Below are 54,789 nucleotides of genomic sequence, written 5' to 3'. Positions count from 1 at the left end.
GGCCCGCTCCGCGTCGCCGACGGTCAGGAACCCGTAGCCGATGTCGGCGCCGCGGGCGTCAAGGGGCCGGCCCCCGTCCGAAGCGGCCGCCGCACCGGCCGCCGGCGTTCCGTGACCGGCCGGCCGCTCCGGTCGTGGAGCGGCGAGGCGAAGCGCGCGGTCCGGATCGCCGGCGGCCCGGCAGGCGAGGGCGAGGGCGACTCGGGTGGCGCGGGTGATTCCGTGGTCCTCGCCGTGCACGCCCTCCATGACCCGCAGCACCTCGTCGAACAGCTCGACGGCCCGGTCGGGTTCGCCCGCCTCCCGGTACAGGCCCGCCAGACCGGCCCTCACGAGGAGGGTGTCGGGGTGCTCCTCCCCCAGGACCCGTTCCAGGTCCCGGACGAGCCCCTCGAAGAGGGGGACGGCAGCGCGCGGATCCTCCGCCGCCACGCGCGCGGCTGCCAGGCTGCTCCGCGTCACGAGGGTGAGGTGGTGCTCCTCGCCGAGCACGCGGACGCATGCGTCGAGGTTCTCCTCGTACAGGCGAACGGCGTCGGCGCGTCGTCCCGCCGTGTACCGCGCGCCCGCGAGGGTGTTGCGCGCGGCGAGGGCGGAGAGGTCCTCTTCGCCCTCCGGTGCGTCGAGGAGCGGGCCGAGCACGGGGTCCCACCCGAGCAGGGCGAGCGCCCGGTCCGGATCGCCCACGGCCCGATAGGCGTCGGCCAGGTTGTTGCGACTGGCGAGGGTGAGCGGGTGCGTCGCCCCCAGAACGCGCTCCTCGTCGAGAAGGGCCCGCTCGTACAGGGGGATGGCCCGCTTCACGTGCCCGGACGCCTCCTTGGCGTGCGCCAGGTTGTGACGGCAGGTGAGCGTGTGGATGTCGTCGTGGCCGAGCTCCTCCTCGTGGTGGTCGAGGGCTCGACGGAGGTGCGCGGCGGCTCGGGTGGCGAGTCCCTGGCTGATGAGGAACACGCCGGCGTGGTCGAGGAGCCGTGCCATGGTGCCGGTGTCGGCGGGCAGCGGCGTGTGGTCGGCCAGGGCTTCCATGTGCGGGAGCAGGGTGCGCCCGGTGGGCCAGCTGCCGGGGTCCTGCCAGTCGGTCGGCCGGACGACGGCCTCCAGTGCGGCGGTCGCACGCCCCCGGGCTCCGGCGATGAGGCCGGACGCGCGGTGCGGGTCGTGGGCGTCGGAGGTCCGGGCGACGGACTGGACCAGCCGGTGGACGGAGAGCGCGCGTGCCTCGGGGTCCACGGTGATCAGGCTGTACGCGTTCAGGGTGCCGATCGCGTCGGCGACCGCGGCCGGTTCGCCCTCGCCGTCCACGAGCCCGGCGGGGATGCCGTCGGGCGCGTACCAGGCCAGCGTGCGCAGCACGTCGGCGGCCAGCGGCTGCCGTTCGCCGATGCGGTCCAGCGACACGCGCTGGACGCGGGCGATGGTGCGTTCGGCGACGGTGAAGCCCTCGCCGCCCTGCTCGTACAGCGGGCCGGGGTTCCGCCGGAGCAGGTCCAGGTAGCCGCTCGGGGTCTGCAGAGGGTTCTCGGCGAGGCAGGCGGCGGCTTGTTCGACGGCCAGGGGAAGGTGCCCCAGCTCCTCGCATAATTCGGCCGCTCCGGACAGGTCCCGGCAGCCGCCGGCTTTCGCGATGCGGGTGAGCAGGGCCAGGGATTCGGCCGGCTGCAGGGCGTCGAGCCGGATGACCTCGGCGGCGTCGTGCCACACGGCGGCGAGTCTGCTGGTGATGAGGAAGCGGCCGCTGGGGACGCGGGCCAGGAGCGGGGCGATGTCCGCGAGGTGGTTGACGTTGTCCAGGATGAGCAGCCAGTCGCTGTGCGTGGCCAGCCACTGCATCCCGTTCTCGGCCAGGGCCTCCACCGTCAGCGCCTTGGAGGCGGCGGGCTGCAGGGCGGTGGCCAGGGCGGCCAGCCCCTGCTCCACGCTCGCCGCGCTGTCGGCGGGTATCCACCGGACGAGATCGAGGCGGTGTTTCCGGGCCCGAGTGGCCGCCCAGTGCACGGCCAGCGTGCTCTTGCCGACCCCTCCGAGACCGTGCACGGCCTGGATCCACACGCCACCGGACTTCTTCATGGCGGCGTCGAGGCGGTCGAGTTCGGCGGCCCGCCCCACGAAGTGGGCGGTGCGGTAGGGCAGGTTGTCCAGTCCCGGCCGGGCTTTCTCCTTGCCCACGGGCCGCACGGCCTTCGACGAGAGCCTCACGGAGTAGTCGTTGTAGACGCCCGTGTTGGCGATGGCGCCGTTCGTCGCGTGGGCGTTTCCGCTGTCCGACACCTGCTGCACGGGCACGTCGCCGCCCACCGTGCCCCCTGCCAGGGTGCGCTTGCCGGGGTCGCGCCTCCTGCCCCACCGCCACTTGGCCATGTCGCCGCTCCGCCCGCCTACCCGGCCGCGATGCCGCTGACCGCGGTGGACCCCGGGCCGGTGGCCTCCGCGTCCCCGGTGTCCACGGCTCGTGCGGCCCGACCGCCGTCCGACCGCTTCACCCCGGTCACGGCGGTGCCGCCGTCCCGCGCCAGGGCGTTCCCCGTCGCCAGCGCCGTATCGCCCCCCTCGCCGGCGACGAAGGCCAGCAGTGCGCGCAGGTCCTGGGCCGTCCGCTCCCGGTCCCCCGCGTCGAGGGACTCCAGCAGTGCCTCGAACCGCCCCTGCCAGAAACCTTCCTGGTGCGACTGCTCCCGGTCCGGGTCCGTGGCGGCGCCCGGCTCCAGGGCCCGGGCCGTCCGGTCCAGCCGCTCCAGTTCGGCCCGTCCCCGCTCCGCGTCGCCGCGGCCGAACAGCTCGGCGACCCGCTGCCGCACCGCGTACCAGGCGTCGGTCCCCGCGGCCTGGACGACCGCCCCGCCGCCCGCCGCGGCCAACGCGGCCAGAGTCTCGGCCAGCAAATCGCCCACCCGCCCCTCACGTCACCTCGGGTCTTCTCCCCGCAACGTACAGCCCCCCTGTCGCACACAGGGTCTGGTTCGGGCCAGTTGAAGGCTTCCGCTTGGGGGGACGGCGTAAATCAGGCGTTGATCGCGGGGATGATGTCGGTGCCGTAGGCGTCGATGGTGGCCTCGCGGTTGTCGTGCATGGCGTAGACGGCGAACTGGTCGACGCCGAGGCCGCGCAGGTGCTTCAGCTTCTCGATGTGGGCCTCGGCGGGGCCGAGGAGGCAGAAGCGGTCGACGATCTCGTCGGGGACGAAGGTGGTGTCGGGGTTGTCGGCGCGGCCGTGGTGGGAGTAGTCGTAGCCGTGCCGGTCCTTGATGTAGGCCGTCAGCTCCTCGGGGACCATCGAGGAGTGCTCGCCGTACTTGGCGACGAGGTCGGCGACGTGGTTGCCGACCATGCCGCCGAACCAGCGGCACTGGTCCCGGGCGTGGGCCAGGGCCTGCGGGGAGCCGTCGGCCGTCACGTACGCGGGGGCGGCGACGCAGATCGTCAGGGCGTCGGGGTCGCGGCCGGCGTCCTGGGCGGCCTTGCGGACCGCCTTGACCATCCACTCCGTGAGGAAGGGGTCGGCGAGCTGGAGGATGAAGCCGTCGGCCTTCTCGCCCGCCAGGGCGAGGGCCTTGGGGCCGTAGGCCGCCATCCAGACGGGCAGCTTGCCGTTCTTGATCCAGGGGATGCGGATCGGGTTGCCGTCGACGGTCGCCTCGCGGCCCTCGGCCAGGTCGCGGATGACCTCGATGGCCTCGCCGAGGCGGGCCAGGGTGTTCGGCTTGCGGCCGGCCACCCGCATGGCGGAGTCGCCGCGGCCGATGCCGCAGACGGTCCGGTTGCCGTACATGTCGTTGAGGGTGGCGAAGGTGGAGGCCGTCACCTCCCACGTACGCGTCCCGGGGTTGGTGACCATGGGACCGATGCGCAGCTTGGTGGTGTTGGCGAGGATCTGGCTGTAGATGACGAAGGGTTCCTGCCACAGCACGGCGGAGTCGAAGGTCCAGCCGTAGCGGAAGCCGTTGCGTTCCGCCCGGCGCATCAGGCCGACGACCTGCGAGGCGGGCGGGTCGGTCTGGAGCACGAGTCCGAAGTCCACGCGGGACCTCCCAGTTCGAGTCGGTGCGATGGAACCACCGGGCCGTTCAGCCCAGGTACTGACAGAGACCGCGCGGCACGAACACCCCGTGTCCCGCGTGACCGACGTACTTCCGCCGGTCGACGACGACCTCGCCCCGGGACAGGACCGTCTCGACCCGTCCCGTGATCGTCTTGCCCTCGTACGCCGAGTAGTCGACGTTCATGTGGTGGGTCTCGGCCGACAGCACCTGGGTCGCGTGCGGGTCGTAGACGACGACGTCGGCGTCGGCGCCGGGCGCGAGGGTGCCCTTCTGCGGGTAGATGCCGAACATGCGGGCCGGGGTGGCGCAGGCGATCTCGATCCAGCGCCGCCGGGAGATGTGTCCGTCGACGACGGCCTGGTGGAGGAGGTCCATGCGGTTCTCCACGCCCGGCAGGCCGTTGGGGATCTTCGAGAAGTCTCCCCGGCCCAGCTCCTTCTGGCCGACGAAGCAGAACGGGCAGTGGTCCGTCGACACCACCTGGAGGTCGTTCGTCCGCAGCCCCCGCCAGAGCGCCGCCTGGTGCTCCTTCGGCCTCAGGGGGGTGCTGCACACGTACTTGGCGCCCTCGAAGTCCGGCTCCGCCAGGTTGTCCGTCGACAGGAACAGGTACTGCGGGCAGGTCTCGCCGAAGACCGGCAGGCCCATGTCGCGCGCCGCCGCCAGCTCCGCCACCGCCTCCTGCGCGGAGACGTGGACGACGTACAGCGGGGAGCCGGCCACCCGGGCGAGCTGGATGGCGCGGTGGGTGGCCTCCGCCTCCAGGAGCGCCTTGCGGACCTCCCCGTGGTACCGGGGGTCCGTCTCGCCCCGGGCCAGGGCCTGCTCGACGAGGACGTCGATCGCGATGCCGTTCTCCGCGTGCATCATGATCAGCCCGCCGGTGTCCCCGGCCACCTGCATGGCCCGCAGGATCTGGCCGTCGTCCGAATAGAAGACGCCCGGATACGCCATGAACAGTTTGAACGAGGAAACGCCGATCTCGACCAGCTTCGGCATCTCCCGCAGCGTCGACTCGTTCACGTCCGACATGATCATGTGGAACGCGTAGTCGACCGCGCAGTTCCCGTCCGCCTTCTCCATCCAGGCGTCCAGGCCGGCCCGGAGCGGCTCGCCCTTCGCCTGCACCGCGAAATCGACGATCGTCGTCGTCCCGCCCCACGCCGCCGCCCGCGTCCCCGTCTCGAACGTGTCCGACGCGAACGTGCCGCCGAAAGGCAGCTCCATGTGCGTGTGCGCGTCGACCCCGCCCGGGATCACGTACTTCTGCGACGCGTCGATCACCCGGTCCGCCGTCCACTCCTGCGTCCCCGGCGCCGCCAGCGCCACCACCCGGCCGTGTTCGATCAGCACGTCCGCGTGCACCTCGTCCGCGGCCGTGATCACAAGACCACCGGTGATCAGAGTCCGAGTCATTCCCCAGCCGTCCCTTCGTTCCCGCCGACCACGCCATCACCGGCACGGGCCGGGGCCACGCCCCGGTCCGCCGGCCCCCTCACTCCGCCACCTCGCACCGCACACGGGCCGCTCCGTGAGAAAACCCCTGGTCACGCGATCGGATGAAAGCCTTGGACGAGGTGGTGCCCTCCTGGACGAGGAGGGCCGTCTCCTTGAGGGCGGCCGGGGTGACGTCCGACATGATCCTGCGGGAGGCGTGGGCGATCGCGCGGTCGCCGTCGGTCTCGGCGTACCGGGCGTCCGGGGCCTCGCGGCCGTCCTCGACGAGGACGTCGGCGTGGAGTTCGCCGGGGGCGGAGCCGACGCGGCCGCCCCGGTCGAGGGTTCGGGTGCTCACGGAGCTTCTCCCCTGCCGGCTAGAGGGATCTGAGGGCCTGTTCGAGGATCTCGGCGCCTTCCTCGGCCTCGGCGACGGTGAGGGAGAGCGGGGGCGCGACGCGCAGGGCGCTGGTGTCGTGGCCGCCTCCCTTTCCGATGAGGAGGCCGCCCGCGCGGGCCGCCTCCAGGACGGCGGAGGCCGCCTCGGGGGCGGCGCGGCCGGTGGCGGGGTCGGCGAGTTCGATGCCGATCATGAGGCCGCGGCCGCGGACCTCGCGGACGGCTTCGACTCCGGCCGCGGCGGCGCGGAGCCGTTCGACGAGGAGGCCGCCGACGCGGCGGGCGTTGCCCTGGAGGTCGTGGTCGAGGAGGTAGCCGAGGTTGGCGAGGCCCGCGGCCATGGTGACGGGCGAACCGCCGAAGGTGGAGATGGAGTTGGCGTCGAGGCAGTTCATGATCTCGGCTCGGGCGACCACGCCGCCGATCGACATGCCGTTGCCGATGCCCTTGGCGAAGGTGAGCATGTCGGGCGGCCCGGCGCGGTCGTGCGCCTGCCAGCCCCAGAAGTGGTCGCCGGTGCGGCCCCAGCCGGTCTGCACCTCGTCGGAGATCCAGAGGACGCCGTGCCGGTCGAGGACGCGGCGGAAGGCGGCGTACAGGCCGTCGGGCGGGGAGGTGAAGCCGCCGACGCCCTGGACGGGTTCGGCGATGAGGGCGGCGGTGCGGTGGGTGTGGCCGAGCAGGTCCTCCAGGTCGGCGACGGCCGCCTCGGTGAACCGCTCGTCGGTGAGGCCGGCGAAGGGGCCCCGGGTGCGGACGGCGCCGTGCACGTACAGGGTCTGGAGCGGGGAGAGGCCGGTGGGCGACCAGGCGCGGTTGCCGGTGACGCCGACGGTGGAGAAGGAGCGGCCGTGGTAGCTGTTGCGCATCGCCAGGATCTGGTTCGAGCGGCGGTACGCGGTGGCGAGGAGCAGGGCCGTGTCGTTGGCCTCGGTGCCGGAGGTGGTGAAGAAGACGCGGGCGTCGGGGATGCCGGAGAGGGTGGCGATCCGTTCGGCGAGCTCCACCATCGGCCGGTTGAGGTAGAGGGTGGAGGAGTGGACGATCCGGCCGGCCTGTTCGGCGACCGCCTTGGTGACCTCGGGGAGGGCGTGGGCGGTCATGGTGGTGAGGATGCCGCCGAAGAAGTCGAGGTAGCGGCGGCCCTCGGCGTCCCAGACGTGCCGGCCCTCGCCGTGGGTGATCTCGATCGGCTCGTCGTAGTAGAGCGCCAGCCAGTCGGGGAGGACGGTGCGGTGCCGGGCGTGCAGGCTGTTCACGGCCGGACCAGCCCGTCGTACGCGTCGGGGCGGCGGTCGCGGTAGAAGGCCCACTGCTGCCGGACCTCCTCGATGAGGCCGAAGTCCAGGTCGCGGACGACGAGTTCCTCGGTCTTGTCGGAGGCGACGTCGCCGACGAACCGGCCGCGCGGGTCGACGAAGTAGCTGGTGCCGTAGAAGTCGTTGTCGCCGTACTCCTCGACGCCGACGCGGTTGATGGCGGCGACGAAGTACTCGTTGGCGACGGCGGCGGCCGGCTGCTCCAGCTGCCACAGGTAGGAGGAGAGGCCGCGGTGGGTGGCCGAGGGGTTGTAGACCAACTGCGCGCCGTTGAGGCCGAGTTGCCGCCAGCCCTCGGGGAAGTGGCGGTCGTAGCAGATGTAGACGCCGACCTTGCCGACGGCGGTGTCGAAGACGGGCCAGCCGGCGTTCCCCGGGCGGAAGTAGTACTTCTCCCAGAACCCCTTGACCTGGGGGATGTGGTGCTTGCGGTACTTGCCGAGGTAGCTGCCGTCGGCGTCGATGACGGCGGCGGTGTTGTAGTAGAAGCCCTCCGACTCGACCTCGAAGACGGGGACGACGACGACCATGCCGGTCTCGCGGGCGAGCTCCCGCATCCGGGTGACGGTGGGGCCGTCCGGCACGGGCTCGGCCCAGCGGTAGTGCTCGGGTTCCTGGACCTGGCAGAAGTAGGGGGCGTTGAACACCTCCTGGAACCCGATCACCCGGGCGCCCTGACGGGCCGCCTCGCGGGCGTGCTCCTCGTGCTTGGCGATCATGGATTCGGTGTCGCCGGTCCAGGTCGCCTGGACGAGGGCGGCGCGTACGACGGTCATGAGCAGCTCCTTCGGCGCGGCAGCAAAGAGCCTCTACGCCCGTAGACACGATGCGTAGGAGGAGAACGTAAGCCCCGTCACACCCCGGAGCAAGACCGCCGCCCGGAAGCAGAGCAGTCGATCATGTTTCATACCGGAGTGGTCCACACCGGACACGTACCGACACGTGCCGACTGCTCCCCGCTCGTACGTTTCCGCTTCCCGGCCCGTTCCGGTCCGGCGCTCAGTCCCCGAGGACTCCCCCGACCCGCAGCGCGTGCCGCAGGGCCCGGTCGTCGGCGGCCGAGAGGGCGCGGGCCGCCGCCCCGAGCCGGGGCACGAGCAGCGCGGGGTGCACGGCGGCGAGCCGGGCCGCCTCCTCGGGGGTGCGGACCCGGAGGAAGGCGGTGAGCAGCGCGCGGGCCTCGCGGTCGTGCCCCTCGGCGACCAGGGCGGCGACGGCTCCGGCCAGTTCCTCCACGGGGCGGGCCAGCCCCTGGCGCAGCAGCTGTTCGCAGTCGTCGGCGCGGCCGGCGTCGGCGAGCGCCCCGGCGACGGCGGCGAGCCGGGCGGGCGGCAGCGAGGCGGCCTCCCAGAGCAGGGTCCCCCAGTCGGCGCCGAAGCCGGCGCGGTGGAGCTCCCCCGCGAGGGCGGGCAGCCGGGCGGGCGGCCCGACGAGCGCCTCGCAGAGCAGCACGTGCGCCTCGCCGGTACGGCCCTGGGCGCGCAGCCGCCGGAGGGCGTAGACCGCGTTGACGGCGGCGCGCGCGGCCTCCTCGGCCTCGTCCGGGACGGCGGACGCGGCACCCGGAGCGGCGGGCGCGGAACCGGAAGCGGCGGACGCGGAACCGGGAGCGGCGTGCGCCGGGCCGGAGGCGGCACCGGGTGCCGCCGGCGCGGTGGGGTCGGTACGGGGGGCGGTCCGGAGCCGGAAGCGGGCGCCGCGCGGCTCCGCACCGCCGGCGGGCGGCTCGGGGACGGCGGAGGGCGCGGGCCCGCCGGCCCCGGCGTCGTCCTCCACCCAGGCGTAACGGGCGCCGCGGGGGCGCCGCCGCTCCGGCGCGGGCGGCGGGCCCCCGTCCGGCCCGGTCCCCGGCGCCGGGGCGGCGCGCAGCCGGTCGAGACGGTCGGTGAGGTCGGCGATCCGGGCGGTGGCGCGGGCGAGGTCGTCGCGGGTCCAGGCGAGGTCGTGCGCCAGCCGGGCGGCCTCCCCGGAGTCCGGGTCGGGGTGGGTGAGGAGGAGCAGGTCCAGCTCCTGGATCCGGGCCCCGGCGTGCCGGCGCTCGTCCTCCATCAGCGCGCGCCGCGCGGCCAGCGCCTCGGCGCCGCCGGGCCTCAGGTCGTGGACGCCGGCGGCGGCCGCGTACAGCCCCCGCGCGTGCCCCGGGTCCTCCCCCACGTCCTGGAGGAGGGAGGCGACCACGTCCCAGGGCAGCAGCTCGGTGCCCTCCAGGCAGGCGCCCAGGCCGTCGGGGTCCCGCTCGGCGAAGACGGCCCACCAGCCGCCGGCCCGCTCGGCGCGGGCGGCGAGTCCACCCAGCCAGTGGGTGAACTCCGCCATCTCCGGCGGAATGTGAGTGACCGTCATGCGCTCGCACCTGCCCCGCGATAGAAGGGGACCTTCCGGTCCGCCGCAGGGCATTGCACCGCATTCGTGTTACGGGACGGCTACGGACCGTTTTCCTTTCCGTGCCCCGGGGACCACATCGGTCCCGTACCGGCCGGTCACAGGGTGACGACGATGCCGGTGTGGGGGCGCTTGCCGAGCCGGGCGACCATGGCCGGCCAGTCCACCAGCCAGAACTGGTAGGTGTACTTGCGGGAGAGCAGCTTGCGCACGTGCCGCAGCTCCTCCCCGGTGACGAGCCGGGCGGTGCCGGGGACGCGGACGGCGCCCTCGGGGACGTTGCCGCGCACGTCGCAGACGCTCAGCTCGACCCGGGGGTCGTTGCGGAGCCGCTTGACCTTCCAGGAGTCGGTGCGGGTCCACGCGTACACCCGCTCGCCCTCGGTGGCGTACCACACGGGGGTGGCGACGCCGGTCCCGTTCTTCCGGAAGGTGGTGAGGCTGAGGTAGCGGCCGCGCCGCAGCTCCTCGGGGATTCGTCCGTCGGTCGTCATGACCGCCGAGCCTATGCCGGGGTGGGGTTGCGGGCGTGCGTCAGGGTCTCCCGGGCGACGAAGAGGTCGTCGGTGCCGCCGGGCCGCCGGCTCGCGGCGAGCTTCGCGGTCTGCGGCAGCCGCATGCCCATGCGGCCTTCGAGGTGGTTGAGGGCGACCTCGACGTCGGGGCCCGTGGTGCGCTCGACCCTGCCGCCGCACAGCCGGCGCGGGGCGGTGGCGCCCAGCTGGTAGCGGGCGCGGAACTCCAGGGCCGCGGCGATCCTGGGCGCCCCCTCGCGGTAGAGGTCGACGCCCTGGCGCCAGGCGGTCTCGGCGATGTGGGCGGTGGCGGCCGGCGGGGCCTGCGCGGGCTCGCCGGAGGGCCCGCCATCGCAGGCCGCCGCAGGCCGCCGTCGAGAGGAGCAGCGGCACGAGGGCGGCGGCGAGCGCCCGGAGGCGGCGCGGGCGGGTACGCGACTGAGGGTGCACGGCACCACGGTGGGCCCCGGACGGGCCGCCGCATCCGCTGTTACGCCACCGGGCACGCCCCGGGGCGCGTCGCCGGGTCACTCCACGGGGTCACGCCACCGGACGGTCCTCCGTGTACGCCGCCCGGGCGTCGCCGATCGCGGTGCCGTGGGCGCGGGCCCAGGCGCAGGCGGTGTCGAGCGGGCCGAGGAGCGAGCGGCCGAGCGCGGTGAGGGCGTACTCGACGCGCGGCGGGTTCTCCTCGTACGCGGTCCGGGTGAGGAAGCCGCTCCGCTCCATGGAGCGGAGGGTCTCGGTGAGGACCTTGGGGGTGACCCACGGGAGGGCGGCGCGGAGTTCGCCGAAGCGGCGGGCGGCGCCGTCCTCCAGGCAGCGCAGCACCACGCCGGTCCACTTGTCGCCGACGCGGAAGGGCTGGACGGCGCCGCCGGCGCAGTCGGGGTCGTCGAACAGGACGGGGATCGGGGGCGGTTGGCTCATGGGGCCGACGGTAGCGGCGCCGGTACCGTTGAAGTAACCGGGGTCCCCCGTCCTACCGTCCCGGCCATGGGAAACGACACCAGCAAGAAGATCATCGTGTTCGGGGCCGGCGGGCGGGTCGGCCGCGCGGCCGTCGCGGAGGCGGCGGCCCGGGGCCACCGGGTGACGGCCGTGGTGCGCGATCCGGCGCGCCACCCGGACCTGGGGCGGCCGGGCGTGACGGTGGCGCGCGGCGACGTGACCGACCCGGAGTCGGTGGCCGCGCTCGCCGCCGGGCACGACGCGGCCGTGCACGCCTCCGTCCGCCTCGACGTGCCGTCGGAGGAGTACTTCGCGGCGACGGCGAAGGCGCTGCTGTCCGGGCTCGCCGAGGCGCGGGTGGGGCGGCTGCTGACCCTGGGGATCGCCACCACCCTGGAGGACGCGGCCGGGGTGCGGCTGATGGACGCGCCGGACTTCCCCGGGGCGTGGCGGGCCTTCGCCCAGGGCCACGTCGTGGAGTTCGAGCTGCTGACCGCCGGGGCCGGGCCCGACCTCGACTGGCTGATGGTGGTGCCGCCGCTGGACCTGAACGCGGAGGCGGAGCCCGCCGGCGGGTACCGGACGGCGGTCGGCACGGTCATGGACGGCCCCGGCCGGATCGCGCACGCCGATCTGGCGCTCGCCCTGCTCGACGAGATCGAGGCGCCCCGGCACAGCCGGGTCCAGCTCGCGGTCTCGGCCCCGGCCTGAGCCCGGGGGACCGGCCGGGGGCGGTCGGGGCGGCTCCGTGGCTGGGGCGGCCGGGGCGGCTCCGTGGCCAAGGCGGCTCCGTGGCCGGGGCGGCTGGGGGACCTCGACGACCGGGTCGGCTCCGTGGCTGGGTCGGCTGGGTCGGCTGGGTCGGCTGGGTCGGCTGGGTCGGCTGGGTCGGCTGGGTCGGCTGGGGAAGCCTCGGTGGCCGGGGCGGCTTCGGCGGCCGGAGCGGCTTCGGCGGCCGGGCTCGGTCTCAGGTCGAGAGCCGGCCCAGGCCCTTGGCCAGCTCCTCCTGGTTCATCACCGGCGAGTAGTGGATCTTGGCGCCGAGCCTCATGAAGAAGGGCTCCGCGATGGCGGGCAGGTCGGAGGTCTCGGCGAGGTCGAAGAAGAAGTAGCCGGTGCGGCAGCCGTTCTCGACGGTGAAGTAGGCGGCCTCGGGCCGGATGCGCCCGAGTGCCTCCTGCATGAGCCCCTGGACGGCGCCCTGACGGATGAGGTCGTTGGAGACCTCGGTGTTCATCTCGACCTTCATCAGCATGCGCATGGCACAGCCCCGATCCCGGCCGGGCGGAGGCTCCCTGCGGCGGTACGCCCTCGGTCCACCCGGACGTACTCATCTCCAGCGTCCTCCCCCGGCGGGGCGGAGGCCACTCGGCGGGGAAGGCGGGGACGCGGCCGGTCAGGCGGGCAGCGGCGCGCAGCGGGTGAGCAGCTCGTCCATCGACAGGTCGAGGACGCCGGCGAGGGCCGCGACGGTGAAGAAGGCCGGGGTGGGGGCGCGGCCGGTCTCGATCTTGCGGAGGGTCTCGGCCGACAGGCCGGCCGCCGCGGCGATCTCGACCATCGAGCGCTCGCCGCGGGCGTCGCGCAGCAGCCGCCCGAGCCGCTCGCCGCGCTCGCGCTCTTCCGGGGTCAGGGGGGTGCGCACCATGCCCTCACTGTAGCGGCCCGCACCCCATTTTCATACCGGTATAGTAATGGGCATGGTGGAGATCAAGACCGACGAGAACATGGACGAGATGCGCGAGGCGGGCCGCGTGGTGGCCCGCGCCCTGGCGGCGGCGCGGGCGGCGGCGGCGCCCGGGGTGCCCGTCGCCGCGCTGGACCGGGCGGCCCGGGAGGTGCTGGACGGGGCCGGCGCGGGCTCGCCCTTCCTGGGCTACCGCCCGGCCTGGGCGCCGACCCCCTTCCCCGCCGTCGTCTGCGTGTCCGTCAACGACGCGATCGTGCACGGCATCCCGGACGGCGCCCGGCTCGCCGACGGCGACCTGGTCTCGGTGGACTGCGGCGCCCTGCTGCGCGGCTGGGCCGGGGACGCGGCGGTGAGCTTCACCGTCGGCCGCGCCCGTCCCGAGGACACCCGGCTGATCGGCGCCGCGGAGGAGGCCCTGGCGGCCGGCATCGGGGCGGCCGTCGTGGGCAACAGGATCGGCGACATCGCGCACGCGATCGGCACGGTGTGCCGGAAGGCGGGGTACGGCGTCCCGGACGGCTTCGGCGGCCACGGCATCGGCCGCGCCATGCACGAGGACCCGGGCGTGCCGAACGAGGGGCGTCCCGGGCGGGGGATGAGACTGCGCCACGGCATGGTCCTGGCCATCGAGCCGATGCTCATCGCGGGCGGCGGCGACGAGCACTACACGGCGCGGGACGGCTGGACGATCCGCACGCTCGACGGCTCCCGGGCCGCCCACGCCGAGCACACCGTGGCCGTCACCGACGCGGGACCGCGCGTCCTCACGGCGCTGTAGCCCGCCCGGCCGGCCGGGCACGGTCGCTCCGCGGGGGGGGGCGCGGCCGCCGGGGGTCGCCGGGGCCGCCGCCGGAAGGCACTTCCGTAAGGCACTGTCGGAAGGCGCTGTCGGAGGCGGCTCCTAGACTCGCGGCATGACGGAGGACACGCGCCCGGGACCCGGGACGGCGGCCGCCCTGGCGGACGCCCTGAGCGGGCGGTTCGGCACGGTGACGGCCGGACACGACGGCGACGTGCCGGCCCTGGTGTGGACGGACGGGCCCGCGGTCGACGAGCTGGCGGAGGCGGCCGGGGCGCTGGCGCCGGAGACGGCCGGCAGACTGGCCTTCCGGCGCGGGCTGTCGGAGCGCTGGATCGCCCTGGGCGCGATCCGGCTGGCCCCGGGGCCGCTGTCCTGCGGGATGCCCGTGCCGCTGTCGCCGGCCGCCGTGGAGTCGTTCTGGTGGCGGACGGCGCTGCCCGTGCCGGTCACCCCGCGCGAGGAACGGCTCGTGTACGCCCTGCTGTACGAGGTCCACGACGACCACCGCCGCAACCACGTCACCGCGCGGGAGATCTGCGCCGGCCTGGACCGGCGGGGACTCGCCGCGCTGCTGCTGCGCTCCGGCGCGGAGCTGACCCCGGCGGGGCTCCTCACCGCCCGGTACGCCGCCTCCCACGGGCACCCCGGCTGGCGCCACGCGCTCCGGACGATGCCCGTGCCGGCCCTGCTGCGGGCGGTCCGCGACGACCCGCAGGCACCGCCCGACTGCCTCGCCGCGGCCCGCGCGCTGGAGTCGGCCCGGGACACCGGCGCCTGAGGGGGCCTCACCGGCCCGGGCGGACCACCATCGCCGAGCCGCCGCCCCGGCGGACGGTCTCGGCGGCGGCCAGCCACCGCCCGTCGGGCAGGCGCTGGACGCCGGTGGCGGCGCCGATCTCCGGGTTCTGTCGGAAGGCGTGTCCCCGGGCTTCCAGCGCGGGCCTGACCGGGCCGTTCCAGAGGGCCGGCTCCAGCTCGGTCGTGGTCTGGTTGCGCTGGCTGGCGCGCGGGGCGGCGATGGCGTCGACGAGCGGCAGGCCCCGGTCGAGGACGCCCGCGAGGGTCTGGAGGACGGTGGTGACGATGGTGGCGCCGCCCGGTGAGCCGAGGGCGAGGACCGGCCGGTCGTGGCGGTCGAGGACGATCGTCGGGGAGATCGAGGAGCGGGGGCGCTTGCCGGGGCCGGGCAGGTTGGGGTCGTGGACGGCCGGGTTCGCCGGGACGAAGGAGAAGTCGGTCAGCTCGTTGTTGAGCAGGAAGCCGCGCCCGGGGACGGTGATGCCGCTGCCTCCGGTGGACTCGATGGTGAGCGTGTAGGCGACGACGTTCCCCCACCGGTCCGCGACGGTGAGGTGGGTGGTGTTCTCGCCCTCGTACGTGGTCGGGGCGGCGGTCCCGCCGGCCGCGCACGGCACCGGGCGGCGCGGGTCGCCGGGCGCGAGCGGGCTGGTCAGGGCGGTGTCGTCGCGGATCAGGCAGGCCCGGGAGTCGGCGTACCGCTGGGAGAGCAGGCCCCGGACGGGCACGGTCTCGAAGGCCGGGTCGCCGACCCAGCGGCCCCGGTCGGCGAAGGCGATCCGGCTCGCCTCGATGAAGCGGTGGAGGTAGTCCGTCTCCGTGAGGGCGGAGAGGTCCGCGGTCTCCAGGATGTTGAGGGCCTCGCCGACGGTCGTGCCGCCGGAGGACGACGGGGCCATGCCGTACACGCCGAGCCCCCGGTACGTGACCTCGGTGGGTGCGCGCCGGACGGTCCGGTACGCGGCGAGGTCCCGCTCCGTCAGGTCGCCGGAGCGGACGACGCGGCCGGCGCCCTCGCGGACCGGAGGGGTGCGGACGGTGCGCACGATGTCGCGGGCGAGCGGGCCCCGGTAGAGGGCGTCCACGCCCTCCTTCCCGAGGATGGCGTAGGTCCGGGCCAGGTCCGGGTTCCTGACGACCGAGCCGACCTCGGGGAGCCGGCCGCCGGGCAGGAAGAGGGCCGCGGAGGCCGGGAAGTCGCGGAAGCGGGCCTCGTTGGCGGCGGTCTGGGCGCGGTAGGTGGCGTCGGCGGTGAAGCCCTCGCGGGCCAGCCGCTCGGCGGGGGCGAGGAGTTCGCGGAGCGGCTTGCTGCCCCAGGCGTCCAGGGCGGTGGCCCAGGTGGCGGGGGTGCCGGGGGTGCCGACGGAGCGCCCGCTGGTCATCGCCTCCTCGAAGGGGAGGGGGGCGCCGTTCTCGGTGAGGAGGGCGGCGTCGGCCGAGGCGGGGGCGGTCTCGCGGCCGTCGACGGTGTGGACCGTACGGCTCCGGGCGTCGTAGTGGACGAGGTAGCCGCCTCCGCCGATGCCGGCCGAGTACGGCTCGGTGACGCCGAGGGCGGCGGCGACGGCGACGGCCGCGTCGACCGCGTTGCCGCCCCGGCGCAGCACCTCGATCCCGGCGGCGCTGGCGTCGACGTCGACACTGGCGACGGCGCCGCCGTGGCCGACGGCCACGGGCACCTTGCCGGGCGGGGCGGGCCGGGCCTGTGGGACCGCCCGGTCCTGCGCGGCCGGCTGGACCTGTGGGGCCGGCTGGACCTGTGGGGCGGTACGGGGCGGTACGGCCGCCCCCACCGAGAGCACCGTCGCGGCCGCCGCCGCGACCACCCCGTACCGGACTGCGGAACGACGCATCCTGACCTCCCGTCAATGACCGTCCACGCGGCGTAACTTCCGGGCCGTCCTCGCGGCAGGAGGCCCTCCCGCCCCTCTCGAACGGTCACCCGGCCGCCGCTAGCATGCGCCCCTATGGACGAGGACCTGCGCAACATCGTGCTCGGCGTGCTGGCGACCGGCCTCAGCGCGTCCCTGGGCTGGCTCACCCGGACGTACGTGTGGCGCCGGCGGCTCCGCCGCAAGCAGGCGTTCTTCGGCCTGCCCGGCCACGCGGAGTGCCTGCTGGTGGTGAACCGGGAGGCGGGCGGGGACGGGGCGGTGCACCGCTTCGACGTCTTCGCGCTGCTCGAACTGGCCGCGCTCGTGAAGGACTGCGGGGCGCAGGCGCAGATCGTCCAGCACGACCGGACGCATCTGGGCTTCGGCGACCGCACGGAGTTCTGCGTCGGCGGCCCGGGGTCGAACCGGCGCATGGCCGCCCACCTGGGCTCGCTGCTGCCCGGGCTGACCATGGTGACCGACAAGGACCCGGTCGAGGAGCGGGGGGCGATCGAGGTGGGCGGCGAGCGGTACCGGATGGATCCGGGCGCCGTCGAGTACGTGGTGCTGGCGCGGATCACCGCCGGCGAGGGCGGGCGCCCGGTCTTCCTCTTCTGCGGCCAGCGGGCGATCACCAACCAGGCGGCGACCCGCTATCTGGCCCGGCACCACGAGCGGCTCGCCCGCACCCACCGGAACGGCACGTTCGTCCTGCTCCTGAAGGTGGTCAACTCCCAGGCGTACGGCCCGGACGTGGTCGAGCTGGTGGCGGACGTGACGCGGGCCGCCCTCAGGGCTCCCGCAGCAGTACCGGCAGCGACTTGATCCCGTTGATGAAGTTGGAGACGAGCCGCCGGGGCGTCCCGGCGGCCTCGACTCCCCTGCAGGCATCCCGCAGCTCCTCGTAGAAAACGCGCAGTTGGAGCCGGGCGAAGTGGGCGCCGAGGCAGACGTGGGGCCCGTCGCCGAAGGAGACGTGGGGGTTCGGGCGGCGGGCGAGGTCGAGCCGGTGCGGGTCGGGGAAGACGCGCTCGTCGTGGTTGGCGGAGACGTGGAGGACGACGACCTTGTCGCCCTCCGCGATCCGGACCCCGGCCAGTTCGGTGGCGCGGGCGGCGGTGCGGCGGAAGGAGAGCACCGGCGGGTGGACGCGCAGGAGTTCGTCCACGGCGGTGTCGGTGCCGACCTCGCCCCGCCAGAGCCGGCGCTGCTCGCCGGGGTGCCCGCACAGGGCGAGGACGCCGCCCGGGGCCGCCGCGCGCACGGTGTCGTTCCCGGCGACGGTGAGCAGAAAGAAGAACATCTCCAGCTCGGCGTCGGCGAGTTCGGTGGTGGCCAGGGCGGTCATCAGGTCGTCGGCCGGATGCTCGCGCTTGTGGGCGGCCAGCTCCTGCGCGTAGGCGAACATCTCGGCGAGCATGGCCGGCGAGCGCGGGTTGACGGGTTTCCCGTCGGTGCCGAGGACGGCCGGCTCGTCCGGGTCCTGGTAGGCGATGACCCGTTCGGTCCAGGCGTGCAGCAGTCCCCGGTCGCTCGCGGGCACGCCGAGCAGGTCGGTGAGGTTCAGCAGCGCGTAGTCGTCGGTGACGGCCCGGACGAGGTCGACCTCGCCGCCCTCCTCCACCGCCGCCGCCAGCAGCGCGCGGGCCCGCGCGCGGGCGGTCTCCTCGAACCGCGCGATCCGCCCCGGCGTGAAGGCCCGACTGGCGAGCCGCCGCAGCCTGCCGTGCTCCGGCGGGTCCTGGTTGAGCATCATGCGCCGGATGAAGGGCAGGTCGGCGGGGTCGGGGTCACGGATCTGGGTGGCGCCGAGCCAGGAGGAGTACGTCCCCGCGTCCTTGAGGACCCGGACCACGTCGGCGTGCCGGGTCACCGCCCAGAACCCCGGCCCGGCCGGCCAGCCGAGCACCGCCCGCTCCTCCTGCCACGCGACCGGCGCCCGGTCCCGCAGCTCCCGGAACGCGTCGTGCGGCGGCCCGGCGGCGTGGATCCGGGGGTCGAAGACATCGGGGAGGTCCGTCGGCTGCGTCACGGCTCCAGCCTGGAGGAGGGGTGAAGACGTGTCCATCATGACAGGTCAGAGCCGTTTGTCTTAGGAAGGAACGCGCAGTTCGCGCGCCTTGTCCGGGCTGTCGGCCGACGTCCGGAATCTCCGCCATGACACACAGGGGCGAAGCGGGGAAGGTGCGGGTCGTGAACCAGGACGAGGTTCTGAGGGCACGGGTGTTGCTGCTGGCCTCGTGGCGGCTGTCGGTCCCCGAGCGGGTGGAGGCGTACCGGGTGCCGGCGTGGGTGGGCCCGGACGCGTACGCGCCGAAGCTGACGGAGTGGCTGGTGTCCGCGTTCCACCAGACGGGGGTGACGCCGGAGCGGCGCGAGGAGCCGGCCAGGGAAGCGGTCGAGGTGGCCCGGCTGATGCGGAGGGACCACCCGAGGCGGACCGAGACGCTGCGCCGGGCGCTCGCCGGGCACCAGCGCGAGCCGTTCGCACGGGGGCGGCGGGCCGAGGGCCTGGCGCTGGGCGAGGAGTCGGCGGCGCTGGAGCGGGAGTAGGCCGGGGGGTCATGCCGCCCCGCGAGAGGGCGGGGGCGCGGTGCCGACGGGGCGGCGGCGGCGCGTGCGGGGCACGCGGAGGCGGTACGCGCGGGCGGCGGGGCCCGGTGGGGGGCCGGGCCCCGGCCCCGGGGCCGTACCGGATCGCCCCGGCACTCCCCGGCACGCACCAGCGCGCCCTGGCGCGCCCCGGCACTCCCTGGCACGCCCCGGCACTCCCCCAATCGTTACTCGCACGTAACTTACCGACCGGTTACCACGGGTAGCACGTCCCGGTTACCGTCGGGCCACTTCACTGCCCCCCATCAGTGACCCCCCATCGAGGAGTGGCCCGTGCGCTCATCCCTGGCCCTCGCCGTCTCCGCCGCCCTGGTGGCCGGGACGGCCCTGTCCGTGGCCCCCGTCGCCCAGGCGGCGGAGAGCGGCCCGTCCATCCGGTTCGTGGACATCGCCGGCGACGGCGGCACCGTCCTCAAGGCCAACGTCGTCACGCCCGCCGGGACCGACGGCTCCGCCCGCCACCCGGTGATCGTGCTGCCCACCAGCTGGGCCATGCCGCAGATCGAGTACCTGGCGCAGGCGCGGAAGCTCGCCGAGTCCGGCTACGTCGTGGTGAGTTACAACTCGCGCGGCTTCTGGGAGTCCGGCGGGGAGATCGAGACCGCCGGCCCCAAGGACGTCGCCGACGCCTCGAAGGTGATCGACTGGGCGCTCGCGAACACCCCGGCCGATCCCGCCAAGGTCGGCATGGCCGGGGTGAGTTACGGCGCCGGCATCTCCCTGCTGGCCGCCGCGCACGACCCCCGGGTCAAGGCCGTCGCCGCGCTGAGCGGCTGGGCCGACCTCATCGACTCCATCTACAGCGGCCGCACCCAGCACCTCCAGGCCGCCGCCCTGCTCGGCGGGGCCGGGTACCTCACCGGCCGCCCGGGGCCCGAGCTGGAGAAGGTCCTCGGCGACTTCCTCTCCTCGAACCTCGACCAGGAGGACGAGATGATCGCCTGGGGGCGGCAGCGGTCCGCCGCCACCCACCTGGACCGGATCAACGCCAACGGCACCGCGGTCATGCTCGGCAACGCCTGGGGCGACACCATCTTCCCGCCCAACCAGTACGCGAGCTTCTACGAGAAGCTGAAGGGCCCCAAGCGGCTAGAGTTCCGCCCTGGCGACCACGCGACCGCCGAGGCCACCGGCATCCTCGGACTGCCCAACGACACCTGGACCAGCGCCCACCGCTGGTTCGACCGCCACCTCAAGGGCGCCGACAACGGCATCGACCGCGAGCGGCCGGTCCAGCTCAAGCCCCGGTCCGACGGCGGCTACGAGGGCTACGCCGACTGGAAGTCGGTCAACGCGCACCGCGAGCGGATCGCGCTGAACGACTCCGAGCACGTCTGGGCCAACGTGAACTCCGGCGCGGACGGCGGCATCGTGCTGCTCAGCAACCTGCTCGACCAGCTGGCGCAGACCCCGCCGACCGTCTCCGTCCCGCTGCTCCCCCGCTCCTTCGCCGCCGTCTGGCAGTCCGGGCGGTACGGCTCCGGCGCGGCGGTGCGCGGCACGCCGGTGCTGCACACCACGGTCACCCCGACCGCGTCGAGCGGCACCTTCGTGGCGTACCTGTACGACGTGGGCCCGCTCGGCGTCGGGAAGCTGGTGAGCAACGCCCCGTACACCTTCCACGACAAGGCGCCGGGACGGCCGTTCGCCGTGGACCTGGAGCTGTTCTCCACGGCCTACGACGTCCCGGCCGGCCACCGGCTCGCGCTGGTCGTCGACACCGTCGACCCGCTGTACATCGAGCACAACCCGGCCGGCGCGCAGCTGACCTTCTCCTCCCCCGCTTCCGACCCCTCGTACCTGTCGGTGCCGCTGCGGGAGGAGTGATCACGGCTGCTGCCGGGCCGGTTCAGGCCCCGCGCGGGAGCCCGTTCGGGGTCACTCGCGGCCCGGCAGCGTGGTCACCGGTGCGGCGGGAGCGACGTCCACCCCCTTCGTGCGGGGGTCGCGGCGCTCCCGGCGCGCGACCCAGGTCGCGAACCAGGAGAGCAGCATGCACATGCCGATGTAGATCGGCGAGATGACGAGGACGACCGGGATGAAGGGCAGGTCGTAGTCGAGGTTGGAGGCGATCAGCTTGCCCGCGTGGAGGAATTCCTCGTAGGTGATGAGGTAGCCGAGCGAGGTGTCCTTCAGGGCGACCACCAGCTGGCTGATGATGGCCGGCAGCATCGCCCGGACCGCCTGCGGGACCAGGACCCAGGTCATGACCTGGGTCTTGCGCATGCCGAGCGCGTACGCCGCCTCGCCCTGCCCGCGCGGGACGGCGTGGACGCCGGTGCGGAAGACCTCGGCGAGGACCGAGCCGTTGTAGAGGGTGAGTCCGGCGACCAGCGCGGGCAGCGGCTGCACCTTGAGCGCCACGAAGATGAAGAAGATCATCACCAGTACGGGCATGGCGCGGAAGAACTCCACGAGCAGGGTCGCGGTCCAGCGCACCGGCCGGTGGTCGGAGAGCCGCCCGGTGGCGAGCAGCGCGCCGAGCGCCAGCGAGAGGACTGCGGCGAGCCCGAACGCCTTGAGGGTGTTGCCGAGTCCTTCGAGCAGCAGCTCCTGGATGCCGTCGTAGAGGAAGGGCCGCCACTTCACCGCCGTGAACTGGTCGGTGTCGAAGAGGAGGTAGAGGACCCAGGCCGCGATGCCGAGGAGCACTGCGGTGGAGGCCAGGCCGTAGAGGAGGTGCCGGCGGCGGGCCCGCGGGCCGGGGAGGTCGTAGAGGGCGCTGGCGTGCGGCGTGCGGCTCATCGGGCCACCCCCCAGCGCTTCTCCATCACGTTGAAGACGGCGCTGATGGAGAGGGTGATGATCAGGTAGCCGACGGCGATCCAGACGAAGGTCCAGATGATGTTGTAGCCGAGTTCGCTCAAGGTCTTGTAGGTGCCCAGGAGTTCGGTGACGCTGAACGCGCCGGCGATGGCGGAGTTCTTGGCGAGGGCGATCAGGGTGGAGCCGATCGGCGGGATCACCGAGCGGAAGGCCTGCGGCAGGATGACCGTGCCGAGGGTCTGGGTGAAGCTCATGCCGAGGCTGCGGGCGGCCTCGCCCTGCCCCACCGGCACGGTGTTGATGCCGGAGCGCAGCGCCTCGCAGATGAAGGCGGAGGTGTAGCAGCCGAGCGCGAGGACGGCGAACAGCTCGAAGGGCAGCACGAGTCCGAAGCGGGGCAGTCCGAGCATCACCGCGAAGAAGAGCAGGGTGAGCGGGGTGTTGCGCAGGATGGTGACCCAGACCGTGCCGAAGACCCGGAAGGATCCGACGGGCGCGACCCGGAAGGCGGCCATGACGAAGCCCAGGACGAGGGCGAGCGCCGAGGCGTAGACGGTGAGTTCGAGGGTGCCGAGGAAGCCCTCGCCGTAGAGCGAGAAGTTCTCTGTCAGTACGTCCATGTCAGCGGTGGGGGTCCTCAGTCGGACGGATAGCGGTCGATGGGCGGCGGCGTCGGGGCGGGGACGCCGGAGAGGCCGAGGGTCGCGTCGTATGCCTTCTTCCAGTCGCCGTTCTTCTCGTGCGCGGCGATGGCGTCGTCGAGGGCGAGGCGCAGCGCGGTGTCGCCGCGCGGCACGCCGATCCCGTACGGCTCCTTCGAGAACGGCTTCCCGGCGAGCTTGAGTTCGTCGGGGACCTTGGCGGCGTAGCCCATGAGGATGGTGTCGTCGGTGGTGACGGCGTCGACCTGGTAGGTGAGGAGGTTGTCGACGCAGATGGAGTAGGTGTCGTAGGCGACGAGTTCGGCCTTCGGGTACTCCTGCTGGATCCGCTGGTAGGGGGTGGAGCCGGCGGCCGAGCAGACCCGCTTGCCGTCGAGGTCCCGCGGGCCGTGGATGTCGTTCTCGTCGGTGCGGACGAGGAGCGACTGGCCGGCCTGGTAGTAGGGACCGGCGAAGCCGACGAGCTGCTTGCGCTTGTCGTTGATGGTGTAGGTGCCGACGTAGTAGTCGATCTGCCCGTTCTGCAGGGCGGTCTCGCGGTTGGCGGAGGCGATGGTGCGGAACTCGATGCCGCCCGGTTCGAAGCCGAGGGAGGCGGCCATCATCTTGGCGATCTCGATGTCGAAGCCGGAGTAGCGGCCGGTGGCGGGATCCCTCTCGCCGAGGTACGGCTGGTCCTCCTTGGCGCCGACCACCAGACGCCCGCGTTTCCTGGCCCGGTTCCAGGTGGAGGACTCCGGCAGCCGGAAGTCCGACCGGACGCGGTAGACCGGGAGTTGGTCGGGCTGCGGACCCTTGACGGGCGGGCTGCCGGGGCGGCCGCAGCCGGCCAGCAGGGAGCCCGTGACGGCGAGCAGCAGGGCGAGGGCGCCCAGGCGTCGGTGCGTGCGCTGCATGGTTCCCACCCCGGTCAGTGCGAGAGGATCTTGGAGAGGAAGTCCTTGGCGCGCTCACTGCGCGGGGCGGTGAAGAACTCCTCGGGGGCGCGGTCCTCCAGGATCCGCCCGTCGGCCATGAAGACGACCCGGTTGGCGGCGGAGCGGGCGAAGCCCATCTCGTGGGTGACGACGACCATGGTCATGCCCTCGTGGGCGAGCTGCTGCATGACTTCCAGGACCTCGTTGATCATCTCGGGGTCGAGGGCGGAGGTGGGCTCGTCGAAGAGGAGCGCCTTGGGGTCCATGGCGAGGGCGCGGGCGATGGCGACGCGCTGCTGCTGCCCGCCGGAGAGCTGGGCGGGGTACTTGTCGGCGTGGGCTGCGAGGCCGACCCGGTCGAGGAGTTCGCGGGAGCGCCGGTCGGCCTCCGCCTTCCCTCGCCGGCGGACCTTGACCTGCGCCAGGGAGACGTTGGCGAGGACGGTCTTGTGGGCGAAGAGGTTGAAGGACTGGAAGACCATGCCGACCTCGGCGCGCAGCCGGGCCAGCTCCTTGCCCTCCTCGGGGAGGGGGCGGCCGTCGATGCGGATCTCGCCCGACTCGACGGTCTCCAGCCGGTTCACGGCCCGGCAGAGGGTGGACTTGCCGGAGCCCGAGGGGCCGATGACGACGACGACCTCGCCGCGGCCGACGGTGAGGTCGATGCCCTGGAGGACGTGCAGCGTGCCGTAGTGCTTGTTCACGCCACGCAGTTCGATCAGCGGATCGACGGTCATGCGCTGCCCTGCCCCATTCCTCAGCGGTGTGCCGATGCGGTGTGCGGATGCGTGTGTCGATGCGGTGTGCGTCGAGACAGCGCAAACTATCCGCCGGGAAAAGGGACTTCACGCCCGACACGCCTAAAAGGGGCAAGCCGGGATTAGCCGTATTTACGTCACCGCTCGGCGGCCTCCGCGTACGCCTGGGAGAGCTCGGGCGTGCCGGTCATCGCCCACTCGACGCCGTACTCGACGACCGGGATCTCGCGGCCGGACTCCAGGACGACGACCGGACCGCCGTTCGGCCACACCTGCCAGTGGGCGCCCGGCACGGTGCGGACGATGACGGTGCCGAGGTAGAGCCCCGCGTCGTTGCCGAACCAGGGCAGTTCCTCGGGGTCGTCGCGCCAGCGCGGCGGGAGCTGGTCCAGCTCCTGGAGCGAGCGCGGGGTGTCGTCGAGGGCGACGCCCGCCGACTCGACCCGGGCGCGGAGCAGCTCGCACTCGGCGAGCAGCTCCGCCAGGCCCTCCGGGTCACGGTCGAAGGCCGTGGCCAGCGGGGACGGGGCGGGCTCCCGCCGCTTGCGCCAGTGGTCGAGAAACGGGATGCTCATCGGAACAGCGTCGCACCGTCACCCGCCGGTCCACCACCCGGCGCGCGGAGATCGTCCGGGCGCCGGGGCGGGCCGCCCCGGGGTCAGAGGTCGAGGTCGACGACGACCGGGGCGTGGTCGGAGGCGCCCTTGCCCTTCCGCTCCTCGCGGTCGACGTAGCTGTCCTTCACGGCCTTCGCGAAGGACTCGTTGCCGTACACCAGGTCGATGCGCATGCCCTTGTTCTTGGGGAAGGCGAGCTGGCGGTAGTCCCAGTACGTGTACGGGTGGTCGTACTTGAGCGGGCGCGGCACGACGTCGGTGAGGCCGGTCTCGCGCAGGCCGGCGAGGGCCTCGCGCTCGGGCGCGGTGACGTGGGTGGCGCCCTCGAAGAGGGAGACGTCCCAGACGTCGGCGTCGGCCGGGGCGATGTTGTAGTCGCCGAGGACGGCGAAGGGGCGCTCGCCGGCCGCGTCCTCGCCGACGGCGGCCTTCAGCGCCTCCAGCCAGCGCAGCTTGTAGGCGTAGTGCTCGTGGGTGATCTCCCGGCCGTTCGGCACGTAGACCGACCAGACGCGGACCGGGCCGCAGGTCGCGGAGACCGCGCGGGGCTCCTGCACCCCGTCGTACTCGGGGCCGCCGGGCAGACCGGACACGACGTCGTCGAGGCCGACGCGGGAGAGGAGGGCCACGCCGTTCCACCTGCCGGTGGCGTTGACCGCCGACTCGTAGCCCAGCGCGCGCAGCTCGTCGGCGGGGAACTGCTCGGCGCCGCACTTGGTCTCCTGGATGCACAGCACGTCGGTGCCGCTGCTCTCCAGCCAGGCCAGCAGCCGGGGCAGCCGAGCGGTGATCGAATTGACGTTCCAGGTGGCGATGCGCATGGCGCCCAGCCTAACGGCGGGCACCGACAGCGGCCCGGACGCCGCTCACAGCCGGGCGGATCCGCCGGGCGCGAGCCGCTGGTGGTCGGTGCCGCCGAGCGCGCCGATCTGCCGGTCGTAGATCGGCCGGGCCAGGTCGGTCAGGAGGGCGTCGTGGATGTCGTACGCCCGGCGGGGCTTGACCTCGCGGACGTAGTCGATCACCTCGGAGATCTTGTTCCACGGCGCCATCACCGGCAGCAGCAGGGTGTCCACCGGGCGGCCGGGGACGGTGAGGGCGTCCCCGGGGTGGAAGACGGCGCCGTCGACGAGGAAGCCGACGTTGGTGACGCGCGGCATGTCCGGGTGGATCACGGCGTGCAGCTCGCCGTGGACCTCGATGTCGAAGCCGGCGGCGGTGAAGGCGTCGCCGTGCCCGACGGTGTGCACCCGGCCGGGGAAAGCGGCGGCGAGCTGGTCGGCGACGCTGCGCAGGGTCCAGATCTCGGCGGCCGGATTCGCCTCCAGGGCGGCGCGCAGCCGCCCCTCGTCGAAGTGGTCCGGGTGCTCGTGGGTGACGAGGAGCGCGTCGGCGCCGAGCCCGGCGTCCTCCTCCGTGAACATCCCGGGATCGAGGACGAGCGTCCGCCCCTCCTTCTCCAGCCGGACGCAGGCATGGGACTTCTTCGTCAGCTTCACGGCCTCACCCTACGCCGGGCGTGCGGGCCCGGCTCGGGCGGACGCGGACCGGGCTACGCGGGTGGCGTGGTCTCCTCCGTGATGACGCGGCCGACCACGGCGAGGGCGGTCTCGGCGGCCGGCAGGCCGCAGTAGACCGCGGTGTGGAGCACGATCTCGCGGATCTCGGCGGGCGAGAGGCCGTTGCGGAGGGCGGCGCGGGTGTGGTCGGCGAGCGCCTCGCGGTGGCCGCCGGCGACGAGGGCCGTGAGGGTGACGACGCTGCGGGTGCGCCGGTCGAGGCCCTCCCGGGCCCAGACCTCGCCCCAGGCGTAGCGGGTGACGAGCTCCTGGAAGTCGGCGGCGTCCCCGTCGGCGAGCGCGCGGTCGACGTGGGCGTCGCCGAGGATCTCGCGGCGGAGCCCGAGCCCCTTCTCGTACGGGTCGGGGCGGGCGGCCGGGGCCTCCTCGCCGTCCTCGGGGGCGGCCGGGGCGGCGACGGGCTCGGAGGCGGCCGGGGCGGGGACCGGCGGCGGCACGGCGAGGGTGCCGCTCGTCTCGTGGGAGGTCGCCGAGAAGTGCTCCAGGAGCAGGTCGGTCACGGCGGCCGGCTGCTCGACGGGGGCGAGGTGGGAGGCGCCCGGGACGACGGCCAGCTTGGCGTCGGCGATGCCGGCGACGAGGGTGCGGGCCTCGGCGGGGCCGGTGACCCGGTCCTCCGAGCCGACCAGGACGAGCGCGGGCACCCCGATGGAGCCGAGGGCGGCCCGTACGTCGAAGAGGGCGAGGGCCTCGCAGGCGGCGACGTAGCAGGGGGCGTCGGTGGTCCGCACCATCTGGACGGCCCAGTCGACGATGGCGGGCTGGTTGGCGGCGAAGTGCGGGGTGAACCACTGCTCGGGCGCGGTGCGGGCCATCGGCTCCAGGCCGTTGGCCCGCACCACGACGCCGCGCTGGCGGAACTCGTCGGCGGTGCCGAACCTCGGCGCGGTGGCGACCAGGGCCAGGGACGCGACCCGGTGCGGGGCGCGCAGGGCGAGGTCCAGGCCGACGGCGCCGCCGAGGGAGCAGCCGGCGTAGCCGAAGCGCTGGATGCCGAGGGCGTCGAGGGTGGCGAGGACGCGGTCCCCGAGCTCCGCGACGGAGGTGAAGGGCTGCGCGGGCGCACCGCCGTGGCCGGGCAGGTCGAAGCGGACGACGCGCCGCTCCCGGACCAGCTCCGGGATCTGGCGGTCCCACATGTGGAAGGTGGTGCCCAACGAGGGGCCCAGGACCAGGACCGGCGCGTCCTCGGGGCCGTCGACTCGGTATTGCAGGGTGTTCGTCGGTGTCTCACTCACTCGCCCGACCCTCTCATCTCTTCGGTTCCCGTGGGGCGCCGGGGCGGGATTCGCGGGATCCGAAGGGCCGGGAGGGCGGGGCGGGCCGGGCTTCGGGAGATCAGTGGCCGCGGCGGACGCGGGCGGCCCTGCGGGCCTCGGCCAGCTTCCGCTCCTCGGCGGACCGGCGGGACTCGTTCTTGGCGCGGCCGGGCTTGCCGGGGACGGTGCCCATGCCGCGGAACTGCGCGCCGCCGCGCTTGGCGCGCTCGGTGCTGGGGGCGCTGCCGTCGACGGGGACGCCGGAGGGGGCCTTGGCGCCGGTGATGCGGCTGAGCTCGGCCTCGCCGGAGCGGACCTGGGTGACCGCGGGCCGGAGTCCGGCGTCCGCCATGAGGCGGAGCACGTCCTTGCGCTGGTCGGGCAGGACCAGGGTGACCACGGTGCCGGAGCCGCCGGCGCGGGCGGTGCGGCCGCCGCGGTGCAGGTAGTCCTTGTGGTCGGCGGGCGGGTCGACGTTCACGACGAGGTCGATGTCGTCGACGTGGATGCCGCGGGCGGCGACGTTGGTGGCGACGAGGACGGGCACCTCGCCGCTGCGGAACCGCTCCAGGGTGCGGGTCCGCAGGGGCTGGGACTTGTCGCCGTGCAGGGCGGCGGCGCGGACGCCGCTGCCGCGCAGGTGGGCGGTGAAGCGGTCGACGGCCGCCTTGGTCGACAGGAACATGATCACGCGGCCTTCGCGGGCGGCGATCTCGGTGGCGGTGGCGAACTTGTCGGCGCCGTGCACCTGGAGGACGTGGTGCTCCATGGTGGCGTGGGCGGCGGCCGAGGGGTCGACCGAGTGGACGACCGGGTCGTGCAGGTAGCGCTCGACCAGGAGGTCGACGTTCTTGTCGAGGGTGGCGGAGAACAGCATCCGCTGGCCCCCGTCGCGGACCAGGTCGAGCAGGGCGGTGACCTGGTCCATGAAGCCCATGTCGGCCATCTGGTCGGCCTCGTCGAGGACGGTGATCTCCACCCGGTCGAGGCGGGCGTCCTTGCGCTCGACGAGGTCCATGAGGCGGCCGGGGGTGGCGATGACGACCTCGGCCCCGTCGCGCAGGGCGGTGGCCTGCCGTCCGATCGACATGCCGCCGACGACGGCGGCGAGCCGCAGCCTCAGCGCGGCGGCGTACGGGGCGAGCGCGTCGGTGACCTGCTGGGCCAGCTCGCGGGTGGGGACCAGGACCAGCGCGCGGGGCCTGCGCGCCTCGGCCCGGCTGCCGGCGAGCCGGGCCAGCAGCGGCAGCCCGAAGGCGAGCGTCTTGCCGGACCCGGTCCGGCCGCGCCCGAGCACGTCCCGCCCGGCGAGGGCGTTCGGCAGGGTGGCGGCCTGGATCGGGAAGGGCGTGACGACGCCCTGGGCGGTGAGCAGTTCCCGTACCTCGGGGGGCAGCCCGAGCTCGTCGAAGGAGGCGACGGCGGGCAGGGCCGGGGTGTGGCTGACCGGCTGCGCGAAGTCGTCCTTGGAGGCGGCGGGGCGGGGGCTGTGGTCCGGGCGGGAGGAACGGTTCATGGGGTCCATTGTGGGTCACCGCCGGCGTCCGGGGCCCCGGCGGCGGGGGCGGGGCCCGTGGGGACCGGGGCCGCCGGGAGCCGGGCCGTCCGGTCCGGGGGCCGTCAGGGGCTGGTCGTGGAGACCGCGAAGACGCGGGGGAAGGCCGGGTCCGTGAGGTCGACGGTGATGTCGGTGGACGGGCGGGGGTCCTCGCGGTCGACCGTGGTGCCCGACCAGGTCAGGCCGTCGGGGAAGGTCCAGCCGACGATGCCGGCGTCCCGGTCGGAGACGGTGATCAGACCGGGGGTGAGCGCGGAGCGGCCGGTGCCCGATTCGGCGAGGAAGGTGTCGAGGCCGGTCGCCGTGGTGGTGAACTGCACGTACAGCCGGCTGGTCTTCCAGTTGCTGGTCTCGTAGTAGGCGACGCCGGATGCGCCCGCCGGGACGGGGACCTCGAAGACCCGGCGCTTCATCAGCGAGGGCCAGTTGTCCTGGAGGCCGACGACGGAGGACTCGCGCTCCTTGTCGAGGCCGCTCTCCCGGCTCTGGCCCGCGGAGATCACCAGGTAGCCGGCGGGGATGCCGACGAGCAGGACGATGATGACCGCCGTCAGCCAGCGGCGGCGGATCATGCGGCCCCGGTACTCCGGCAGCCGTCCCCCGGGCGGCCGCTGCTCGGGGAGCAGCTCCTCGGGGGGTCCGGCCGGCGGGCCGGCGGGCGGGGGGCGCAGGGTCATGAGGCGGGGTCCTCGGTGCCGCGGGAGCCGCGCCCGTGGGTGCCGGGGCGGAAGGCCTGCGCGTAGCGCTCGTACCGCTCGTAGCGCTCCACCCGGCGCCGGTTGGCGCGGCGGAAGCGGCGGGCGACGAGCCGGGCGAGGTCGGCGGCGCCGACCATGCCGGCCTCGGGGCCGAGCTGGGCGCGGGTGATCCGGGCCTCGGGGCGGTAGCCGCGGCCGGTGAGGTGGCGGCGGAAGGCGTCCCTGGCGGGGCCGATGAGCAGGTCGTCGGCGGCGGAGACGCCGCCGCCGATGACGAAGCAGGAGGGGTCGAGGGCGGCGGCGAGGTTGGCGATGCCGACGCCGAGCCACTGGCCGATGTCCTGGAGGAGCTCGACGCACATGGCGTCGCCCTCGCGGGCCAGCTCGGTGATGAGCGGGCCGGTGATCTCGGGGATGTTCCCCTTGACCCGCTCGATGATCCCGTACGCCACCGGGGAGTCGGCGGCGGCCAGCTCGCGGGCCTCGCGGACCAGGGCGTTGCCGGAGCTGTACTGCTCCCAGCAGCCGCGGTTGCCGCAGGGGCAGCGGTGGCCGCCGGGCACGACCTGCATGTGGCCGAACTCGCCGGCGACGCCGTACTTGCCCCGCTTGACCTTGCCGTCCTCCAGGATGGCGCCGCCGATGCCCGTACCGAGGGTGATCATGACGAGGTGGTCCTCGCCGCGTCCGGCGCCGAAGCGCCATTCGGCCCAGGCGGCGGTGTTCGCGTCGTTGTCGACCATGACGGGGACGGCGAGGCGGTCCTGGAGGGCGTCCCGGAGGGGTTCGTTGCGCCAGGCGAGGTGGGGGGCGAAGAGGACGCGGGCCCGGTCGGCGTCGACCCAGCCGGCGGCGCCGATGCCGACGGCGTGCACGTCGTGCCGGTCGGAGAGGTCCAGGACCAGTTCGACGATGGTGTCCTCGACGACCTTGGGGCTCTTGGACTTGTCGGGGGTCTCGGTGCGGATCTTCTCCAGGATGGTGCCGTCGGCGTCGACGACGCCCGCCATCACCTTGGTCCCGCCGATGTCGATGCCCACCGTCGGCACCCGGGGCGCCGACAGGTGGGAGCGCCGCTCGCGGGTGCCGACGGTCCGCAGGACGCCGCCCCGGGCGGCCGGGTCACGGTAGGTGTTCATCGGGTCGATTCTGCCAGGAGGGGCACCGGGTCCGCGTGAGGAGAACCCGGGGCGGGTCACGGGCCGGCGGGCCGCTCCAGCTCGTGGCGGAGGTCGTCGAGCTCGCTGCCGCCCGCCATCTGCCGGGTCAACTCGTCGAGCGTCACCGAGTCCTTGGTGTGGCTCGCGGCCATCACCCCGCGCTTGAGCAGCACGAACCGGTCGCCGACGAGGAAGGCGTGGTGGGGGTTGTGGGTGATGAGGACCACGCCGAGGCCCTGGTCGCGGGCGGCGGCGACGTACTTGAGGACGACGCCGGACTGCTTGACGCCGAGGGCGGCGGTCGGCTCGTCGAGGACGAGGACCTTGGCGCCGAAGTGGACGGCGCGGGCGATGGCCACGCACTGGCGCTCGCCGCCGGAGAGGGTGCCGATGGGCTGGTCGACGTCCCGGAGGTCGATGCCCATGCGGAGCAGCGCCTCGCGGGTGGTGGTCCGCATCAGCTCGGTGTCGAGCCGCTTGAGGGGGCCCTTGCCCTTCGTGGGCTCGGAGCCGAGGAAGAAGTTCCGCCAGACCGGCATCAGGGGGACGACGGCGAGGTCCTGGTAGACGGTGGCGATGCCCCGGTCGAGGGCGTCGCGGGGGTTGGCGAGGGAGACCTCCTCGCCCTCGACGCGGAAGGTGCCGGCGTCGTGCCGGTGCAGTCCGGCGACGATCTTGATGAGGGTGGACTTGCCGGCGCCGTTGTCGCCGAGGACGCAGGTGATCTCCCCGGCCCTGACCTCCAGGGAGACCCCTTCGAGGGCGCGGATGTTGCCGTAGTACTTGCTGACGTCGTCCAGCTGCACCAGGGGGGCGGTGTCGGTCGTCACTTGGTGGCCTCCACGCGCTTGCGGATCCAGGCGTTCAGCAGGGTCGCGAGCAGCAGCATCGCGCCCAGGAAGAACTTGAACCAGTCGGGGTTCCACTCGGCGTAGACGATGCCCTTGCTGGTCATGCCGAAGATGAGGGCGCCGACGGCGGAGCCGATGGCCGAGCCGTATCCGCCGGTGATGAGGCAGCCGCCGATGACGGCCGCGATGATGTAGATCAGTTCGTTGCCGACGCCTTCGCCGGACTGCACGACGTCGAAGGAGAACAGCAGGTGCTGGCCGGCGATCCAGGCGCAGAAGGCCACGCCCGTGTAGAGGCCGATCTTGGTCCGGTGGACCGGGACGCCGACCGCGCGGGCCGCGTCGGCGCCGCCGCCGACGGCGAAGATCCAGTTGCCGAAGCGGGTGCGGAGCAGGATCCAGGTGGCCACCGCCACCAGGCCGAGCCACCACAGGATGGTGACCTTCAGCTCGACGCCGCCGACGGTGAGGGTGGAGGCGAAGACGGAGTGGGCGGAGGGGAAGCCCTCCATGTCGGCGATCGACTTGGTCGAGACGGTGCCGGCGATCAGCTTGGTGAGGCCCAGGTTCAGGCCGGTGAGCATGAGGAAGGTGCCGAGCGTGATGATGAAGCTGGGCAGTTTCGTCCGGGTCAGCATGAAGCCGTTGAAGGCGCCGACGGCCAGGGTGACCAGGAGCGAGACGCCGACGCCGACCCACACGTTCGCGGTCATCTGGTAGCTGAACATCGAGGACACCAGCGCCGAGCTGGTCACCAGGACGCCGGCGGAGAGGTCGAACTCGCCGCCGATCATCAGCAGCGCGACGGGGACGGCCATGATGCCGAGGGTGGAGGCCGCGTAGAGGACGGTGCCGAGGCTGGAGGGGCGCAGGAAGCTGTCGGCGACGACCGCGAAGAAGACGAAGACGGCGATCGCGCCGACGACCGAGCCCAGCTCGGGGCGGGCCAGGAGCTTCTTCAGCGGGGTGGTGCGCAGCAGCCGTTCGTCGACGTGGTCGACGCCGTCGCCTCCCGCGGGGGGTGCGGTGGCGCTCATCGGGTCCCCCGCTCCGCGTACTGCTTCAGGGCCCCGGCCTGGTCCTTGGTGATGATCTGCGGTCCGGTGAGGACGGGCTTGCCGCCGCCGAGGACGTCGGCGTTGTAGCGGTAGAGCCAGAGCAGGTCGACGGCCTCGTAGCCCTGGAGGTAGGGCTGCTGGTCGACGGCGAAGCCGAGGGTGCCGTCGGCGAGGGCGGTGGCGACCTTGGCGTTGAGGTCGAAGGTGTCGACCTCGGCCTTGCTGCCGGTGCTCTTCACGGCCTGCGCGGCGGCGTCGGCGAAGGGGGCGCCGAGGGTGACGACGGCGTCGACGTCCTTGTCGGCCTGGAGCTTGGCCTCGATGGACGCCTTCACGTCGGGCATGTTGGTGCCGTCGACGTAGAGGTTGACCAGTTCGCCGCCGAAGGTCTCCTTCGTGCCGGCGCAGCGCTGCTCGTGGCCGACGTTGCCCTGCTCGTGCAGGACGCAGAGGGCCTTCTTCCGTCCGCGCTTCGTCAGCTCCTCGCCGACGGCCTCGCCGGCGACGGTCTCGTCCTGCCCGATGTGGGTGAGGGCGCCGAAGGCCTTGGACTGGTCGGCGCCGGAGTTCACGGTGACCACCGGGATGCCGGCCCTGACGGCCTTCTCGACGGCGGCCTTCATGGCGTCGGGCTTGGCGAGGGTGACGATGAGCCCGTCGACGCCCTTGGCGACGTACGAGTCGATCAGCTGCGCCTGCTGCTGGGCCTCGTCGCTGTGGGCGTAGAGGAAGTTGATGTTGTCCTTGGCGGCGGCCTGTTCGGCACCGTTCTGGACGATGTCCCAGAAGGTGTCCCCGTCGCCCGAGTGGGTCACCATCGCGAAGGTCCAGCGGGGGGTGTCCACGGCCGCCCGGCCCTGGGCCGCGGCCGCCTTGCGGGCGTCCTCCGCCCGCTTGCCGCCCGTGCTGCTGCACCCGGCGAGCGCTCCCGTGAGCGCGAGTGCGAGCACGGCGCCGATCGCGGCGCGTACCCCTCCTGTCCGAAACCTGGTCACGAGGCCGTGCCCTCCTTTATGTCCTTCTGCGTGCATTGCAGTATCGGTCATGCGGGTCCCGCCGCTCGTCAGGGGGCCCTACCCCGCTCCGGCGGGACCTACGTACGGACCATCGAAGGCGGCCCGAAGGGGCGGCGGCGGGGCACGTCGTGGTGACCTTGACACCGCCCCGACGGGCAGCCCACGGTGGGGCCATGCGCATCGGACTCATCGGTACGGGCCGGATCGGGAGCTTCCACGCGGGGGTGCTCGCCCGGCATCCGGGGGTCGGCTCGCTGGTCCTCGCCGACGCCGACGCGGCGCGGGCGGGGGCGGTGGCGGCGGCGGTGGGCGCCGAGGCCGCGCCGGACGTGGCGGCGCTGCTCGGCCGGGGCCTGGACGCGGTGGTGATCGCCTCGGCGACGGCCGCGCACGCGGAGCTGATCGCCCGGGCCGCGCGGGCGGGCCTGCCGGCCTTCTGCGAGAAGCCGATCGCCCTGGACGTGCCGGGCACGCTGGCCGCGCTGGCCGCGGTGGCGGAGGCGGGCACCGAGCTCCAGCTGGGGTTCATGCGGCGCTTCGACGCCGGCTACCGCGCGGCCCGGGAGGCCGTCCGGGCGGGCCGGCTGGGGAGGCTGCACACCGTGCGGACGGTGACCTCGGACCCGGAGCCGCCGCCCGCCGCCTATCTGCCGCTCTCCGGCGGCCTCTTCCGGGACTGCATGGTCCACGACGTCGACGTCGTGCGCTGGGTGACCGGCCGGGAGGTGGTGGAGGTGTACGCGCGCGGCGCGGACGCGGGTCCGGCGATGTTCCGCGAGGCCGGTGACGTGGACACGGCCGCCGCGCTGCTCACCCTGGACGACGGCACGCTGGTGACCGCGACCGCGACCCGCTGCAACGGCGCCGGCTACGACGTGCGGATGGAGCTGGCGGGCGACCGCGACCAGCTGGTGGTGGGCCTGGACGAGCGCACCCCGCTCACCTCGCTGGAGCCGCACTCCGCCGCTCCCCCGCCCAAGCCGTGGCCCGGTTTCCTGGAGCGCTTCGCCCCCGCGTACGAGGCGGAGCTGGACGCCTTCGTCCGGCTGGTGCGCGGCGAGGGCCCCAACGCGTGCGACGGCCGGGAGGCCCTGGCGGCCCTGCGGGTAGCGGACGCGTGTGAACGCTCCCGGCGGGAGGGCCGTCCGGTGCGGGTGGACGGATAGCGCCGGGATCCATCCGCTCCGGGACGGACAGCGGCGGGATCCATCCGCTCCGGGACGGACAGCGGCCCTGTCCGTCCGGCCCCGCGTCCGGACGGATGGCGCCGGGTTCTAGCCGATCGTGCGGACGGTGCCCTGGGCGAGGGCGCAGAGGGTCTCGTCGCCCTCCTCGCCGACGGTGAGGAGCTCGCAGCGGACGACGGCCTGGCGGCGGCCGGCGTGGAGGACCTCGGCGCGGGCGCGGAGGGTGGCGCCGAGGGCCGGGCGGACGTAGTCGATGGAGTAGCCGGCGGTGAGGACGGCGGGACCGAGGACGGCGCCGGCGGCGAAGGTGATCGCGTTGTCGGCGGCGTACGAGAGGACCCCGCCGTGCACGAAGCCGTTCTGCTGGAGCAGGTCCTTCCCGATCGGGAGCTCCAGGGTGGCGCCGTCCTCGCCGAAGGCGGTGACGTCGGCGCCGAGGAGGCGGCTGAACGGCTGGGCCCGCAGGATCTCGCGCGCCGTGGACAGGGCGTCGGTGATGGTCACCCGCGCCACCCTACTCGCCGGTACGGTCCTGGGGGCCGTCTTCGAGGAGGCCGGCGTCGTGGACCAGGAGGGCGACCTGGACCCGGTTGTTGAGGCCGAGCTTGGCGAGCAGCCGGGAGACGTACGTCTTCACGGTGGGGACGCTCATGTACAGCTGGGCGGCGATCTCGGCGTTGGAGGCGCCGCGGCCGACGGCGAGGGCCACCTCCCGCTCGCGGTCGGCGAGTCCGGCGAGGCGCTCGGCGGCGGTGCTGCGCCGGGGCAGCGTCCCGGGCGCCCCGGCGACGTGGCTCATGAGCTGGCGGGTCACGGCCGGGGAGAGGACCGGGTCGCCCGCCGCGACCCGGAGGACCGCGCGGGCGATCTCGGCGGGCGCGGTGTCCTTGAGGACGAAGCCGGCGGCGCCGGCGCGCAGGGCGCGCAGCACCTGCTCGTCGGCGTGGAAGGTGGTCAGGACGATCACCTCGGGGGCGCCGGGGCGGGCCCGCAGCCGCTCGGTGGCGGTGAGTCCGTCGACGTGCGGCATGCGGATGTCCATGAGGACGACGTCGGGGGCGAGCCGGGCGACGAGGTCGGGGACCTCGCTGCCGTCGGAGCCCTCGCCGACGATCTCGATGGACTCGGCGCCGCCGAGCATCAGGGCGAGGCCCGCGCGGACCAGGGGGTCGTCGTCGACGAGGAGCAGCCGGATGGTCATGCGGGCCACGGTAGCCAGGCGGTGAGGGCGAACCCGCCGCCGGGGGTCGGGCCGTGGTCGAGGCGTCCGCCGGCGAGGGCGGCCCGCTCGGAGAGCCCGATGAGGCCCTGGCCGGAGCCGGGGACGTGCGGCACGGGCCCGCCGGGGGCGGGGTTGCGGACCTCGACGGTGAGCCCGTCGCCGGGCCGGCCGCCGAGGACGACGGTGACCTCGGCGCCGGGGGCGTGCTTGCGGGCGTTGGTGAGGCCCTCCTGGGCGATGCGGTAGACGGTGCGGCCGGTGGCGGCGGGCACCGAGCCGGGGTCGTCGACCGCGGATTCGAGGACGACCCGCATCCCGGCCGCGCGGGACTCGTCGACGAGCGCGCCGAGGGTGGCGAGGGTGGGCTGCGGCCGGTCGCCGCCGCCGTTCTCCTCCTCCGGGGCGCGCAGCACGCCGATGATCTCGCGCAGGTCCTGGAGGGCGTCGTGGGCGCTGTCGCGGATGACGCCGGCGGCGCGGGCGATCTGCTCGGGCGGGGCGTCGGGCCGGAACTCCAGGGCGCCGGCGTGGACGCTGAGCAGGGTGAGCCGGTGGGCGAGGACGTCGTGCATCTCGCGGGCGATGGCCTCGCGGGCCAGCCGCTGGGCCTGGGCGGCCCGCAGTTCGGCCTCCGACTCGGCCCGCTCGGCGCGCTCGCGCAGCGCCTCGACGAGCTGGCGGCGGGCCCGGACCAGCATGCCCCAGGCGGTGACGAGGAGGGTGAGGGCGACGCCGAGGACGATCCCGAGGGCGGCGCCGGTCTCGGGATCGGGCCGGACGAAGACGGTGGCGACGGCTCCGGCGAGGGCGAGCCCGACGATCCAGGCCACGTCCCGGAAGGGACGCCGGACGGCGACGCTGAACAGGCTCGCGAGCATGGCCCCGGCGGCGACCGGGACGAGCGCTCCGGCGACGGCGAGGACCGCGGCGAGCCCCACCGGCCACCTGCGGCGCAGCCAGAGCGCGCAGCAGGCCAGGGCGCCGGCGATCTGGTCCATGAGGTTGACGGGATCGCTGTGGTAGCGGGCGCTGGTGTCGAGGGCGACGAGCCCGAAGAACGCGGCGAGCAGGAAGACCAGGGTGTCGACGACCCAGTCGCGCACGGTGCGCCGGGGCCGGGCGGCCCTGGCCCCGCCCGGTGCGACCAGGTGGGAGGGGAGCAGCCACCGCTGCCGGTCCGTTCGGGTCATATCCGCAATGTACGCAGCCGGGGTCCGCCGCACCGGTCCCCGGCGTCCGGCCGCGACCTGAGTCGCACGGGTCGATACTTCGGTCGCGGGGCGGTGGACCGACGGCGGACGCGGGGGGCCGCGGGTCGCTCCCATGATCGTCACATGAGGAGATTTCTTGAGGTCAGCGGCTTTCTGCTCAGCGTCTTCGGGGTCTGCGGCGTGGTCCGCGAGCTGACGGACGGCTGGTTCTCGTTCATGGGCGCGACCCGCTTCCTGACGGACCACGTGTGGTTCCTGGAGGGGCGGGAGGTCTTCGCGAACATCGTGGTCGCGGTCCTCGGCCTGGTCCTGATGATCGTCTCGGACCGGGTGGAGAAGAGGACCTGACCCGCCGGGCGGAGGAGGCCGCCCGGCCCGCCGGGGAGGGAGGGGACGGCCCGGGTCGGGCGCGGTCCGTGCCGTCCGGGTGCTCCGCCACGCGGCGCGCGGCGGAGCCGCTCGCGTGGCCGGCGGAGCCCGGGGCGGGGCCGCGGCCCCGGGAACGGCGGGCGCGGTCGAGGAGCGTCAACCCGTGCCGGCGGTGCCGGCACGGGTTGACGTGATCACAACCTACTGGGCGTCGGCACCGCGGCGGCCCCAGGCCGTGCCGCCGAGGACCAGGACCGCGCCGGCCAGGCCGAGGACGCCCGGACGGTCGCCGGCGAGCGCGACGCCTGCGAGGGCGGCCCACAGCGGCTCCGTACCGAGCAGCAGGCTGACCCGGGACGGGGAGGTGCGGCGGACGGCCCACATCTGCACGAAGAAGGCGAAGAGCGTGCAGAAGACGGAGAGGAAGATCAGCCCGGCCCACTCGCGGGGCCCGAACTCCAGCGCCGCCGCCCAGGGGGTGACGCCGCCGCCGGCGGCGGCGAGGACGGCGAAGACGAGGACGGCGGTGCCGAGCTGGACGGTGGTCAGGGAGAGCGAGTCGGCCGACCGGACCGCCTTGATCCGGGCCATGGCGAGGACGTGCGCGGTCCTGGCCACCGCCGCCAGGAGGATCAGCACGTCGCCGGAGGAGGGCGCGGTGAAGCCCGCGCCCTGCGTCAGCAGGACGACACCGGTGACGGAGAGCGCGGCGGCGCCGAGGAAGCCGCGCGAGATGGGGGTCCCCCCCGCTTGAGCGGAGCCGAGGGCTCGGGGGATCGTCCGGGTGACGGCGGCCTCGGCGAGCGGGGTGAAGATCATGGTGAGGCTGATGATGAGGCCCGCGTTGGTGGCGGAGGTGTGGACGACGCCGTAGGTCTCCAGGAGGAAGATCCCGGCGAGGATCCCGCCGAGCAGGGCGGCGCCCCGCCACTGCGCGCCGGTCAGCGCCCGCAGCCCGCGCCACCCGGCGGCGACCAGGACGGGCACCACCAGCGCGAAGCGCAGCACGAGGACGGCGACGACGGTGTGGCTGGTGGTGATGCCCTTGGCGGCGAGGTAGCTGCCGCCCCAGAAGACGGCGACGAGCAGCAGCGGCAGGTCGGTGAGCCAGGCGCGGCGGCGGGCGGCGAGGGGGGCGGGTGCGGCGTACGGCGAAGCGGACGAAGCGGTCATGTCGGTCCGGGTCTCCAAGACTGCCGGCGGGGTGGAGACTTCGGCGGCTCGCACGCGGAACGATCACCGTACCCGGCGGTGCCGGTGGTGACTACACAAATCTTCTGGACCCGCTCAGGCGTAGCTGCCGTACTCCGGGCGGCCCGCGCGCTCGTACGTGTGGAGGGCGACGCCCGCGCCGGTGACGGTCGTCTCCGTGAGCCGGAAGGCGGTCGGGCGGGCCCCCTCGGCGAAGAGCCGGCGGCCGCTGCCGAGGACGACCGGGAAGACGTGCAGGTGGAGGGTGTCGATGAGGTCGTGGTCGAGGAGGGTGTGGGCGAGTCCCGCGCTGCCGTGCATCTGGATCTCGCCGTCGAGGCGCTCCTTGAGGGCGGCGACCTCCTGGACGACGTCACCGCGCAGCAGGGTGGTGTGCTCCCAGTCGGCGGAGTCGAGGGTGGTGGTGGCGACGTACTTGGGCAGGGCGTTGAGCTTGCTCGCGACGGGGTCGGACGGGTCGGTCCGCTTCGGCCAGTAGCCCGCGAAGATGTCGTAGGTGCGGCGGCCCAGGAGGAAGGCGGTGGGCCGGGCGAAGATCTCGTCGACGCGGCGGCCGAAGTCCTCGTCGCCGAAGGGCACGGACCAGCCGCCGTGCTCGAAGCCGCCGCTGCGGTCCTCGTCGGGGCCGCCCGGGGCCTGGTGGACGCCGTCGAGGGTGAGGAACTGGGTGAGGCTCAGGGTGGCCATGGCGGATGCCTTTCGTCGTTCGCTTCCATCGTGTTCCACCGGTGTCGACCGCGCCGGACGGCGGAACTCATCGGTCCCCCCGGCGAACGCGGTGTCCGATGGCCGCCAGCACGGGCCTCCCGCCCCGGGTTCCCTTGAATCCGCAACCAGTTGTGTGATCCGAGGAGGCAGGAAGCGATGTCCACGATGAACGGGACGGCGGTACTGGTGACGGGCGGCAGCCGCGGCATCGGCGCGGCGACGGCCGTGCGGCTCGCCCGGGAGGGCGCCGACGTGGCCTTCACCTACGTGCGGGACGAGGCGGCGGCGAAGGAGGTCGCGGCCCTCATCGAGGCGGCCGGCCGGCGGGCCCTGCCGCTGCGCGCCGACGCGGCCGACGCCGGGGACGCGGCGGGCGCGGTGCACCGGGCGGCGGACGACCTGGGGCGGCTCGACGTCCTGGTCAACAACGTCGGCATCGGCGTCCTCGGCCCGCTCTCCGAGCTGGCCCTCGCCGATGTGGACCGGGTGCTCGCGGTGAACGTCCGCGCGACCTTCCTCGCCTCCCAGGCGGCGGCGGAGCGGCTGCCGGACGGAGGCAGGATCGTCACCATCGGCACCTGCATGACCCGGCGGGTGCCGGGCCCCGGCGGCACGCTGTACACGATGAGCAAGTCGGCGCTGTCGGGCCTGAACCGGGCGCTGGCGCGCGAGCTGGGCGGGCGCGGGATCACCGCGAACCTCGTCCACCCGGGCCCGGTCGACACGGACCTCAACCCGGCGGACGGCCCGTACGCGGCCGGCCAGGCGGCCATGACGGCCCTGGGCCGCTTCGGCACCCCGGAGGAGGTGGCGGCGGCCGTCGCCTATCTGGCGGGCCCGGACGGGCGGTACGTGACGGGTGCCGAGCTGTCGGTGGACGGCGGCCACGCCGCGTGACGGAAAGAGGTTCGCGAGGGCGCACCGGTGCTGTCGGGTCGGTGCGCCCTCGCGGGCCGGGCGGGGTGTCGTACCCGCCCAGTCGGGGGCCCGGAGGGGTCTCCGGGCTCTTGCCGGGGGCCGGCCGGTGTCGGCCGGCCGGGCCCCCGGAGCCGTACGGCCCCGGTCAGCCGCCCAGCTCCTGGTGGCGGGCGGTGAGCCGGGCCGCGCCCGCCTCGGTCAGGGAGCCGAAGAGGCGGAGGCGGGAGATGCCGCCGTCCGGGTAGATGTCGATCCGCACCCGGGAGCCGACGGCCGGCGCGTCGAGCACGAAGCGGTGGTTGGTGTCGGGCTGGAGGCGGGTCCGGGGCAGGACCTCGGTCCAGTCCTCCGAGCCCTCGGCGGCCACGGAGAGCGCGGCCCAGCCGGCGCTGTTGCCCTTGAGGTAGGCGGTGTCGATCTCGACGGCGCGGATGGCGGACTCGGCGGCGAGGGAGTAGCGGATCCAGTCGTTGCCCTTGTCGCGGCGGCGGCGGGTCTCCCAGCCGTCGTCCATCTTGCGGGAGCGGCCGGGCTGGATGGTGTTGGTGGCCGGCGAGTAGAAGCGGTCGGAGGCGTCCTCGACCTGGCCGCCGTTCTCCAGGGCGGCGAGGTCGAAGGTGCCGAGGACGCCGAGCCAGGCCGGGTCGGGGGCCACCTCGCCGTACACGCGGAGGCGGGCGATGCCGCCGTCCGGGTGCTGGTTGACGCGGAGGTGGGTGAAGCGCTGCTCGACGTCGACGGCGAAGCCGTTGGCGGCGTGGCCGCCGACGGCGGTGCGCGGGACGAGGGTCGTCCACTTCACGTCGTCGGCGAGCAGGTCCTCGGGCGAGGGCGAGCCGGGTACGGACGTGGCCTCGACGGAGACGGCCTGCGGGTAGTTGCCGCGGAAGTGGGCGGTGTCGACGACGATGCCGCGGATCACGCCGGGGGCGCCGAGCCGGACCAGGGCCCAGTCGTGGTCCTCGGCGGTCGGGTGCGGCTCGGCGGCCGAGACGCCGCGCCGGCGGCGGGTCTCCCAGCCGTCCATGATCTTGCCCTTGTGGCCGAAGTGCTCGGGGTCGAACTCGGCGGCCCCGGGCTTCAGCAGGTTCTCGCGCTCGGCGAAGAACTCGTCGTTGGCGGCGATGACACCGGCGCCGAGGCGGCGGTCGGCCAGGTCCGCGTACCGGGTGAAGGGGAACTCGGCCGTGCGGTAGTCGGCGTACGGGTCGCCGCCGCCGAAGGGGCTGGCGTCGCCGGTGAAGGAGGGTATGCCGGTGCTCACGGGTCAGTTGTTCCTTTCGAGGAGGCGGCCGGAGGGCTCGGCCAGGGTGCCGCGGTCGTTGATCCGCTCGCCGCGCAGCCAGGTGGAGGTGACGACGCCGTGGAGGGTCTTGCCCGCGTAGGCGGTGATGCGGTTGCGGTGCTGGAGCTCGACCGGGTCGACGGTGAAGGTGGCCTCGGGGTCGACCACGGCGAAGTCGGCGTCGCGGCCGGCCTCGATGGCGCCCTTGCGGTCCAGGCCGGCGAGACGGGCGGGACCGGCGGACATCCAGCGCACCACGTCCTCCAGGGAGTGGCCCCGGCGGCGGGCCTCGGTCCAGATGGCGGGCAGGCCGAGCTGGAGGGAGGAGATCCCGCCCCAGGCGGAGGCGAAGTCCGGGGTCTTGAGGTCGGCGGTCGACGGCGAGTGGTCGGAGACGACGCAGTCGATGACGCCGTCGGCGAGGCCCTGCCAGAGGGCGTCCTGGTTGGCGGCCTCGCGGATCGGCGGGCAGCACTTGAACTCGGTGGCGCCGTCCGGGATCTCCTCGGCCGTGAGGGTGAGGAAGTGCGGGCAGGACTCGACGGTGATCTTCACGCCCTCGGCCTTCGCGGCGGCGATCAGCGGCAGCGCGTCGGAGGAGGACAGGTGGAGCACGTGGACGCGGGCGTCGAGCCGGCGGGCCTGGGCGATCAGGTTCTGGATGGCGGTGTTCTCGGCGTCCCGGGGCCGGGAGGCGAGGAAGTCGGCGTACGCGACCGAGGACTTCTGGGGGGCGGCGGCGAGGTGGTGGGGGTCCTCGGCGTGCACGATCATCAGCCCGTCGAAGCCGGCGATCTCGGCCAGGGAGCGGGCCAGCTGCTCCTGGTCCAGCTCGGGGAACTCCTCCACGCCCGACGGGGAGAGGAAGCACTTGAAGCCGTGGACGCCCGCGTCGTGCAGCGGGCGGAGGTCCTTGACGTTGTCCGGCAGCGCGCCGCCCCAGAAGCCCACGTCCACGTGCGCCTTCGCGCGGGCGACCTCCTGCTTGGTGCGCAGGTTCTCCACGGTCGTGGTCGGCGGCAGCGAGTTCAGCGGCATGTCGACGATGGTCGTGATGCCGCCGGCGGCGGCCGCGCGGGTGGCGGTCCAGAAGCCCTCCCACTCGGTCCGGCCCGGGTCGTTCACGTGCACGTGGGAGTCGACCAGTCCCGGCAGCACGACGTCGTCGCCGACGTCCTCCAGGACCGCCCCGGCCGGCACCTCGGCGTCGTGCGGCAGCACCGCCGTGATCGTCCCGCCCGCGACCGCGATGGCCGCCGGCCGCGTGCCCTCCGGGGTGATGACCCGTGTCGAGCGCAGTACCAGGTTGACGTCCACCATGCCCCTTCCCGTTCCGCTTCCACGAAGCAGAATTTCAACGAACTGTTGAAGGAGTCTGCGGCCGGGACGACACGTCGTCAAGGGCCCGCTCCGGCGGGGGGCACCCGAGGAACCCCGCTTAGACGTTTCCACAAAGTGGAATGCGAATTTCGTAGAGTAGAAGGTAGCTCCGCACAGGCGGGGCGGACCCGCCCCCCGCCGAGCAGCCGCCGACAACGGACAAACACCCCGCTGACCGGCCGGTACGCCGGGCCCCGCACACGGTGCCGGGCCCGGCGGCCCGGTAGGCTGCTGCCTTGCCCGCCTGCCCCGAAAGGACCGTTGACGTGCCGACGTCCAGCGCCAGCACCACCGACGCCGCCAAGCCCGCCGCGAGCGGTGGCGTCCAGTCCCTCGAGCGCGCCTTCGACCTCCTGGAACGGATGGCCGACGCGGGGGGCGAGGTCGGGCTGAGCGAGCTCTCCGCCAGCAGCGGACTGCCGCTGCCCACGATCCACCGCCTCATGCGCACGCTCGTCGCCTGCGGCTACGTCCGCCAGCAGCCGAACCGGCGGTACGCGCTCGGCCCCCGCCTCATCCGCCTCGGCGAGTCCGCCTCCCGCCTCCTCGGCACCTGGGCCCGCCCCTACCTCGCCCGGCTCGTCGAGGAGACCGGCGAGACGGCGAACATGGCGCTCCTCGACGGCGACGAGATCGTGTACGTCGCGCAGGTGCCGTCCAAGCACTCCATGCGCATGTTCACCGAGGTCGGCCGCCGGGTGCTGCCGCACTCCACCGGCGTCGGCAAGGCGCTCCTCGCGCACACGCCGGACGACGAGGTGCGCGCGCTGCTCTCCCGTACGGGGATGCCGGCCGCCACGGAGAAGACGATCACCACGGCGGACGGGTTCCTCGCGGCGCTCGCGGCGGTCCGTGAGACGGGGTACGCCGTCGACGACAACGAGCAGGAGATAGGGGTCCGCTGCCTCGCGGTGTCGGTCCCCGACTCCCCCACCGCGGCGGCCATCTCCATCTCCGGCCCGGCCGGACGGGTCACCGAGGCGGCCACGGAGAAGATCGTCCCCATCCTCCAGCAGGTGGCCCAGGAACTCTCCACGGCCCTCACGACGACCACCCTCAACGGCCAGGCGTGACCCCCGGGCCGCCCCCGCCGTCCCCGCGGGCACGCGTCCCGCGGGGCGGGACGGGCGGGCACGGGGGCCGCGGGGTCAGACCGGGGCCGGGACGGTCAGACGGCCGTCCCTGACCGTGGCCGTCCGGTCGGCGGCGGCGAGGTGCGCCCGGTCGTGGGTGACGAGCACCGTCGCCGTGCCGCGCGCGCGGGTGAGCTCCGCGAGGAGCGCGACGACCGCCTCCCCCCGCTCGTGGTCCAGCGCGCTCGTCGGCTCGTCGACCAGCAGCACCGCCGGCTCGTTCATCAGCGCCCGCGCGATGTTGACGCGCTGCCGCTGGCCGCCGGACAGCTGGTGCGGCCGGCGCCCGGCCCGGTCCGCCAGGCCCACCGCGTCGAGCAGGTCCATGGCCCGGTCCCGTACCGACGCCGGCGGACGCCCGGACAGGTGCGCCATGACCTGGAGCTGTTCGACCGCCGTCAGCGAGGGCAGCAGGTTGGGCTGCTGGAAGACGATCCCGATCGACGACCGCCGCAGCGCGGCCCGGCCGGCCGCGTCGAGCCCCGCCGTGTCCGTCCCGGCGACGACGACCCGCCCCCGGTCGGGGGTGACCAGGGTCGCGGCGACGGCGAGCAGACTGGACTTGCCGGAGCCGGAGGGCCCGACGACGGCCGTCACGCGGCCGGGCGGGACGGTGAGGGAGACCGCGTCGAGCGCGGTGAGCCGCCCGTCGCCGTCCGGGTAGGTCAGGGTCACGGCATCGAGTTCGAGGCTCATCGGACGCTCCCGAGCGCGGTGAGGGGGTCGACGGCGGTGATCCGCCGGATGGAGAGCGCGGAGCCGACGGCGCCGAGCACGATGATCACGCCGGCCGGACCGAGCACCGTCAGCGGCGAGAGCACGAAGGGCACGTCGCCGCCGCTGACGAGCGCGCCGATGCCGAGCGCGAGCCCGGTGCCGAGCAGCGTCCCGGCGACCAGCATCAGCACGGCCTGTCCGAGCGCGTCGCGCAGCAGGTAGGCCGTGGAGGCGCCGAGCGCCTTGAGGACGGCGACGTCGCCGCTGCGCTGGATGGTCCAGACGGTGAAGAACGCTCCTATGACGAGCGCGGAGATCACGAAGAGGAAGCCGCGCATGAGCTGGAGCGAGCCGTTCTCGGCCTGGTAGGACCCTATGGCGGTGAGGGCGCCGTCGACGGTCCGCGCCTCGGTGCCGGCGGCCGCGTCGCCCGCCGCCCAGTCGACGCCGTCGCCGCGCAGCGCGAGCACCGTCGCCCGCTCCTCCGTCGTGGTGCCGCCCTGACCGAGCCGCTGCCAGTCGTCGAGGGAGGTCCACACGACGGGCGTGTGGCTGTACGAGGCGTCGCCGGCGACCGCCGAGACCCGCACCTCCAGCGGCCCGAGCCGGACGGTGTCGCCGGCGCGCGCGTCGAGTTCCCCGGCGGCGGACCCGGACAGCACCGCCCGGCCGGGGGCGACCGGGGCGGGCGCGAGGCCGTCGCCCGGCTCCGTGCCGAAGACGGAGACGGCGGCCGTCCGGTCGCCCGCGACCGCGTCGAGGGTGCGGATGCCGAGCGGCGCCGCCCCGGTCACGCCGGGTTGCCGCGCCCAGGCGGTCCACTGCCTCTCGGTCACCGTCGAGTCGGTGAACGAGACCGACCGCCCGGCCGGCGGGGCGGCGAAGGCGACGCGGTCGGCGGGCAGGCCGGTGATCGCGGAGACGTTCTCCCGCGCGAGTCCGGCCGTCAGCCCGGAAAGGAGCCCCACGAGCAGGGTGATCAGCACGATCACCGTGCCCATGAGGGCGAACCGCCCCTTGGCGAATCTCAGGTCTCTCCATGCCACGAACATGGGACCGAGCCTGCCGCCCCGCCCCCCGCGCGGGCATCGCGCCACGGATGGCTCCTCAATCAAACTTTCGATGGAGCCGGTCCCCGCGCGCCCTGTCTACGCTGGTGGGGACATGGATCCCCGCACGCTGACCCCCGCCCTGCGCGTCCTGCGCCTCTGCCTCCACCTCCTCATGACGGGGCTGCTCGTGCTGGCCGCGGTCCGCGCCCGCTCCACCGCGGGGGCGGTCGCCGCGACCGTGACGGGCGCGGTCTACGCGGCGGGGGCCCTGCTCCCCTCCGTGCGGGCCTCGCAGCGGGCCGCCGCCGGGTGGCTCGCGGTGCTCGCGCTGTCCTGGCTGGCCCTGCTGTGGGCGACGCCGGAGGCGCTGTGGCTCGCCTTCCCGCTGTACTTCCTCCAGCTGCACCTGCTGCCGGCCCGCTGGTCGCTGCCGGCGGTCGCGCTGACGGCGGGCGCGGCGATCCTCTCGTACGTGGGCCACGGCGCCGCCCCGAACCCGGGGGTCTTCATCGGGCCGCTGCTCGGCGCCGCCGTGGCCGTGGCGACCGTCCTCGGCTACCAGGCGCTGTACCGGGAGAGCGAGCGGCGGCGGCGGCTGATCGAGGAGCTGATCGCCACCCGGGCCGAGCTGGCGGCGGCGGAGCGGCACGCGGGGACGCTGGCCGAGCGGGAGCGGCTGGCCCGGGAGATCCACGACACGCTCGCCCAGGGGCTGTCGTCGATCCAGCTGCTGCTGCGGGCGGCCGAGCGGGCACTGCCCGCGGGTTCGCCGGCGGCCGGGCACATCGACCGGGCGCGGCGGGCGGCGCAGGACAACCTGGCGGAGGCGCGCCGCTTCGTGCGGGCGCTGACGCCGCCGGACCTGGAGCACGGCTCGCTGGCGGCGGCGCTGGAGCGGCTGTGCGAGCCGGGCGCGGGGCCTCGGGTGCGGTTCTCGGTCAGCGGGACGCCGGTGGAGCTGCCGACGCCGTACGAGGTGGCGCTGCTGCGGATCGCGCAGTCGGCGCTGGGGAACACGGTGCGGCACGCGGGGGCGGCGCGGGCGGAGATCACCCTGTCGTTCATGGAGGACGCGGTGGCGCTGGACGTGGTGGACGACGGGAAGGGCTTCGATCCGGAGGGGACGCGCCCCTCCGGCGACGGCGGTGGGTTCGGGCTGCCGGCGATGCGTTCGCGGGCCGAATCGCTGGGCGGCACGTTCGCGGTCGAGTCGGCGCCCGGGCAGGGCGCGGCCGTCGCGGTCACCCTGCCGCTGCCCGCGGGAGGTGCCCGGTGACGGCGCTCCCGGCGATCCGGCTGCTGCTCGCCGACGACCATCCGGTGGTACGGGCCGGGCTGCGCGCGGTGCTCGACACCGAGCCGGACTTCACGGTGGTGGGCGAGGCGGCGTCGGCGGAGCGCGCGGTGGAGCTGGCGGCGGCCGGGGGCGTCGACGTGGTCCTGATGGACCTCCAGTTCGGCGCGGGGATGCACGGTTCGGAGGCGACGGCGGCGATCACGGCCGTACCGGGCGGCCCGCGGGTGCTGGTGCTGACGACGTACGACACGGACGCGGACATCCTGGCGGCGGTGGAGGCCGGCGCCGTGGGCTACCTGCTGAAGGACGCGCCGCCGGAGGAGCTGGCGGCCGCGGTGCGGACGGCGGCGGCCGGGCAGTCGGCGCTGGCCCCGGCGGTGGCGCACCGGCTGATGGACCGGATGCGGACCCCGGCGCAGGCGCTGACCAAGCGGGAGCTGGAGGTGCTCCAGCTGGTCGGCGAGGGCCTGTCGAACCAGCAGATCAGCAAGGTCCTCTTCCTCAGCCAGGCGACGGTGAAGTCCCATCTGGTGCACGTCTTCGCCAAGCTGGGCGTGGACTCGCGGACGGCGGCGGTGGCGGCGGCCCGCGAGCGGCGCCTGATCCGGCGCTGATCCTCAGGACCCGGGCGGCTGCGGCGGTACGGCGGGGCCGAAGAGCTCGACCGCGTGGCGGACGCCCGTCAGCGCCTCGGACAGGGCGCTCACCGAGCCGAGCGAGCCGGCGACCAGGAGCAGGCTGCGGCGCAGCCGCCACACCTCGGGGGCTCCGCTGACCGCCATCGCGTCGAGCGCGGCGAGTTCGTCCTCGGCGACCTCCCGGTCGGCGAGGTCCACCCGGTGTCCGGCCAGTTCGCGCCGGAGCCGGGACACGGCGGACCGCAGTCCGGTCACCCTCGGGTCCACTGCCTCGCCGGCCACTCGCCTCTGCCCCACGCTCCGCAACACGGTCCCCCGCTCCGAGACGTCCGCTCCCCTGGCCCCGGGCGGTGGTCAGGCGCCCTGAGTGGGGGTCAGTTAACCCCCCGGCCGCCCGGCGGGGAAGAGTCCGTGCCGCGCATTCATGCGACCGTGTCATTCCGTGTCGTGCGGTATGCAGTCCCCATGACGAAGACAGCCTCACCCTCCCCTTCCTCCTCTCCGCTCGTCGCCGGGCTGCTGCTCGCCGCCGGCGGCGGGCGCCGGCTCGGCGGGCGCCCGAAGGCCCTCCTGCCGTACCGGGGCCGGCCGCTGGTCGAGCACGCGGTGCGGGTGCTGCGCGAGGGCGGCTGCGCGGTGGTGCACGTGGTGCTGGGCGCCTCGGCGGAGCTCGTACGGGAGCGGGCCGAGCTGCCGGGGTGCGTGGTGGTGGAGAACCCGGAGTGGGCCGGCGGGATGGGCTCCTCGCTGCGGGTGGGGCTCGCCTCGCTGGCGGCGGATCCGCGCGGGGTGGACGCGGCGCTGGTGTCGCTGGTGGACCAGCCGGGGATCGGGGCGGCGGCGGTGGCCCGGGTGCGGGGGGCGTACGGCGCGCGGGACGCGCTGGCGGCGGCCTCGTACGACGGGAGGCGGGGGCATCCGGTGCTGTTCGGGGCGGACCGCTGGGCGGGGATCGCGGCGGGCGCGGAGGGCGACCGGGGGGCGCGGGAGTACCTGGCGGCGCACCGGGCGGCGGTCGCGCTGGTGGAGTGCGGGGACGTGGCCGAGCCCTTCGACATCGACACGGAGGCGGACCTGTACCGGCTGGAGGGGTGAGACCGCCCGGTTGCGGGCACCTGGAGTGAGGGGGCTGGCACCGGGAGCCACGTTCTGTCGACCCGAAGAATCTCGACATCAACAAACGATTGAACTTCCACCATGAGGAAACTAATATCCACTGCGTAGAAGCGCCTGAGCCCCTGCGAGGGCGCTCGCGGCCGTATCTCGGCACCCGCGGCACTCCGTGCCGTCCGTGACGCCCGGCGGCCGCCTGGTACCGCACGCGTAGTCCGCTGAAGGAAGTGACAGTTCATGTCCGCACCAGCGCCGTCCCCCCTGGTCGTCGTCGACGCCGAGCCCCTGCCGCGCCAGGAGGAGGTGCTGACGGAGGCGGCCCTCGCCTTCGTCGCCGAGCTCCACCGCCGGTTCACCCCGCGCCGCGACGAGCTGCTCGCCCGCCGCGCGGAGCGCCGCGCCGAGATCGCCCGCACCTCCACCCTCGACTTCCTGCCGGAGACCGCGGCGATCCGCGCCGACGACTCGTGGAAGGTCGCGCCGGCCCCGGCGGCCCTGAACGACCGCCGCGTCGAGATCACCGGTCCGACCGACCGGAAGATGACGATCAACGCGCTGAACTCGGGTGCCCGGGTGTGGCTCGCGGACTTCGAGGACGCCTCGGCCCCCACCTGGGAGAACGTGGTCCTCGGCCAGGTCAACCTGATCGACGCCTACACCCGGAACATCGACTTCACGGACCCGCGCTCGGGCAAGTCGTACGCCCTCAAGCCCGCCGACGAGCTCGCCACGGTCGTCATGCGGCCGCGCGGCTGGCACCTGGAGGAGCGTCACCTCACCTTCGAGGGCCGCCCGGTGCCCGGCGCGCTCGTCGACTTCGGCCTGTACTTCTTCCACAACGCGCAGCGCCTGATCGACCTCGGCAAGGGCCCGTACTTCTACCTGCCGAAGACCGAGTCGCACCTGGAGGCCCGCCTCTGGAACGACGTCTTCGTCTTCGCCCAGGACTACGTCGGCATCCCGCAGGGCACCGTCCGCGCCACGGTCCTCATCGAGACCATCACGGCCGCGTACGAGATGGAGGAGATCCTCTACGAGCTCCGCGACCACGCCGCCGGTCTCAACGCGGGCCGCTGGGACTACCTCTTCTCCATCGTCAAGAACTTCCGTGACGGCGGAGCGAAGTTCGTCCTCCCGGACCGCAACGCGGTCACGATGACGGCCCCGTTCATGCGCGCCTACACCGAACTCCTCGTCCGCACCTGCCACAAGCGCGGCGCGCACGCGATCGGCGGCATGGCGGCCTTCATCCCGTCCCGCAAGGACGCCGAGGTCAACAAGGTCGCGTTCGAGAAGGTCAAGGCCGACAAGGACCGCGAGGCCGGCGACGGCTTCGACGGCTCCTGGGTCGCCCACCCCGACCTGGTCCCGATCGCCATGGCCTCCTTCGACGCCGTCCTCGGCGACCGGCCGAACCAGAAGGACCGGCTGCGCGAGGACGTCTCCGTGGCCCCCGGCGACCTCATCGCCATCGACTCGCTCGACGCCAAGCCCACCTACGCGGGCCTGGTCAGCGCGGTGCAGGTCGGCATCCGCTACATCGAGGCGTGGCTGCGCGGCCTCGGCGCCGTCGCCATCTTCAACCTCATGGAGGACGCCGCCACCGCCGAGATCTCCCGCTCGCAGATCTGGCAGTGGATCAACGCCGGTGTCGAGTTCGAGCACGCCGGAGAAACGGTGAAGGCCACCCCCGAGCTGGCCCGCGCGGTCGCCGCCGAGGAGCTCGCCGCCATCCGCGCCGAGATCGGCGAGGAGGCCTTCGCCGCCGGCAAGTGGCAGCAGGCGCACGACCTCCTCCTCCACGTCTCCCTCGACGCGGACTACGCGGACTTCCTCACCCTCCCCGCGTACGAGCAGCTGGTCGGCTGAGACCGCCACGCCCCGCCCGTACGGGCCCCGTCCCCGGTGAACGCACAGCTCCGGGGGGCGGGGCCTGTCGCGTCACAGGGGACGTGACGGAACCGAGATACGCAGCTACCTAGCGGTAATAAGTCGGCGCGTGCGAGATTCCGCCATGCCACCGGCCGGCGGCCGTCCCCCACGTCACCGCGTACCGCAGGAGCACAGCCATGCCCTCGACCCCCCACCGCGCGCTCCGCGCACTCCTGGCACTGTGTACCGCCGCCGGACTCGCCTCCGTCGCCGCCCCGCCGGCCGCCGCCTCCCCCGGCACCGGCCCCACCGCCGTCGTCGCGATGGGCGACAGCTACATCTCCGGCGAGGCCGGCCGCTGGCTCGGCAACGGCCTCACGAACTCCGGCAGCCGCGACGGCACGGACCGCGCCTGGACCGGCAGCGGCTACGACCCCTCCCGGGTGTACGGCTCCACCGCCGGCGGCTGCCACCGCTCCGACGTCTCCGAGGTGCGCAGCGCCGGGCCGATCGCGAGCTCCCTGATCAACCTGGCCTGCTCCGGGGCGACCACCGAGAACGTCTTCCGCGCCTCGCAGGGCGGCCGGGCGTACAAGGGCGAGGCCCCGCAGGCCGACCGGCTGGCCGCCGTCGCCGCCTCCCACGACGTGGAGCTGATCGCGCTCTCCGTCGGCGGCAACGACCTCGGCTTCGCCGACATCATCACCACCTGCGCCACCGACTACCTCGTCTGGTACTCCTACTGCCACGACGACCAGCAGGCCGAGGTCGACGCCCGGATCGACGCCGTGATGGCCTCCGTCGGCAAGGCCGTCGACGAGGTCCGGGCGGTGATGGCCGGCGCGGGCTACGCGGCCTCCGACTACCGGATCGTGCTCCAGTCCTACCCGTCGCCGCTCCCCCGCGCGGCCGAGAACCGCTACTCCGAGAGCGGCTGGTCCCGGACGAACACGGGCGGCTGCCCGTTCTGGAACAAGGACTCCGACTGGGCGCGGGACTCCCTCGTCCCCCAGCTCTCCGGCCGGCTGCGGCAGGTCGCGGTGGCGAAGGGCGCGCAGTTCCTGGACCTGCGGGACGCGCTCCAGGGCCGCGAGGTGTGCGCGAGGGCGAGCCGTCAGGCGACCGCCGCGCTGCCGCCCTCGGGCGCGACGAGCGAGTGGGCGCGGTGGATCGACAGCCAGAGCACCCAGGGCCTCGTCCAGGAGTCCATGCACCCCAACGCCTACGGACAGCAGGCGCTCGGGCGCTGTCTCGCGCTGATCCGGGACGTCCCGTCGGGCAACCGGTCCTGCCGGAACACGGCGGGCGCGGGCCCCTCGGGGATGTACCTCACGGCAGGCTGATGCCGAGGGGGCCGAGGACCCGGGCGGCGCCGTGCGGGTCGGCCCCGGCCATCGCCCTGACCAGGGCGGCCGAGCCGCCCGGCCAGTCGGCGGCGGCGGCGTCGAAGGCGGCCCGCCGGGACTCCAGCGGTCCCTTCTTGCCGGGCAGCCGGTCGAGGACGAGCAGGGCGCGGGCCGACACCGGCACCTGGACCGGGTCGGCCTCCTCGCCGCGCGCCCGGAGCGCGTGCAGGGCGTAGGCGCCGGTCACCGGGTCGCGCAGGGCCTCGCGGAGGGCGCCGGGCGGGGCGGCGGCGGTGTCCAGGAGCCCGAACAGGGCGCGCACGTCGGCTCCTTCGGAGGCGTGGGCGTGGACGGTGCCGAGCGCGGCCAGCAGCTCCGACCAGGCTTCGGCGGTGTCCCCGCGCGCGTGCAGCCAGTCGGCCAGCGCGTGCGCGGCGGGCGCCTGCGGCCAGCGCGCGGCGGCGGCCACCAGTTCCGGGGCGGACCAGGCCGCCGCCTCGGCGGCGGTGGGCGCGGCGACCCCGCGCACCCGGAGGAGGTAGCGGACGGTGGCGGCGCCGCGCGGGGTCAGCCCGAAGGCGTCCCCGGCGCGCAGGACCAGGCCGGTGGCGGCGAGCCGGTCGGCGACGGCGGCGAGTTCGCGGGCCGGTCCCTCCAGGCGGGCCCGGTCGTCCTCGCCGAGGCCGGCGGAGCCGAGCAGTCGCACGAGTTCGGGCACGGGCGGGGTGACGTAGGCGCCGGTGACGCCCTCCGGCACGGTCACCGGGACGTCCTCCAGGGCCGGGTCGACGGTCCAGTCCTCGTACTCGGCGGCGCGGCGGGCGATCGAGTCGGCGGCGCAGCCGCGCTGGTAGAGCGCGTACAGCAGGTGCGGCGCCTCGCCGCCGTACGGCTCGTACTCCTCCTCGGCCAGTTCCTCGACGGCGGCGAGCAGGGCGTCGGCGTCCCGCTCGGCGTCCCCTGCCCCGGCGCTCCCGGCCCCGGCGGCCCGGAGCGGCGGGACGGCGATGCCGGGGTCGCCGTGGTAGTCCATGTGCTCGTCGAGGAGGGCGTCGGCGAGGACGAGGTGGGGGAAGTCGTCGGGGCCGGGCGCGAAGCGGGCGTACGCGCCGGTGAGCTGCTCGGCGAGGCCGGCGGCGGTCCAGCGGTCGAGGAGCGCGGCGGCGACCCGGCCGACGCCGGCGGCGACGGCGTGGTCGCCGAGGAGCGGGCCCGCGGCGGGCGGCTCCTCGGCGTCGCGGACGTAGGCGCGGGCGACGGCCTCGGCGAGCACGGTGTCGGCGAGCGCGGTCCGTCCCATGAGGTCGGCCCGCAGCACCCCGTCGGGCAGCGGCGCGCCGTCGAGGGCGCCGATCCGCCGCCGGACGTCCTCGGCGTCGCCGAGGTCGGTCCCCATGGTCCGCAGCAGCGAGGCGTACCAGCGGTACCAGGTGAGGTTGCCCGGATCGCCCATGGCCCGCTCGAAGTCCCCGGCGCTCTCGCCGACGACGGCGGCGACCCGCTCGCGCAGCCCTCCGCCGAAGCACCCCGCGAGCGCCTCCACCACGGCCGGGTAGGCCGCCAGCTCCCCCGGCGCCACGTGGACGAACGCTGGCAGGTCCTCCACGAGCAGCCGGCGCACGAGCGCGGGCTCCGGCTCGGGCATCCCGCTCTTCCGGTCGGCCCCGCGCAGCGCCAGCAGCCCCAGCACCACCTCGGCGGCCCGCCGGAAGGCGGGGTCCCGGGTCTCGGCCCCGCCGTCGAGGCGCGCGAGGAACTGGTCCAGCCCGGTATTGGTGAGAACGGTCTCGGCCACGGTTCCAGGGTAGTTCGGGGGTGCCGGGAACGGCCTGAGGGACACCCCGGGCGGGGGTTCAGCGCACCACGACCGTGCGGGGCGCGGAGAAGTCGCCCCAGGTGCCGTCGGGGAGGCGGGCCCGGAGGGTGAGGGTGAGGCGGGTGCCGGGTTCCGCCTGGGCCGGGAAGGTGTAGGCGGCGCGGCCGGGGGGCGGGGCGGTGCCCCAGACGACGGTGGTGGCGAAGCGGCCGTCGATGTGGAGTTCGTGGTGGGTGACGGGGGCTCCGGTCTCGGGCGGGGTCCAGGTGAGGGTGATCTCGCCGTGGGCGGATTCGGCCCGCAGGGCGAGCGGGGAGGTGTTGGGGGGCGCGCCGGGGGCGGGGGCGGTGGTGAGCTCGGCCGGCGGGCTGTCCGGGGAGGAGTTCTCGGCGGCGTCGCGGGCGCGGAGGGTGAGCGAGTAGGCGGTGCCGGGGCGCAGGCCGGTGAGGCGGGCGGTGGTGGCGGTGCCGGGGGCGGTGTGGACGCGGACGCCGGCCTGGTAGACGTCGTAGGCGGTGACGCGGGTGTCGTCGCGGGCGGCGGTCCAGGTGAGGGCGGCGGCGCCGGGGCCGTCGGGGGTGGCGCGCAGGGTG

55 protein-coding genes and 1 pseudogene (2 of these 56 cut by a window edge) are annotated in these 54,789 nt (G+C 74.4%); 15 read left to right on the top strand and 41 right to left on the bottom strand.

The features are described 5' to 3' along the window. From ACF1ED_RS00535 to ACF1ED_RS00485, 11 genes and pseudogenes are all read right to left on the bottom strand, one after another. A protein-coding gene (locus ACF1ED_RS00535; protein WP_391756167.1) for a tetratricopeptide repeat protein crosses the window boundary here: on the bottom strand, positions 1-2,361 show its 5' portion. It extends 876 nt beyond the left edge of the window; only the first 2,361 of its 3,237 coding nucleotides appear in the window; it begins with the start codon at positions 2,359-2,361; its stop codon lies beyond the left edge, outside the window. A gap of 17 nt (positions 2,362-2,378) precedes the next feature. Next, on the bottom strand, positions 2,379-2,891 hold the full coding sequence (locus ACF1ED_RS00530) for a hypothetical protein (protein ID WP_391756166.1): 513 nt from the start codon (positions 2,889-2,891) through the stop codon (positions 2,379-2,381). 110 nt (positions 2,892-3,001) lie between these two features. Then, positions 3,002-4,018 carry a TIGR03842 family LLM class F420-dependent oxidoreductase gene (locus ACF1ED_RS00525; protein WP_391756165.1) on the bottom strand — a complete coding sequence of 339 codons (1,017 nt, stop codon included), beginning with the start codon at positions 4,016-4,018 and terminating at the stop codon, positions 3,002-3,004. A gap of 46 nt (positions 4,019-4,064) precedes the next feature. Beyond that, complete coding sequence (gene hydA / locus ACF1ED_RS00520) at positions 4,065-5,456, bottom strand: dihydropyrimidinase (protein WP_391756164.1); 1,392 nt, start codon at positions 5,454-5,456, stop codon at positions 4,065-4,067. A gap of 79 nt (positions 5,457-5,535) precedes the next feature. Continuing rightward, positions 5,536-5,835, bottom strand: a complete 300-nt coding sequence (locus ACF1ED_RS00515; protein WP_391756163.1) for a hypothetical protein — start codon at positions 5,833-5,835, stop codon at positions 5,536-5,538. A gap of 19 nt (positions 5,836-5,854) precedes the next feature. Then, a complete protein-coding gene (locus ACF1ED_RS00510; protein ID WP_391756162.1) occupies positions 5,855-7,135 on the bottom strand; it encodes an aspartate aminotransferase family protein in 1,281 nt (426 codons plus the stop codon). After that, positions 7,132-7,971 carry a nitrilase-related carbon-nitrogen hydrolase gene (locus ACF1ED_RS00505; RefSeq protein WP_391756161.1) on the bottom strand — a complete coding sequence of 280 codons (840 nt, stop codon included), beginning with the start codon at positions 7,969-7,971 and terminating at the stop codon, positions 7,132-7,134. Before ACF1ED_RS00505 ends, ACF1ED_RS00510 begins: the two co-directional genes overlap by 4 nt. Positions 7,972-8,194: 223 nt before the next feature. Further along, positions 8,195-9,538: a UL36 very large tegument protein gene (locus tag ACF1ED_RS00500; protein ID WP_391756160.1), complete on the bottom strand. Its 1,344-nt coding sequence runs from the start codon at positions 9,536-9,538 to the stop codon at positions 8,195-8,197. Positions 9,539-9,675: 137 nt separating this feature from the next. Beyond that, the gene (locus ACF1ED_RS00495) at positions 9,676-10,071 is read right to left on the bottom strand and encodes a PPOX class F420-dependent oxidoreductase (RefSeq protein ID WP_391756159.1); all 396 of its coding nucleotides are present in this window, start codon (positions 10,069-10,071) and stop codon (positions 9,676-9,678) included. A gap of 11 nt (positions 10,072-10,082) precedes the next feature. After that, positions 10,083-10,406 (bottom strand): annotated as a pseudogene (locus ACF1ED_RS00490) (hypothetical protein); the annotation flags it as partial. Positions 10,407-10,632: 226 nt separating this feature from the next. Continuing rightward, positions 10,633-11,022 (bottom strand): winged helix-turn-helix transcriptional regulator, encoded by a 390-nt coding sequence (locus ACF1ED_RS00485; protein WP_391756158.1) that lies wholly within the window; start codon positions 11,020-11,022, stop codon positions 10,633-10,635. Positions 11,023-11,088: 66 nt separating this feature from the next. On the opposite strand from ACF1ED_RS00485, the gene ACF1ED_RS00480 reads away from it, so the two are divergent. Continuing rightward, positions 11,089-11,754: an NAD(P)-dependent oxidoreductase gene (locus ACF1ED_RS00480; RefSeq protein ID WP_391756157.1), complete on the top strand. Its 666-nt coding sequence runs from the start codon at positions 11,089-11,091 to the stop codon at positions 11,752-11,754. Positions 11,755-12,010: 256 nt separating this feature from the next. Here ACF1ED_RS00480 and ACF1ED_RS00475 read toward each other — a convergent pair whose 3' ends face one another. Further along, complete coding sequence (locus ACF1ED_RS00475) at positions 12,011-12,304, bottom strand: hypothetical protein (RefSeq protein WP_391756156.1); 294 nt, start codon at positions 12,302-12,304, stop codon at positions 12,011-12,013. 135 nt (positions 12,305-12,439) lie between these two features. Further along, complete coding sequence (locus ACF1ED_RS00470) at positions 12,440-12,691, bottom strand: helix-turn-helix domain-containing protein (protein WP_391756155.1); 252 nt, start codon at positions 12,689-12,691, stop codon at positions 12,440-12,442. 52 nt (positions 12,692-12,743) lie between these two features. Between ACF1ED_RS00470 and map the strand changes: the two genes are divergently transcribed. Both map and ACF1ED_RS00460 read left to right on the top strand, forming a co-directional pair. Further along, positions 12,744-13,511, top strand: coding sequence for a type I methionyl aminopeptidase (gene map, locus ACF1ED_RS00465; protein ID WP_391756154.1), 768 nt, complete (start codon positions 12,744-12,746; stop codon positions 13,509-13,511). A gap of 136 nt (positions 13,512-13,647) precedes the next feature. Beyond that, a complete protein-coding gene (locus ACF1ED_RS00460; protein WP_391756153.1) occupies positions 13,648-14,313 on the top strand; it encodes a hypothetical protein in 666 nt (221 codons plus the stop codon). A gap of 7 nt (positions 14,314-14,320) precedes the next feature. Here the strand turns inward: ACF1ED_RS00460 and ggt are convergent, their stop codons facing one another. Then, positions 14,321-16,186, bottom strand: coding sequence for a gamma-glutamyltransferase (ggt, locus tag ACF1ED_RS00455; RefSeq protein WP_391756152.1), 1,866 nt, complete (start codon positions 16,184-16,186; stop codon positions 14,321-14,323). A gap of 114 nt (positions 16,187-16,300) precedes the next feature. Between ggt and ACF1ED_RS00450 the strand changes: the two genes are divergently transcribed. Then, positions 16,301-17,032 carry a hypothetical protein gene (locus ACF1ED_RS00450; RefSeq protein WP_391756151.1) on the top strand — a complete coding sequence of 244 codons (732 nt, stop codon included), beginning with the start codon at positions 16,301-16,303 and terminating at the stop codon, positions 17,030-17,032. Here the strand turns inward: ACF1ED_RS00450 and ACF1ED_RS00445 are convergent. Continuing rightward, positions 16,998-18,275: a cytochrome P450 gene (locus ACF1ED_RS00445; protein WP_391756150.1), complete on the bottom strand. Its 1,278-nt coding sequence runs from the start codon at positions 18,273-18,275 to the stop codon at positions 16,998-17,000. The two genes, ACF1ED_RS00450 and ACF1ED_RS00445, sit on opposite strands and share 35 nt — an antisense overlap. A gap of 125 nt (positions 18,276-18,400) precedes the next feature. On the opposite strand from ACF1ED_RS00445, the gene ACF1ED_RS00440 reads away from it, so the two are divergent. Further along, positions 18,401-18,760, top strand: a complete 360-nt coding sequence (locus tag ACF1ED_RS00440) for a hypothetical protein (RefSeq protein WP_391756149.1) — start codon at positions 18,401-18,403, stop codon at positions 18,758-18,760. 333 nt (positions 18,761-19,093) lie between these two features. After that, positions 19,094-20,647 (top strand): CocE/NonD family hydrolase, encoded by a 1,554-nt coding sequence (locus ACF1ED_RS00435; RefSeq protein ID WP_391756148.1) that lies wholly within the window; start codon positions 19,094-19,096, stop codon positions 20,645-20,647. A gap of 51 nt (positions 20,648-20,698) precedes the next feature. Here ACF1ED_RS00435 and ACF1ED_RS00430 read toward each other — a convergent pair whose 3' ends face one another. The 14 genes from ACF1ED_RS00430 to ACF1ED_RS00365 all read right to left on the bottom strand — a co-directional run bounded on the left by ACF1ED_RS00430 (position 20,699) and on the right by ACF1ED_RS00365 (position 33,699). After that, positions 20,699-21,565 (bottom strand): amino acid ABC transporter permease, encoded by an 867-nt coding sequence (locus ACF1ED_RS00430; RefSeq protein ID WP_391756147.1) that lies wholly within the window; start codon positions 21,563-21,565, stop codon positions 20,699-20,701. Beyond that, positions 21,562-22,206: an amino acid ABC transporter permease gene (locus ACF1ED_RS00425; protein ID WP_391756146.1), complete on the bottom strand. Its 645-nt coding sequence runs from the start codon at positions 22,204-22,206 to the stop codon at positions 21,562-21,564. The genes ACF1ED_RS00430 and ACF1ED_RS00425 overlap by 4 nt, the downstream gene beginning before the upstream one ends. Before the next feature lie 17 nt (positions 22,207-22,223). After that, positions 22,224-23,144 carry a glutamate ABC transporter substrate-binding protein gene (locus ACF1ED_RS00420; protein WP_391756145.1) on the bottom strand — a complete coding sequence of 307 codons (921 nt, stop codon included), beginning with the start codon at positions 23,142-23,144 and terminating at the stop codon, positions 22,224-22,226. Positions 23,145-23,158: 14 nt separating this feature from the next. Continuing rightward, on the bottom strand, positions 23,159-23,902 hold the full coding sequence (locus tag ACF1ED_RS00415) for an amino acid ABC transporter ATP-binding protein (RefSeq protein ID WP_391756144.1): 744 nt from the start codon (positions 23,900-23,902) through the stop codon (positions 23,159-23,161). Between the two features lie 158 nt (positions 23,903-24,060). Continuing rightward, positions 24,061-24,498 carry a DUF6278 family protein gene (locus ACF1ED_RS00410; protein WP_391756143.1) on the bottom strand — a complete coding sequence of 146 codons (438 nt, stop codon included), beginning with the start codon at positions 24,496-24,498 and terminating at the stop codon, positions 24,061-24,063. 83 nt (positions 24,499-24,581) lie between these two features. Next, the gene (locus ACF1ED_RS00405) at positions 24,582-25,361 is read right to left on the bottom strand and encodes an exodeoxyribonuclease III (protein ID WP_391756142.1); all 780 of its coding nucleotides are present in this window, start codon (positions 25,359-25,361) and stop codon (positions 24,582-24,584) included. A gap of 45 nt (positions 25,362-25,406) precedes the next feature. After that, entirely contained in the window at positions 25,407-26,039 is a 633-nt protein-coding gene (locus ACF1ED_RS00400) for an MBL fold metallo-hydrolase (RefSeq protein WP_391756141.1), read from the bottom strand. Between the two features lie 53 nt (positions 26,040-26,092). Further along, complete coding sequence (locus tag ACF1ED_RS00395) at positions 26,093-27,358, bottom strand: alpha/beta fold hydrolase (protein ID WP_391756140.1); 1,266 nt, start codon at positions 27,356-27,358, stop codon at positions 26,093-26,095. Between the two features lie 100 nt (positions 27,359-27,458). Next, entirely contained in the window at positions 27,459-28,895 is a 1,437-nt protein-coding gene (locus tag ACF1ED_RS00390) for a DEAD/DEAH box helicase (RefSeq protein WP_391756139.1), read from the bottom strand. 104 nt (positions 28,896-28,999) lie between these two features. Beyond that, positions 29,000-29,614, bottom strand: a complete 615-nt coding sequence (locus tag ACF1ED_RS00385; RefSeq protein WP_391756138.1) for a hypothetical protein — start codon at positions 29,612-29,614, stop codon at positions 29,000-29,002. Next, on the bottom strand, positions 29,611-30,774 hold the full coding sequence (locus ACF1ED_RS00380; RefSeq protein WP_391756137.1) for an ROK family glucokinase: 1,164 nt from the start codon (positions 30,772-30,774) through the stop codon (positions 29,611-29,613). Before ACF1ED_RS00380 ends, ACF1ED_RS00385 begins: the two co-directional genes overlap by 4 nt. 56 nt (positions 30,775-30,830) lie before the next feature. Beyond that, positions 30,831-31,625, bottom strand: coding sequence for an ATP-binding cassette domain-containing protein (locus tag ACF1ED_RS00375; protein WP_391756136.1), 795 nt, complete (start codon positions 31,623-31,625; stop codon positions 30,831-30,833). Then, entirely contained in the window at positions 31,622-32,683 is a 1,062-nt protein-coding gene (locus ACF1ED_RS00370; protein WP_391756135.1) for an ABC transporter permease, read from the bottom strand. Before ACF1ED_RS00370 ends, ACF1ED_RS00375 begins: the two co-directional genes overlap by 4 nt. Then, a complete protein-coding gene (locus ACF1ED_RS00365; RefSeq protein WP_391756134.1) occupies positions 32,680-33,699 on the bottom strand; it encodes a sugar ABC transporter substrate-binding protein in 1,020 nt (339 codons plus the stop codon). The genes ACF1ED_RS00370 and ACF1ED_RS00365 overlap by 4 nt, the downstream gene beginning before the upstream one ends. A 194-nt stretch (positions 33,700-33,893) precedes the next feature. Between ACF1ED_RS00365 and ACF1ED_RS00360 the strand changes: the two genes are divergently transcribed. Then, positions 33,894-34,886, top strand: a complete 993-nt coding sequence (locus tag ACF1ED_RS00360; protein ID WP_391756133.1) for a Gfo/Idh/MocA family oxidoreductase — start codon at positions 33,894-33,896, stop codon at positions 34,884-34,886. Between the two features lie 108 nt (positions 34,887-34,994). On the opposite strand, the gene ACF1ED_RS00355 is transcribed toward ACF1ED_RS00360, so the two are convergent. Genes ACF1ED_RS00355 through ACF1ED_RS00345 form a run of 3 tightly spaced genes read right to left on the bottom strand, consistent with a single transcriptional unit; the run spans position 34,995 to position 37,319 of the window. Further along, on the bottom strand, positions 34,995-35,411 hold the full coding sequence (locus ACF1ED_RS00355) for a PaaI family thioesterase (protein ID WP_391756132.1): 417 nt from the start codon (positions 35,409-35,411) through the stop codon (positions 34,995-34,997). 10 nt (positions 35,412-35,421) lie between these two features. Next, positions 35,422-36,108: a response regulator gene (locus ACF1ED_RS00350; RefSeq protein ID WP_391756131.1), complete on the bottom strand. Its 687-nt coding sequence runs from the start codon at positions 36,106-36,108 to the stop codon at positions 35,422-35,424. After that, entirely contained in the window at positions 36,105-37,319 is a 1,215-nt protein-coding gene (locus ACF1ED_RS00345) for a sensor histidine kinase (protein ID WP_391756130.1), read from the bottom strand. The genes ACF1ED_RS00350 and ACF1ED_RS00345 overlap by 4 nt, the downstream gene beginning before the upstream one ends. A gap of 144 nt (positions 37,320-37,463) precedes the next feature. Here ACF1ED_RS00345 and ACF1ED_RS00340 point away from each other — a divergent pair, with 144 nt between their 5' ends. After that, the gene (locus ACF1ED_RS00340; protein ID WP_391756129.1) at positions 37,464-37,688 is read left to right on the top strand and encodes a hypothetical protein; all 225 of its coding nucleotides are present in this window, start codon (positions 37,464-37,466) and stop codon (positions 37,686-37,688) included. A gap of 222 nt (positions 37,689-37,910) precedes the next feature. Here ACF1ED_RS00340 and ACF1ED_RS00335 read toward each other — a convergent pair whose 3' ends face one another. After that, positions 37,911-38,882, bottom strand: coding sequence for a DMT family transporter (locus tag ACF1ED_RS00335; RefSeq protein WP_391756128.1), 972 nt, complete (start codon positions 38,880-38,882; stop codon positions 37,911-37,913). A gap of 114 nt (positions 38,883-38,996) precedes the next feature. Further along, the gene (locus ACF1ED_RS00330; RefSeq protein WP_391756127.1) at positions 38,997-39,608 is read right to left on the bottom strand and encodes a dihydrofolate reductase family protein; all 612 of its coding nucleotides are present in this window, start codon (positions 39,606-39,608) and stop codon (positions 38,997-38,999) included. 177 nt (positions 39,609-39,785) lie between these two features. Between ACF1ED_RS00330 and ACF1ED_RS00325 the strand changes: the two genes are divergently transcribed. Then, positions 39,786-40,526 (top strand): SDR family NAD(P)-dependent oxidoreductase, encoded by a 741-nt coding sequence (locus ACF1ED_RS00325; protein ID WP_391756126.1) that lies wholly within the window; start codon positions 39,786-39,788, stop codon positions 40,524-40,526. A gap of 166 nt (positions 40,527-40,692) precedes the next feature. Here ACF1ED_RS00325 and alc read toward each other — a convergent pair whose 3' ends face one another. Beyond that, positions 40,693-41,811 carry an allantoicase gene (gene alc / locus ACF1ED_RS00320; protein ID WP_391756125.1) on the bottom strand — a complete coding sequence of 373 codons (1,119 nt, stop codon included), beginning with the start codon at positions 41,809-41,811 and terminating at the stop codon, positions 40,693-40,695. Between the two features lie 3 nt (positions 41,812-41,814). Further along, positions 41,815-43,152 (bottom strand): allantoinase AllB, encoded by a 1,338-nt coding sequence (gene allB, locus ACF1ED_RS00315; RefSeq protein ID WP_391756124.1) that lies wholly within the window; start codon positions 43,150-43,152, stop codon positions 41,815-41,817. Positions 43,153-43,478: 326 nt separating this feature from the next. Here allB and ACF1ED_RS00310 point away from each other — a divergent pair, with 326 nt between their 5' ends. Then, entirely contained in the window at positions 43,479-44,285 is an 807-nt protein-coding gene (locus tag ACF1ED_RS00310) for an IclR family transcriptional regulator (protein ID WP_391756123.1), read from the top strand. Positions 44,286-44,360: 75 nt separating this feature from the next. Here the strand turns inward: ACF1ED_RS00310 and ACF1ED_RS00305 are convergent, their stop codons facing one another. Both ACF1ED_RS00305 and ACF1ED_RS00300 read right to left on the bottom strand, forming a co-directional pair. Next, entirely contained in the window at positions 44,361-45,041 is a 681-nt protein-coding gene (locus tag ACF1ED_RS00305) for an ABC transporter ATP-binding protein (protein ID WP_391756122.1), read from the bottom strand. Next, complete coding sequence (locus ACF1ED_RS00300) at positions 45,038-46,114, bottom strand: ABC transporter permease (RefSeq protein ID WP_391756121.1); 1,077 nt, start codon at positions 46,112-46,114, stop codon at positions 45,038-45,040. The genes ACF1ED_RS00305 and ACF1ED_RS00300 overlap by 4 nt, the downstream gene beginning before the upstream one ends. A 112-nt stretch (positions 46,115-46,226) precedes the next feature. Between ACF1ED_RS00300 and ACF1ED_RS00295 the strand changes: the two genes are divergently transcribed. Further along, positions 46,227-47,390 (top strand): sensor histidine kinase, encoded by a 1,164-nt coding sequence (locus ACF1ED_RS00295; RefSeq protein WP_391756120.1) that lies wholly within the window; start codon positions 46,227-46,229, stop codon positions 47,388-47,390. Continuing rightward, positions 47,387-48,025, top strand: a complete 639-nt coding sequence (locus tag ACF1ED_RS00290) for a response regulator (RefSeq protein WP_391756119.1) — start codon at positions 47,387-47,389, stop codon at positions 48,023-48,025. The genes ACF1ED_RS00295 and ACF1ED_RS00290 overlap by 4 nt, the downstream gene beginning before the upstream one ends. 3 nt (positions 48,026-48,028) lie before the next feature. Here the strand turns inward: ACF1ED_RS00290 and ACF1ED_RS00285 are convergent, their stop codons facing one another. Then, the gene (locus ACF1ED_RS00285; protein ID WP_391756118.1) at positions 48,029-48,358 is read right to left on the bottom strand and encodes a DUF5955 family protein; all 330 of its coding nucleotides are present in this window, start codon (positions 48,356-48,358) and stop codon (positions 48,029-48,031) included. Between the two features lie 156 nt (positions 48,359-48,514). Here ACF1ED_RS00285 and ACF1ED_RS00280 point away from each other — a divergent pair, with 156 nt between their 5' ends. The 3 genes from ACF1ED_RS00280 (at position 48,515) to ACF1ED_RS00270 (ending at position 52,377) form a co-directional block, all read left to right on the top strand. Beyond that, a complete protein-coding gene (locus tag ACF1ED_RS00280; RefSeq protein WP_391756117.1) occupies positions 48,515-49,144 on the top strand; it encodes an NTP transferase domain-containing protein in 630 nt (209 codons plus the stop codon). Positions 49,145-49,399: 255 nt separating this feature from the next. Next, complete coding sequence (gene aceB, locus ACF1ED_RS00275; protein ID WP_391756116.1) at positions 49,400-51,031, top strand: malate synthase A; 1,632 nt, start codon at positions 49,400-49,402, stop codon at positions 51,029-51,031. A gap of 200 nt (positions 51,032-51,231) precedes the next feature. Beyond that, positions 51,232-52,377, top strand: a complete 1,146-nt coding sequence (locus tag ACF1ED_RS00270) for a GDSL-type esterase/lipase family protein (protein WP_391756115.1) — start codon at positions 51,232-51,234, stop codon at positions 52,375-52,377. Here ACF1ED_RS00270 and ACF1ED_RS00265 read toward each other — a convergent pair. Then, positions 52,364-54,175 carry a hypothetical protein gene (locus ACF1ED_RS00265; protein ID WP_391756114.1) on the bottom strand — a complete coding sequence of 604 codons (1,812 nt, stop codon included), beginning with the start codon at positions 54,173-54,175 and terminating at the stop codon, positions 52,364-52,366. The genes ACF1ED_RS00270 and ACF1ED_RS00265 overlap by 14 nt on opposite strands. A 58-nt stretch (positions 54,176-54,233) precedes the next feature. Beyond that, positions 54,234-54,789, bottom strand: the 3' portion of a protein-coding gene (locus tag ACF1ED_RS00260) for a fibronectin type III domain-containing protein (RefSeq protein ID WP_391756113.1). Its footprint extends 398 nt past the window's final position; the window shows 556 of its 954 coding nt (coding positions 399-954); its start codon lies off the right edge, out of view — the gene reads right to left on this strand; its stop codon occupies positions 54,234-54,236.

It is taken from the genome of Streptomyces sp. NPDC014656, from assembly GCF_043084305.1.
Taxonomy (GTDB): Bacteria; Actinomycetota; Actinomycetes; order Streptomycetales; family Streptomycetaceae; genus Streptomyces.
The sequence above is the reverse complement of the archived record's forward strand: the minus strand, read 5'-3'. Positions and strand labels throughout refer to the sequence as shown.

Excerpts from the sequence above, each read along its gene's own strand:
- hydA (WP_391756164.1), bottom strand. The coding sequence starts at position 5,456 with ATGACTCGGACTCTGATCACCGGTGGTCTTGTGATCACGGCCGCGGAC.
- ACF1ED_RS00505 (WP_391756161.1), bottom strand. The coding sequence starts at position 7,971 with ATGACCGTCGTACGCGCCGCCCTCGTCCAGGCGACCTGGACCGGCGAC.
- ACF1ED_RS00500 (WP_391756160.1), bottom strand. The coding sequence starts at position 9,538 with ATGACGGTCACTCACATTCCGCCGGAGATGGCGGAGTTCACCCACTGG.
- ACF1ED_RS00495 (WP_391756159.1), bottom strand. The coding sequence starts at position 10,071 with ATGACGACCGACGGACGAATCCCCGAGGAGCTGCGGCGCGGCCGCTAC.
- ACF1ED_RS00485 (WP_391756158.1), bottom strand. The coding sequence starts at position 11,022 with ATGAGCCAACCGCCCCCGATCCCCGTCCTGTTCGACGACCCCGACTGC.
- ACF1ED_RS00480 (WP_391756157.1), top strand. The coding sequence starts at position 11,089 with ATGGGAAACGACACCAGCAAGAAGATCATCGTGTTCGGGGCCGGCGGG.
- ACF1ED_RS00475 (WP_391756156.1), bottom strand. The coding sequence starts at position 12,304 with ATGCGCATGCTGATGAAGGTCGAGATGAACACCGAGGTCTCCAACGAC.
- ACF1ED_RS00470 (WP_391756155.1), bottom strand. The coding sequence starts at position 12,691 with ATGGTGCGCACCCCCCTGACCCCGGAAGAGCGCGAGCGCGGCGAGCGG.
- map (WP_391756154.1), top strand. The coding sequence starts at position 12,744 with ATGGTGGAGATCAAGACCGACGAGAACATGGACGAGATGCGCGAGGCG.
- ACF1ED_RS00460 (WP_391756153.1), top strand. The coding sequence starts at position 13,648 with ATGACGGAGGACACGCGCCCGGGACCCGGGACGGCGGCCGCCCTGGCG.
- ggt (WP_391756152.1), bottom strand. The coding sequence starts at position 16,186 with ATGCGTCGTTCCGCAGTCCGGTACGGGGTGGTCGCGGCGGCGGCCGCG.
- ACF1ED_RS00450 (WP_391756151.1), top strand. The coding sequence starts at position 16,301 with ATGGACGAGGACCTGCGCAACATCGTGCTCGGCGTGCTGGCGACCGGC.
- ACF1ED_RS00445 (WP_391756150.1), bottom strand. The coding sequence starts at position 18,275 with ATGGACACGTCTTCACCCCTCCTCCAGGCTGGAGCCGTGACGCAGCCG.
- ACF1ED_RS00430 (WP_391756147.1), bottom strand. The coding sequence starts at position 21,565 with ATGAGCCGCACGCCGCACGCCAGCGCCCTCTACGACCTCCCCGGCCCG.
- ACF1ED_RS00425 (WP_391756146.1), bottom strand. The coding sequence starts at position 22,206 with ATGGACGTACTGACAGAGAACTTCTCGCTCTACGGCGAGGGCTTCCTC.
- ACF1ED_RS00420 (WP_391756145.1), bottom strand. The coding sequence starts at position 23,144 with ATGCAGCGCACGCACCGACGCCTGGGCGCCCTCGCCCTGCTGCTCGCC.
- ACF1ED_RS00415 (WP_391756144.1), bottom strand. The coding sequence starts at position 23,902 with ATGACCGTCGATCCGCTGATCGAACTGCGTGGCGTGAACAAGCACTAC.
- ACF1ED_RS00410 (WP_391756143.1), bottom strand. The coding sequence starts at position 24,498 with ATGAGCATCCCGTTTCTCGACCACTGGCGCAAGCGGCGGGAGCCCGCC.
- ACF1ED_RS00405 (WP_391756142.1), bottom strand. The coding sequence starts at position 25,361 with ATGCGCATCGCCACCTGGAACGTCAATTCGATCACCGCTCGGCTGCCC.
- ACF1ED_RS00390 (WP_391756139.1), bottom strand. The coding sequence starts at position 28,895 with ATGAACCGTTCCTCCCGCCCGGACCACAGCCCCCGCCCCGCCGCCTCC.
- ACF1ED_RS00385 (WP_391756138.1), bottom strand. The coding sequence starts at position 29,614 with ATGACCCTGCGCCCCCCGCCCGCCGGCCCGCCGGCCGGACCCCCCGAG.
- ACF1ED_RS00380 (WP_391756137.1), bottom strand. The coding sequence starts at position 30,774 with ATGAACACCTACCGTGACCCGGCCGCCCGGGGCGGCGTCCTGCGGACC.
- ACF1ED_RS00370 (WP_391756135.1), bottom strand. The coding sequence starts at position 32,683 with ATGAGCGCCACCGCACCCCCCGCGGGAGGCGACGGCGTCGACCACGTC.
- ACF1ED_RS00360 (WP_391756133.1), top strand. The coding sequence starts at position 33,894 with ATGCGCATCGGACTCATCGGTACGGGCCGGATCGGGAGCTTCCACGCG.
- ACF1ED_RS00350 (WP_391756131.1), bottom strand. The coding sequence starts at position 36,108 with ATGACCATCCGGCTGCTCCTCGTCGACGACGACCCCCTGGTCCGCGCG.
- ACF1ED_RS00345 (WP_391756130.1), bottom strand. The coding sequence starts at position 37,319 with ATGACCCGAACGGACCGGCAGCGGTGGCTGCTCCCCTCCCACCTGGTC.
- ACF1ED_RS00340 (WP_391756129.1), top strand. The coding sequence starts at position 37,464 with ATGAGGAGATTTCTTGAGGTCAGCGGCTTTCTGCTCAGCGTCTTCGGG.
- ACF1ED_RS00335 (WP_391756128.1), bottom strand. The coding sequence starts at position 38,882 with ATGACCGCTTCGTCCGCTTCGCCGTACGCCGCACCCGCCCCCCTCGCC.
- ACF1ED_RS00330 (WP_391756127.1), bottom strand. The coding sequence starts at position 39,608 with ATGGCCACCCTGAGCCTCACCCAGTTCCTCACCCTCGACGGCGTCCAC.
- ACF1ED_RS00325 (WP_391756126.1), top strand. The coding sequence starts at position 39,786 with ATGTCCACGATGAACGGGACGGCGGTACTGGTGACGGGCGGCAGCCGC.
- allB (WP_391756124.1), bottom strand. The coding sequence starts at position 43,152 with ATGGTGGACGTCAACCTGGTACTGCGCTCGACACGGGTCATCACCCCG.
- ACF1ED_RS00305 (WP_391756122.1), bottom strand. The coding sequence starts at position 45,041 with ATGAGCCTCGAACTCGATGCCGTGACCCTGACCTACCCGGACGGCGAC.
- ACF1ED_RS00300 (WP_391756121.1), bottom strand. The coding sequence starts at position 46,114 with ATGTTCGTGGCATGGAGAGACCTGAGATTCGCCAAGGGGCGGTTCGCC.
- ACF1ED_RS00295 (WP_391756120.1), top strand. The coding sequence starts at position 46,227 with ATGGATCCCCGCACGCTGACCCCCGCCCTGCGCGTCCTGCGCCTCTGC.
- ACF1ED_RS00280 (WP_391756117.1), top strand. The coding sequence starts at position 48,515 with ATGACGAAGACAGCCTCACCCTCCCCTTCCTCCTCTCCGCTCGTCGCC.
- aceB (WP_391756116.1), top strand. The coding sequence starts at position 49,400 with ATGTCCGCACCAGCGCCGTCCCCCCTGGTCGTCGTCGACGCCGAGCCC.
- ACF1ED_RS00270 (WP_391756115.1), top strand. The coding sequence starts at position 51,232 with ATGCCCTCGACCCCCCACCGCGCGCTCCGCGCACTCCTGGCACTGTGT.